Origin of the sequence: Leptolyngbya sp. GGD, assembly GCF_026735145.1 — a bacterium.
Lineage (GTDB): Bacteria > Cyanobacteriota > Cyanobacteriia > Leptolyngbyales > Leptolyngbyaceae > Leptolyngbya > Leptolyngbya boryana.
In genome coordinates this window covers 1,034,917-1,092,587 of the sequence record NZ_JAPQKE010000002.1, presented here as the reverse complement: position 1 = coordinate 1,092,587, position 57,671 = coordinate 1,034,917, and the positions used below count along the sequence as shown (strand labels likewise).

Sequence of the window (57,671 nt, the reverse complement as noted above, 5' to 3'; positions counted from 1 at the left end):
GAAGAAATGCTGATCGCTTTTCATCGTCATCTTTCTCGTATCGCTTCACACAGAGCTTTAAATTGGGTCGATTGAAGCCTCGAACAATCACGCGCGGAGTGTTCATCCCTAATCGCTGCACGATTTCCTCGCGAACAGGCGGAGAAGCAGTTGCTGTCAGTGCCAGAATAGGCGGATGTCCTACTGCATCGATCACGGTTCCTAACCGGAGGTAATCAGGACGAAAATCATGTCCCCATTGACTAATGCAATGCGCTTCATCCACAACGAATAAAGAAGGTTTTGCAGCTTGAAGAAGCTTGATCGTATCCGGATTATTGAACTGTTCTGGAGCAAGAAAGAGGAATTCGAGGTCGCCTTGTCTCCAGCGATCGAGAATCGTAGAACGCTGACTTGCTGAGATTGTCGAGTTCAGAACGGCAGCATGACCGACATCAACGTCATCCTGAGAGATCGATTCAACTTGATCGCGTTGTAGAGCTAAGAGCGGGGAAATGACGATCGTTGAACCCGGAATTTGCGCGGCAGCAAGTTGGTAGATTGCCGATTTACCTGAGCCTGTTGGCATGACTGCCAAGGTGTCACGATGGTCTAAGATTGATGCGATCGCAGCTTCTTGCCCAGGGCGGAGGTCTTCATAACCGAGATGAGTTTCTGCTAATTCTTGAATGGAAACAGTCTTTTTCTTAGGCATTTCAAACTGCGATCGTGGGGTGAAGACTCTGAGCTTTTGAACGACTCAGAGTCTTGAGAATCTCGACTTAATGCTTATCACTTGCGCCAGATAGTAAGAGCGACAATCCACCTAAAGCTGCAAGCGCGATCGTGCTGAACATTGCAGCCGGATGTTTAGTGATTACATCGCTCACACTCGGTACTTCAAGCTGTTTGAAATCGCCTTCTACGCGATCGTATCCTTGCATCGGCTCAAACAGATTATTCGGTTCTTCACCCTTCTCGTCTGAGGTTCGCTGCCCGTCAAAGCTAATCGCGAGCAGAATCGCATCGACTAAGCTTGGCGAAATCCGTTGTGCTAAATCGAGCAATCGTCCCACATCTCCAACAATGTAGTCGCGGACTGGATGTTCAGCAGCATAGAGAATCGCATCTGTGACGAGACTCGGATTATAGTAAGGCGGCAATCCCGTCGGCTTTACACCGAGCTTAGTTTTCCCTTTGTTGTAGAACGGTGTGTTAATCACCGAAGGTAGAATGTTCGCAACATTGATATTGTTATATCCTTGATGCTTCAACTCAATGCGGAGGGCATCAAGAAAGCCTGCTGTGCCATGTTTAGAAGCAGAGTAAGGACTTTGGTAAGGTAGCGATCGCCGAGCTTCCATCGACGTAATATGAATCAGCGATCCACCTTTAGCGGCTTTTAAATGAGGTAAAGCAGCCATTGCCCCATACGCTTGCCCAGTCAAATTAACATCAATGACTCGCTTGAACTCTTCAGGAGAAATGCGATCGAAGGTTGCAAACACGCTCGTTGCTGCGGCATGTACCCAAGTATCAATCCGCCCAAATCGTTCAACGGTCTTATCTGCAACGGCTTTTACTTGATCAAAATCGGCTGTATCGGCTGGAACCGCGATCGCTTCTCCACCTTGCTGCTGGATGGCTTCGACTAATGTTGCTAAGCCTTCTTGGCTCCGAGCAGAGACAACAACCTTTGCACCCTGCTCTGCAAACTTTAAGGCTGCATCGCGACCAATGCCACTCGATGCGCCCATAATCGTGACAACTTGTTGACTAATCGGCTTTAAATTCATGCTTTTATCACTTTATTCAAGTTCGTCTTCCGTCATTCGTCGATCGTCGTAATCTTCAGAGGAACGCGGTTCAAGTTCCCAGCGGCGATCATCGCGATTTTCTAAAATCTCATTGGTATGCAGAAAGTTCCGGTCATCCATTTCTAGTCCAACGGCTCGACCGAGATCATCGACAATATCCATATCCGGAGTCATTGCTGTGCCGCCAACAGATTCATCCCCAACGGCATTAGCTTGCTCGTAGTTTGCATCAATGTCTCCCCCGGTCAAATCAGGCGAAGCTTCATGAAGTTCGTGACGACGAGCCATCATCGTCCGACCGCCTATGTTGTATCCGGGTAGTTCTTCAACTCCAGTGCCATAAGACTCTGTATACTCTTGCGGAATGTCTCCGAAGTCCTGCTCGTCTTCCAAATCATCTAAATCATCGTCTTCTACTTCGCCGCCGAGGTCATTGAGCGACGCTTCTAAATCATCGAGATCAGTCGGATTTGGAAATGCTGAATCTTTGCTGTAGGTCATGATTGTGTTCTCCGTCTTAGAAAGCATCGCACTTTTGCAAGGTAACGAATTTGAGGACTTCTGCAACTCAGCAAATAGAAAGTTTGTTGATCCATCAAAAGTAAGAGCTTTGCTTCTGTCATCAGAGCGAGGAGCGATCGATACTCCCCTCTTACGCTAGGAGAGCATTGGGACACTGGGAGATATGGTGATGACTGAAGGATCGAAGCGGGTCGCAATCTTAATTGAACAGGGCGTAGAGGATGCAGAGTTTCAACTTCCCTACAATGCTCTGAAAAAAGCAGGGGCTGAAGTGGTGGTGCTCGGATCGCGTATCAATGAAGAATATAAGGGCAAGCAAGGCAAGCTGACAATCAAAGCAGACGCTACGACAACAGAAGCGATTGCCACGGATTTTGATGCGGTCATTGTGCCGGGAGGACAAGCTCCTGACAAGATGCGAACAAACCTGAAGACCGTACAGTTCGTAGAAGATGCACTGGAGAATGGTGTTTTAGTTGCTTCAGTCTGTCACGGGCCGCAAGTGTTGATTGAAGGTGACATGCTGAAAGGCGTTCGTGCGACTGGATTTCGAGCCATTCGCAAAGATATGCAGAATGCAGGCGCAGAATTTGTAGATGAGCCTTTGGTGATCGATGACAACTTGATTACCTCGCGTCGTCCGGGAGATCTGCCGATTTTTGTCACAGCCATCTTACAGCACTTGGGATTGAGTATTCCTGATACAACCTTGCCGCCTGTGAGCGATATGGATGCAGGCTGGTGGAAACTCGGCGAAGACTGGGGTGGTTCGAGTAAGAGCGAGATTGTTCAGGCGATTAATACTGCACTTTCCGGCGAAAAATATGGATTAGAAGCATTCCAGCACTATTTGGATAATGCCGTAGATGATGCCATGAAAGAAGTATTCCAGGAGGTTTGCCAGCATAAGCAGCAGCATGTTCAACAATTAGAAGCAAGATTATCTGTCTTGGGCGAGCAGCCTTCTCTTACGGCAAATGTGAGTAATGTCTATGCAAGCATTAAGTCCTTTTTCCAAAACAATCAAACGGATGTAGAGATTCTGCGACGCGCGCTCGGCGATATCCAAACCGGAGTCGTCGATACCTACAATCTGCGGAATAAAATCACTGATCCGGCAACAGTCGAGATTTTTGATCAGATGGAAATTACTTTGGCGCGGGATGAATCTCGGATTGCCAATCTTTACAAGGATCGATTGGGCGAACGAACTCCTCAATCTCCGATGCCATCCAGTCGTCCTGCTGCAACAGGTGCGTAAATACAGGCTTGGAACTCGGAGGAAATTCCGAGTTCCGCTTTTTCAAACAGGTTTTCAAACAGGATGAATTATGGAAACTGAATCAAACAAAATTATCAATTCCTCAGAAACGCAGCCCCAATCTCTAACTGATACCGAAAAGTGGGCATCGATCGTGGGCGGCAGTGCGATGGTGCTGTTTGGCTTGCAACAGCGATCGCTAAGAGGAGTTTTAACTGCGATCGCAGGTGGAAGTCTTGCTTACCACGGTGCTACGGCTGAGAAAAGTCTGACCGACAAAGTGTCCGATGCAGTGGGTATCAATCAATCACTGAAAGTTGAAAAGACCGTCACGATTAGAAAATCAGCCGAGGAACTTTACAACTACTGGCATAATTTTGAGAATCTACCGACCTTCATGAAGCATGTGAAGTCGGTGACAGTCACGGATGGAAGGCGATCGCATTGGATTGCAAACGCTCCGTTAGGACAATCCGTTGAATGGGATGCAGACATTATCAAAGACGAACCGAATCATTTAATTGCTTGGGCATCAGCCGAAAACGCAGAAGTCAATAATTCAGGGTTTGTGCGGTTTAGTCCTGCTCCGGGCGATCGCGGAACCGAAGTCAAAGTCGTGCTGGAATATGACATCCCTGGGGGAAGAGTCAGCGCTGCGATCGCAAAACTGTTTGGTGAAGAACCAGAACAGCAGATTGGAGACGAACTTCGCCGCTTCAAGCAATTGATGGAAGCTGGAGAAATCGCAACGACTGAAGGGCAGCCTCGCTGTCATGGTTAATTTATCAAAGAGTCAATTATGAAAGCAGTCTGTTGGCATGGTGCGAACGATGTTCGTGTCGATAATGTGCCTGATCCCACACTTTTGAACCCCAGAGATGCCATTCTCAAAGTTACAGCTACCACGATTTGCGGCTCAGATCTGCATATCTATGATGGCTATATTCCCTCCATGCAGCCCGGAGACATTATCGGGCATGAATTTATGGGGGAAATTGTCGAGACGGGACGCGAAGTCAAAAAATTGAAGAAAGGCGATCGCGTTGTTGTTTCTTCGATTATTGGCTGTGGTCAATGTCACTATTGCAGCCATCACCAATGGTCATTGTGCGATAACTCAAATCCCAATGGTGCTTTACAAGAGCCAATCTTTGGGTTTGGAACTGCGGGAATTTTTGGCTATTCGCATCTGTTCGGTGGCTATGCTGGCTCACAAGCACAATATGTCCGGATTCCATTTGCTGATCATGGCTGTATCAAAGTGCCAGATGGTATGACCGATGAGCAGGCTTTACCGATTTCTGATGCCTTTCCCACGGGATATATGGGCGCAGATATGTGTGACATTAAGCCTGGAGATGTCGTCGCGGTTTGGGGTTGCGGGCCAGTTGGATTGTTTGCGATTAAGAGCGCCTATTTACTAGGAGCAGAAAAAGTAATCGCTATCGATCGCTTCCCAGAACGGTTGCAAATGGCGAAAACACAGTGCAATGCAGAAGTCATCAACTATGAAGAAGTAGATGCGGGAGATGCGCTCAAAGAAATGACAGGTGGACGTGGCCCCGATGCTTGTATCGATGCTGTCGGACTTGAGTCACATGGAACTGGAGTCATGGGTTTCTATGACGAAGTAAAACAGAGTGTTCGGCTTGAAACTGATCGACCTCACGTTCTGCGGCAAATGATTGTGGCTTGTAAGAAGGGCGGCGTGATTTCGGTGATGGGTGTCTATGCTGGCTTTGTCGATAAGATGCCGATGGGTGCTGCTTTTAATAAAGGTCTGACGTTCAAAATGGGTCAGATGCATGGACAGCGCTACATGCCGAAGCTGATTGATCATGTTCTCAAAGGTGAGATTGATCCAGCCTTTGTGTTTTCACATCACATGCCGCTGACTGAAGCAAAGCAAGCTTACGAAATGTTCAAGCATAAAACCGATAAGTGCATCAAAGTTCTCCTCAAACCATAATGATGAAATTACTTCAAAAATTCTTTTCTACGATCGTTCTTAGTCTTATTCTCTTCGTCGGCTTCTCGAACATTCCTGCTCACGCTGCTATTACGCCTGGAGAAGCAAAAGGTGTTATTCGCGATTCTGGCAGCATGATGGAAGCAGCAGAAAAGCTCCGAGAAGCAGATTCAACAGCAGAAGTTCGCCAACAGTATAAATTTGATGGCGAAAACAAGATTCATACGGCTCAAGATCCGATCGCGAAAACTCAAGACAAACTAAAAGGCGCAGTTGAGAATGTGAAAGAAAAGCTCAATCTAGATGAGCCTCTTCCACCTTCCACGAAAAAGTTTCTGGGCAAACGCGAAGAAATCGGCGAGTCGAACGGCAAAACCTTGGTGAGAGAAGATCCAGGTTCTTATCAACGCAATCGCCAAACTCAAGTCTTTACTGAGGAAAAATAGATGAAAGCACTTTGCTGGCATGGCGCGCTCGATGTCCGAGTCGATAACGTGCCTGATCCGAAAATTCTTAATCCCAGAGATGCGATCGTCAAAATTACTTCAACAGCAATTTGTGGTTCTGACCTGCATATCTATGATGGTTTCATTCCAACAATGCAGTCGGGCGATATTCTCGGTCATGAATTCATGGGTGAGATTGTTGAAGTTGGGCCTTCGGTAAAGAATCTGAAAATTGGCGATCGTGTCGTTGTTCCGTTTACGATCGCCTGTGGAAGCTGTGAATTTTGCCATCGTGATTTGTGGTCATTATGCGATAACTCGAATCCCAATGCTTGGCTGATTGAGCCGCTGTATGGTCATTCTCCGGCTGGATTGTTTGGCTATTCACACTTCTTTGGTGGATATGCAGGCGGACAAGCAGAATATGTGCGAGTTCCCTTTGCAGACACAGGACTTTTCAAAGTGCCATCTGAGCTAACCGATGAACAGGTCTTGTTCTTAACGGATATTTTTCCGACAGGCTACATGGCTGCGGAGCATTGTGATATCAAACCAGGTCACGTTGTGGCAGTCTGGGGCTGTGGTCCAGTAGGGCAGTTTGCAATTAAGAGTGCTTTTCTACTCGGTGCAGAACGAGTGATTGCGATCGATCGTGTACCTGAGCGACTTGAACTTGCAAAACGCTACAGTGGCGCGGAAGTGCTCAACTATGAAGAAGTTGATGTAGGCGAAGCTGTCAAAGAACTGACGGGCGGGCGCGGCCCCGATTCAGTGATTGATGCTGTGGGCTTAGAAGCGCATGGAACCAACATTGATTACTGGATGGATAAAGCGAAGCAAGCGGTGAGATTAGAAACCGATCGACCTACAGCATTGCGGCAAGTCATTGTTGCTTGTAGTAAAGGTGGAACTGTTTCTGTACCGGGTGTCTATGGAGGCTTCATCGATAAAATGCCGATGGGTGCTGCCTTTAATAAAGGGCTAACCTTTAAGATGGGTCAAACTCATGTGCATCGATATCTTCAGCCGTTAATCGATCGGATTCAACGCGGAGAGATTGATCCGTCGTTTGTGGTGACGCACACTCTACCTTTAGAGCAAGCCCCTCACGGTTATGAGATCTTCAAGAAGAAGCAGGATAACTGCATTAAGGTTGTGTTGAAGCCTTAACGTCGAACTGCTTAACGTCGAACTGCTGTGAACTGGTTGGATTCCCTCGTTCCTGCTAACAACAGGAATGAGGGAATCGTTTTAGGTATACTTCATACCAAGATTTAGCTAAGTCACAATCACGAACTTGCCGCTTGACAAGTCATAGCGTCCCCCAACAATTTTGAGTTTGCCTTCTTTGATCAAGCCAGCCAAGATAGTTGAACTCTCTGCCAGCCGCTCCGCCTGATATTGCACATTTGCGATAACTGCATTTTGCTGTAAGTCCCCCGTTTTCGCGACCACACGCGCAACAGCAGGCTTAATCTCTTCTACAAACGTACCTATGCGACCGGGTAAGGGGTCGCCTTTCGTGGCTGCTACGACTGCCCCACAACGGCTATGCCCCACGACTACAATGAGTTGCGAACCCAGTACAGCCGTAGAAAATTCTAAACTGCCGATCGCAGTTTGACTCGCCACATTTCCGGCAACGCGAACGACAAACAAATCTCCTAAGCCTTGGTCAAACACGATTTCAGCAGGCACTCGCGAATCTGCACACCCCAAAATCGACGCGAAGGGGTATTGAGCAACAGCAGTTTCTTGCAGACGCAAGCGAGATTGATTCGGGTTTTGTCGCTTCCCTTCCATAAAGCGCTGATTCCCTTCGAGCAGTCGCTTTAGGGCAGCTTCCGGGCTAACAGGCTGAGGTTTGGTAGTAGGGTTTTGTGCTACGGCTGCTTCTGGATGCCACAGAAATCCGCTGCTCGCAGCAACACCCATTCCGCCTAATCCGGCAAGTTGCAGAAATGATCGTCGTCCAATAAATCCGTGTCTTTGAGTCATTTAATCAACCTCAAGCTACTATCATCAATGCAATTTTCTCTATCGATAGCATTGATACAGGTGATGAGGAGACTATATCAGAATCACTGTTCACTTATTCAGCTAAGCCTGTCCATCCATACGAACTGGAGTTGAGGCTCAATCGAAGAGCAATCCTCTCTAACGATCGCGAATTGAATCAGGTTGGCAAGTACTCTTAACGCTTTGCAAGCGAATGTGCTAGGAAAAAGCTCGGAGGTAGTTAATTCACGAGCTTAGTAAAGTTCGTACTTCATCAACTGACAAGGTAATGCACCATTGTAAACTGCAAATCTTTGCGACGATCGCAGTCCGATCGATTGAGCAAGCTCCTTATTTCCGCTCAGAACAAAGGCTGTCCAACCTTTGAAACGTTGCTTTAATACATTGCCTAAGCGTTTGTAGAATGCGCCTAAGTCGCTATCTCGACCTAAGCGCTCACCATAAGGTGGATTGCAAAACAGTACCCCACTATCTGCGGGTGCAGCAACGTCTTCTAGCTCGATCGTTGAAAAATAGACATGGTTTGATACCCCACAATTGGTCGCATTGACGATCGCTTGTTCAATTACTTCTGGATTGCGATCGCTGCCCCAAATTGGTGCAGGCAAACTTTCTCGCTGGCTCGCTTCTGCTGCTTTAATTAGCTCATCCAGTAAATTTAGATCAGCATCGAGCCAGGTTTCAAATCCAAATCGTTCACGAAATAGTCCTGGGGCAACATTCAGCGCTTTCAAACTTGCCTCTAAAGGCAACGTCCCAGACCCACAAAGCGGATCGTAAAACATTTGCTCTGGCTGCCATCCAGAGAGTTGGATCAATGCGGCAGCGAGTGATTCTTTTAGAGGAGCTGCACCAACGGCAGGGCGATATCCCCGACGATGTAAACTCTCACCCGAACTATCGAGGCTCACCGTACAAAGGTCACGATCGATGTGTACTGTAACTTGCACATCAGGAGATTGCAATTCGACATTAGAGCGATCGCTAAATCGATCTTGCTGCTGATCAACGATCGCGTTTTTGACCTGAAGCGCTGTGAAATGAGTATGGTTGAGCTGTTGATTTTTGCCTGTTGCCTTCACAGCTAAGGTCATATCGGGAGTTAGATACAATGACCAATCGATGGATTGCACTCCCCGATACAAGTCTTCCGAATCCTGACAGGGAAACTCATGTAACTTCATCAAAATCCGAAATGGTAATCTTGCCCAAAGGTTAACGCGATAGAGAAGATCACGATCGCCTGTGAATGAAACGCCACAAAATCCAGGCTCGATCGTTTTTGCTCCTAACTGCTCTAATTCCTGTGCAGCTAGGGATTCGAGTCCCCGCGCGACTGTTGCAAAATACTGATTCATCATTTAGAGCGCTTCTCTCACTAACTGTGCAGTTCGCTCTGCACTATCAATTATCGCGATCGACAATGCCTGCTGACTCATTGTTGCTAACCGAGCTGGATCATTCAATAGGTCAAGCACCGATTGCTGAAGTTGCTCGGCACTTAATTCCGCTTGTCGAAACATCTCTGCTGCACCTACTCGAACCATTACCATCGCATTAAAAGCTTGATGATCCTCTGCGGCAAATGGATAAGGAATTAGAATTGCAGGCGTTCCTGTAACTAGCAACTCAGTCACAGTTCCGGCTCCCGATCGACTAATTGCTAAATCGGCTCGCTGAAACAATGCCGCCATATTTTGATAGAACGGCAACGCTAAATACTGCGGATGCTGCAAGCTTTTTACGTCTGGATCGTTTTCTCCAGTCAAATGCACGACCCAAGCGCCTTTCTCAAACCAAGCAGGAGCCGCTTCGCGCACGAGTTTATTCATCGCGACTGCACCTTGACTGCCTCCGACCACCACAATCAGCGGCACTCCATCGGGAATTGGCAAATCTGGCAATTCCGGATTAGCAAGTGCTGCTCGAAACTGCGATCGTACAGGCGTTCCCACTACAACGGTTTTTGCTTTCCGTAATGATTTGGCTGCGACATCAAATCCGATCGCCACAACGGTACACCAAGGCGCAAAAAATCGCGTCACTTTTCCGGGTAAAGCATTCGATTCATGCAAAATCACAGGCAATCCCAAGGTTCGAGCCGCGATAATTGCAGGTGCAGAGATGTATCCTCCAGTCGTCACTACGCCTTCAAACTTACCTCGCCGGATAATTTGGCGGACTTGACGAATCGAGTTGATCAAGCGAAATAGAATCTTCAGCGTCCCTAAGCCGAATTTTTGCTGAAAGCCTGCAACGGAGATTTTGTGCATCGGATAGCGATCGCCCACAAGTTGTGATTCTAGACGATCCGGAACTCCAAGCCATTCGATATGAAACTCTGGCAACTGTTCCGCAATTGCGATCGCAGGAAAAACATGTCCTCCTGTTCCACTAGCAGCAATCAGGAGACGGCGCGATTTAGGCTGATTTAACGAGGATTCCACGGCGAAATTAACAGAACACGAAGGGATTCTACCGCACTCTGGAAAGCATGACAGAAATTATTCTCAGTTCATGTTGGGAATTCGCCTCAGTCCTGAAAAACTTGCTCAATCTGGCAGTACTGTCTCTGCAAGCTCCATCGGTAATCCCACTAAAGATTTCACTCGCAGTTCCTGATAAAACTCATCCTGCGATAATTCCACTTTTGACTGTGCCGACAGCAGCAACAACGCCCAAAACACCCCAACCCGCTCATGATTTTCCGTATGATGCGGGTCAATTTTATTGTTCCGTTCCTGCACTGCGACCCAAAACTCTAAAACCAATTCAAAATCGATCCAGTCTTTGCCATGCGAGACTTCTGACCAGTGATCCGCAAAAAATTCCTCGATCGCAACTGCCATCTCAGACAGATTTTCTTCATGCGCCAAAGCGGCGATCGTTTTAACGGCTTCGGCACGCGGAACTTTCAGCCGTTTCGTCCGAGGTCGCGGCTCCTTCTCTTCTAATGCCACCGCAATAATTTGCAGTTGCTCAATCAATTCTTTCAGCGTGACGCGCCGTCGTTGTGGCGGTTGAGCAACCGCGCGACGACGAAGTTGCCGTTCCAAATTCAAGGGCAAAACCGTTTGCCCAACTGCCATTTCATCAAAAAACTCTTCTTCCGGGAACTCCGAAACCTCTGGCGTAATCTCGACCTGTGCCAGCGTATTCGCTTTCAGCAATAGCAACATCGAGGCATAGAGAAACGCTTGCCCCGATTGAGAAAGATTTGCCTCATAGAGTTCGCGTCCAGTCGCCGGAGCAAGCTCACTGAGAAAGCGATCAATCACATCAATTACCTTCACGTCCCACGGATCGATTTCACCGCGTTCAGCCAGATCAATTAAAAGTGATATCGCATCTTGAGCGAGAGAAACTGCCATAAAATAGCTTGGAAATTAGCGGATCTTAACGCGTGCGAAATAGACAGCAGCCAGAATAATCAAGGCTAATAGCGTCAATGGTACACAAAAACTCCACGGACGACTCGATAAAAGATTAATCTGGCTGACTGAGTTTGTCACGTCGATCGGCATTTCTCCAAAGTTCATAGTGGGGAGTGGGGAGATGTGGAGCAGCAACCATGATTTCAGATCTTCACCCTATTCCCCTATTCCCCCATTCTCCTACTGCGCATAAACCTCTGCATCTTGAACATTCGATGCCGCAGGCAATAGACGTTGCTGCTCTTCCAGTTCAGCCTTATACCGTTGGATATCGTCTTCGAGTTCATGAATCCGCTCGTCTCGAACGGTGACTTCTTTGCCGATTTCAACGGTATGTTGGACGTGCGACCAAACACTAAACACCCAAGCTAAAACTGCACCAATTCCGGCTGAGAGAATCAGCTCGACCGATAAAGGGGCTTGAAACTGAATGTTTTTAACAATGTGAATCACGACAGGCTCGGTGTTTTCGATGCCGAATAACACCAAAGCTAAGCAGATGACAAAAATGATTACAAAATTTACTTGTCTCATCGTTTGATGCTCCGAATCACGCCGCTAGTTTAGCAAGATTCAGCAGAAACTAATTTGAAGAAAATCTAAGTAAATGATTAAACAGTTCTGCCCCCGCTGCACGATCGCGGTTACTCGATTTGAGTTTAAGCGGGTGGCAGTTCTTTCTCAGGGGGAATCACGATCGCTGAATTTCCCTGCACGATCGCATCAATGATGCCCTTAATCGTTCCTGCAATTGGAACTGCCACAATGATGCCTAACACTCCCGCCACCTGAAGTCCAATCAATAATGCAATAAAAATCCACAAAGGATTTAACCCCGTAAAATCTCCCATAATCTTGGGCGCAATCAGATTGTCTCGAATTTGCTGAAGCACGATCGCAGCGAATGCCACCTGAACGGCAAGCCAACCGCTCTGAAACGCTACCAATAACGTTACCAGTCCAATTCCCAAGGTCGCACCGATAAATGGAATAATTTCCGCAACGCCGATGATCAGCGCAAACACTAACGTAAACGGCACTTTCAATGCGGTAAAGACTGGGATCACCGCTAACGCCATAAACAGCGCTAGGACAATTTGACTCAAGAAGAAGTTATGAAAATTTGTTCTCAGAGATCGACTCAACGGAACCGAAAACTTCGCTGGAATCAGATTTAAGAATCCAGTCCAAAGTTGTCCCCCGTACATCAACATATAAAACGCCAGCACAATCACCAGAACCGTATCGACTAAGCCTGTTACGGTTCCCAATGCCAGCCCTAAAGCTTGCGGGGCAATGTTTTGCAACTGGTTCTCAATCTGTGTACTCAGCCGTCCGCCAAATCCTTTGAGATCGATCGGATAATTTCGCGCTTTCGCCCAATTGTCCCAAAATTCTAAATTTGATTGGCTCAATTCTAACCAACCCGGAATTTTCCCCAAGAGTTGGGTGGTCTGGGTGAGCAAAATCGGCATCAAAGTCGTCGCCAAAATCGCCACAAGCGCGATCGTCATCACGATCACAATCACGATCGCTCCTTGCCGTTTAATCCGAAGTCTCTCAAAGGCTTGGACGGGATAATCGAGGAGAAACGCCAGAATTGCCGCGATCGTCAACACAGTAAATAGGTGATCAAAATATGACACGACCCATCCAAGCAGATAGACATTCAAGGCAATAATTGGACCACTTAGCCCAATCATCAACAAGCGCTGTAAATCGTGAGAAGGACGAGCCATATTGCCTTAACTCACTGTCACTGGCTGCTGTTTTTTGAAAAAGATTCCAGCCGCTACGATCGCCGCAATCACCAACGCTCCGATGCCCAATGGGTTAGGCATCCAAAATGCCGTTTCAATATGATTTTGTACACCCGGTTGAAGTGTCCAAATCAATTGTTTGCCGTTTCGACGAGCCGGAATCACCACCCCATTCTTTGTCCGGTTCAGACTCTGTGCGCCCCACGGAGCCTCGACGCTAAACTGCAAATCTAGCAATGAATTTGGACTAATTGGACTGTCTGCAGCAATTCCTAGCGATCGTAGATCGATGTCATAAATCAATCGCGTCCGCTCCAAGACAATGAAATTTCCTTGCTGCACCACAAATTTAGAATCGATTTTCGGCAATTCCAGGGATTTCTTGCCGCGAACTTTTGCCGCAAGTTCTGTGCTGAAAAACTCGTTAAATTTCTTCTCTAAGTCTTGCCCGTTGCTAAATGGAATGGTGGCAATGATCTCATTACTGGAGACTTTGCGAATTTTGCCCTGCAATTTGCGAGTGCGTTGCTCAATATTGGCGAGCCAAGTTTGAGATGTCCCACTGGTCAATAAGCGATCGTCGAGCTGAATTTTTTGGACGATCGCGCCCCCGTTTGGACTATCAAACTGCACCCCGACATCGTAGTTGACACAGCCGGACGTGATCAGACAAACGACAAACAAAATGATGAAATGTTTGAGCAAGCGAGCGAGTTTAGCAATCATATCGGGGGCGATTCAGTCAGTGTCTTCTATGATGTACCACGATGCGAGGTATAAATCCCTAACTTAGCCAAACTAAACCTGCAATAATCGCGATCGCGGCGATTAATGCTACCCAAATAAAAGCGTTGTCTTGGGTATTCACTTGGCTCAGATCAACTTCTTCCGGCACAATCGGTTTTTTTGGCTCCACTCGTCTGGTTGGCTTTGTTGGCGCAAATTTAGACCGTCCAAAATCGCGATCGGATTCATTTTCATCGATTCCTTCTAAATTCGGAATTTCGGTGAGCCATTCCGGTCGCGTCTTTAATCTTGGTGCTTCTAGAATGTAGAGCAAGCGTTTGCCCTGTTTGCGAATGGTCAAATCTGGATGTTGGCAAGCTTTGCGACACAGGGTAATTGCTTCGGTTCTCTGCCCTGCTGCTTCATAAGCGGTCACTAACCAAATTTGCATCTCGCCCCCAAGTTTAGACCCTGGTTCGACCAGCGCATTCGATCGCTCTAAAGCGGTGACTGCTTGCCGATAATCTCCCCGCTCAAAAGCTGCTTTTCCTGCTTGATATTCCCGTTGTGCAAGCTCTTTCTGTTCTGTTGTCATGCCGAAAATTGAACCATTCGCCTTCTCTCAGGGTATCGAAAATTTAAGACCTCTGTTTCGCTTTCAATTCGTGGGGAAGCTCTGAATCTTGGGTATAAGCGCGAATTTCGTTGGTTTCTCCCCAAGCTGTCCAGGCTTCTAGGGTTCTCGCTGCCCCGAGTTTTTCGCCTTTTTGATCGAACAGTTCTACCCAGCCATCGTTGCCATCGGTACTAACGGTGACTGCAAACACTTCTTGATTTTGAAGTTTCTCGATCGTGGCTGTGACCGATCCCCAATCTGCGGCTTCGACTTCTTCGACGTAGTAATCATAAGCATTGAGAACAGGTTTAGGAACCATCGATCGTTCTTCTTCATCGGTCAAATTCAAAGTAATCGAAGGGTTCGCCTGAAAAGACTGTGCGCCATCTGCCTGCGCTTGATAGTCATTTGCAACCTTATTTGTCCAAATTTCTCGAACAGTTTCAGCCCACTCACTCATAATAAGTCCGCCTAAATTCCTAAAGATAGGATATCGTTTACAGCCTCAAGCAACTTCAATAAACTCTAATCATGCAATGATAGGATATAGAACATATCAACTAATTTTGGCGTAATGACGCAACAATCCTCTGAAAATGCAGATTACGATGATCCTTGGAAAACCTTTATCGAACTGTATTTTCGAGAGTTTCTAGCCTTCATTTTTCCCAACGATTGAGGCAGATGTTGACTGGTCAAAGCCGGTTCGCTTTCTAGATAAAGAATTACAGAAAATCGTCAGAGATGCAGAGATTCCCAAACGCTATGCCGATAAATTAGTCGAAGTTCACTGTCTGCGGGGTGAGAGAACCTTAGTGATTTGTCACATTGAAGTGCAAAGTCAAGAGGAGCGCGATTTCGCCGCCAGGATGTACAGCTACAACTATCGATTGCGCGATCGCTATAATTGCCCTGTTGTCAGCTTAGCCATTCTGGGTGATGACCGCCCGAATTGGCGACCCAGCAGGTTTTATGACGAATTGTGGGGCTGTGCCACTCATTTTGAGTTTCCAATCGTGAAGCTATCAGACTATCAATCTCAATGGACAGAATTAGAAGCCATTCAAAATCCTTTTGCTGTCGTCGCGATGGCTCATCTAAAGACCAAGGAAACGCACAATCAGCCACTTGAGCGCAAGCGCTGGCGGTATGATCTGACGACAATGCTTTACGATCGTGGCTATAGTGAGCAAGATATACTAGAGCTACACAACTTTTTAGACTGGCTGATGAATTTGCCTGAAGAGTTAGAGCGCCAGTTACAGGCTGAGTTAGAAACTTTTGAGGAGGCTAGACGGATGAAGTATGTGTCATCACTAGAGCGGAGAGCAAAATTGGAAGAAAAGCAGGCGATCGCTCTCAATATGCTTCGTAGAAATCTCGATATGGAACTCATTGCTGAAGTAACTGGCTTGACGATCGCTGAAATTCAAATCCTTCAATCTCAGCAACAGCAAGATTAATTGCTATCCTCAAACAAAAAAGAGGTGCAGACTCACTACACCTCTCTTCAGAAAAGTTGGAGAACAATTTACCACTTGAGTAAATTGAATTGTTCCATATCGACCGTATCGCGGTTCCGATAGATCGCTAGCACGATCGCTAACCCAACTGCCGCTTCCGCAGCCGCGATCGTAATCACGAAAATCGTAAACATCTGACCTTTGATCTCTTGCGGATCAAGATAGTTAGAAAACGCCATCAAATTCAAATTCACAGCGTTCAGCATCAACTCGATCGACATCAGGACTCGAACCGCATTTCGGCTCGTCACCAGACCATATACGCCAATGCAGAACAACGCGGCTGCAATGAGTAAGAAATATTGAAGTTGCATCGTTCAAAGTCCTTAGTTTTCAGGGTTGTTCTGTCCAGCGGGAACCAACTCACGCGGACGCTCTGGCAAAGTTAAAGCGGTATCCGCCTCATCCTCATCCGGCAGAAACTCACGACGCGCCAGCACGATCGCGCCAACTAATGCCATCAGCAACAAAATCGATGCCAATTCAAACGGCAAGAGGAAATCGGTGAAGAAATGCAGCCCGATCGTAATAATCGAACTCTCGATCGGAACCGCTGTTGAAATCGCCCAAGGAGTCGTCAACACCATTGCGCTCAGCAGCGCAAAGATTCCAGCACAGACGAGTGCAGTTGCAGCCCGACGAATCCAAGACTTCGCGATCGGTTGAAATGCCTCACGCTTGTTCACCAACATAATCGCAAACAAAATCAAGACGTTGACCGCCCCGACGTAAATCAAAACTTGCGCCGCTGCCACGAAGTCTGCATTCAGCAGCAAATATAATCCCGCAATGCTAATGAAAACGCCGCCTAAAAGAAAGGCAGAATAAACCACATTTTCCAGTAAAACGACCCCGATCGCAGATCCAATCATCATGGCTGCCAGGATCGCGAACGATACAATTTGAACACCTTCCGCTAAATTCACGGTCTCTCTCCCTAAATACCAAGTGGGGCAGTCACGCCCCAACTAACACCTATTGCTGCGATTGTTCAACAATCTCTTCAGGACGTAAGCCAGCCCGACGCGAACCAGCAGGTAGATCATGTGGATCGATCGCACCCTTCGGTAAGTATGCAAACTCACGCAACGGAGTCACCATCGGATCATTCGTCACTTTGTACGGCAGACGACCCAGTGCCACATTGTCGTAGTTCAGTTCATGTCGATCGTAAGTAGACAGCTCGTATTCTTCTGTCATGGATAAACAGTTTGTGGGGCAATATTCCACACAGTTTCCACAGAAAATACAAACGCCGAAATCAATACTGTAATGATTGAGTTTCTTTTTCTTGGTTTCTTTGTTGAATTCCCAATCTACGACAGGCAAGTTGATCGGGCAAACCCGCACACAGACTTCACAAGCAATGCACTTGTCAAATTCAAAGTGAATCCGTCCCCGGAAGCGCTCAGAAAGAATCAGCTTTTCGTAAGGATACTGAACGGTGATAGGGCGACGGCGCATGTGGTCAAAGGTCACAGACAAGCCTTGACCGATATACTTGCCTGCTTGGATCGCCTCTTTCGTGTAATCACCGACTTGTTTGAGAAATTTCATCATGATGGGTGTTCTCCAGTTCGAGAGGATTAGCCGCCAAACGCGACCGGGAATGCCAGTTTCAAACCTGCGGTGATCAGCAAGTTGACAAGCGAGACGGGAAGTAGAAACTTCCAGCCGAGGTCGAGCAGTTGGTCAATCCGCACACGGGGCACAGTCCAACGCATCAAAATCGCCAGGAAGATCAAGAAATAAGCCTTCAAGAGCGTCATTCCAATGCCGATCGTGGCGAAAATCAACTGCAACCAAGGAGTCGATTCGGGCACGCCAATCAGTCCGGAGATGACACTTAGCGAAATTGGGAATTCCCAACCACCCAGGTAAAGGACAGCAAACAGCAAGGCTGAGAGCGTCAAGTTCACATAAGACCCCAGATAGAACAGGGCAAACTTCATGCCTGAATATTCAGTCTGATACCCTGCAACGAGTTCTTCTTCCGCTTCTGGTAAGTCAAAGGGAATCCGCTCACATTCTGCCAGAGCCGCAATCCAGAAAATAATAAATCCAACCGGTTGCCGCCAAATATTCCAGCCCAGAATTCCGTAGCCCGCTTGCTGATTGACGATATCAACCGTACTCAGCGAGTTCGACATCATGACAACGGCTAAAACTGATAGTGCCAGCGGCAGTTCATAGCTAATCGACTGAGCCGCAGCCCGCAATCCACCCAGCAGCGAGTATTTGTTATTCGAGGCATAGCCCGACATCAAAAGCCCGATCGGCACAACGCTCGATAAGGCAATCCAGAGGAAAATTCCCAGCCCGACATCGGTGATTTGAAGGTTTTGTCCAAACGGCAGAATCAAGTAGGACAAAAAGACGGGAATAACCACGATCGCGGGACCTAGGGTAAAGAGCAGTTTATCTGCTTTCGCCGGAACCACATCTTCTTTCAATACGAGTTTTAAGCCATCCGCAAGCGGGGCGAGAACGCCGAGCGGTCCGATGAATTCAGGACCAATCCGCTGTTGCGCGGCGGCTGAGATTTTCCGTTCTAGCCACACCACAACCAGAACGCTGACCGTCGCTGCAACCAGCATGATCAGCATCGGCAATGGCATCCAGAGGGCTTTTGCTGCCCCGGCGGGGATGCCAAGGCTCTGCACAGTTTCAATAAAGGTTCCTTGAAGGTCAATTCCTGGGTTCATGGTTCCCAACGCAGTAAGAAGGCAGCGTTGAGAGGAGTAGATCTTCTCGACATGAAGATTTATCGATGCTCTCAACGTCTTTCAGTATAGCGGTCGGACTGGGTGCGAAACGTATCGAACTACTGAATTTCTGCCGATTTGAGCCATCAAAGTATCTGATGCAGCGGATTGAGTAAATTGAATGGTTCAGCCGATAAGGCCTGCTAATACTCTATATTGTCTAGGAAATTATCCCTAGTCAGAATTTGTAAAAATAAAAGAAACCCCCAGAAGCAAGATTCCTGAGGGCTGGAGTTCCTGAAAATCGTCACGTTGTTATAGTTGCAAGGGATTGGGGAATCTGCAAGAGGGGTCTAACCCATCATCGAAATTACGCAATCTTTATCCTCGTTTCTCGATCGTGGTGTAAGGCTGCCCATGCAGCCCCGTGTAAATCTGCGTCGGACGGAAGATCCGGTTTTCTGCAAGCTGCTCTTTCCAATGCGCTAACCAGCCTGCAGCGCGGGAAATTGCAAACACAGGCGTAAACAGATCGGTGGGAATGCCCAACTTGCGATACACCAGTCCCGAGTAAAAATCGACATTCGGGTAAATCCCTTTATGCCCCAGTTTTTCCTCGACCGCTTTCTCCAATTCAACTGCGATATCGTAATACTTGTCTTGCCCAAATTTGTCGAATAGCTGTTCAGCCAGCTGTTGCAGAATGATCGCTCTTGGATCTTTCACCTTGTAAACCCGGTGCCCAAATCCCATGATCCGATCTTTGCGCTCCAACCGATCTTGTAAGAATGGGCGGACATTCTCAACCGATCCGATTTCTTCCAGCATCAAAATGACTTCCTCGCTGGCTCCTCCATGTAGTGGGCCTGCCAGCGTTCCCACGGCTGAAGCAATCACTGCGTAAGGATCAGTGAGCGTCGAAGCGGTCACCATCGCTGAAAAGGTGGATGCGTTGATCGTGTGCTCAGCATGTAGGGTCAAGCTGATATCGAAAATTCGAGCGGCGAACGGATCTGGCTCCTGCTCATTCAACATGTAAAGAAAGTTTGCAGCATACCCCAAATCATCTCGAGGCTGAACGGGGTCATTTCCTTTCCGCATCAGTTGAAATGCTGCGACCATCGTTGGAATCTTTGCCAGGATTCGCACGACAGCTTCTCGGATGTAGGTCGGATCGTCGAGTGCCCGTTTCGAGTAGAACAAACCCAACGCCGCAGCACAGGCTTGCAGAGCATCCATGGGATGCCCCGACTCCGGAAAACACTTCATCATGTCGCGAATTCTGTACTTTAAGCGACGATGAAACTGAATTTCATGCTCAAACTCTGCCAAAGTGTCACGGTTTGGCAATTCGTTCCAAATCAGAAGATACGCAGTTTCTAAAAAGGTATTCTGCTCTTGCATCGCGAGATCCTGAATCGGAATGCCGCGATACTCCAGAATTCCTTTCTGCCCATCCACAAAGCTAATGCTGGACTGAGTTGCAGGAATGCCCTCTAGACCTGCCCTAAATTCGACAGTCATGTTTACGGTATGGCTAATTAAGACTCACAAGTTAACTTACCAGATCTCCTGGCAAGCTTTGTCCAGAACAAACCTGTTCAGAATTTTTTAACAGTTTTCCTCACCTACTGAAATAGCACAGTTTGGTGTTAAAGATTACAAATTTGAGATATGAATCTGTAAACAATTGCGGTTTTTTATAAAAGCTAATACTATCGAGTTAGAAAGCTTTACATCTTGACGAAATTGCATCTACCACCTTGCCAACTGACTCTCTTCCCAAACTGGTTTCTGACTGGAGGGAGTCGATTGGCGATTTTTTATATTCGATCGTAAGGAGTTTTATGCCTCATAACCATGCTCGTAAACAACGTGAAACGGCTCATCATAAAGAACATCGCTCTAACCATTCTCGATTCCGTGAAGACGCTCCGAAGACCATGTTGACTCGCCTCATTGAGCAAGATGCCCCGCTCTTTTCTCACAGTCAACTGGTGTTAATGTACGGATTCTTTCAGGCTGAAATGTCTGCTGAAGCGAATCTTGGTGTCGCTTCCTGGATAAAAGATTGCATTCGACAATATGGACTTCCAAGTCTGGTTCGATTTGATTCTCATCGACGTGCCCAAATCTTCCGACGAGATCAATTTCAACCTTGGATTGAACCTTTGATGGATCAAGCGTGTTAGATTTTCCACGGGTTAGCTTTTCCGATTGTTAGCATCATCCGCTTGGGAACGCAGAATCAAAGATCCGAAATCTGCTAACAATTTTGAAATGTGCAACACCGTTCGCAAGTTTCTAAATCCGCTAGAGTTGAGCAGATCAGATTTCTTGCGGTGCTATGTCTTACGACCTTCTGCTTCGTCAGTGCCAGTTACTTCGATCGCATCATGTTTCTGAGTTGGTGGATGTTGCGATTCATGCGGGTGAGATTGTTGAGATTGCCCCTCACTTAGACGCAACAGCGGAGGTGGAACTAGAAATCCAAGGGCATCTAGTTAGTCCTCCGTTTGTCGAATCGCATATTCATTTAGACTCTGCCCTTACCGCAGGTGAGCCTCGCTGGAACCAGAGTGGAACTCTGTTTGAGGGCATCGAAATTTGGAGAGAGCGGAAGCAAAATCTTTCGCTCGATGATGTAAAAGCGAGAGCGATCGAGACTCTGAAGCAACAAGCGATGCAGGGGGTTCTTTTCGTGCGAAGTCATGCGGATGTGAGTGAAGCAAGCTTAACGGCGCTAAAAGCTTTACTTGAAGTCCGCGAAGCCGTCAAAGATTGGATCACTTTGCAAGTCGTTGCGTTTCCCCAAGATGGCATCTATGGTGGGGCAAAGAATGATGCCTTGATGGAAGAAGCAATGGTACTGGGGGCAGATGTGGTCGGGGGTATCCCGCACTATGAACTGACCCGCGAAGATGGGGTGCGATCGGTGCATCGAATTTTTGAACTTGCAGAACAGTACGATCGCTTGATTGATATTCATTGCGATGAGATTGATGATGATCAGTCGCGATTTTTAGAAGTCGTCGCAGCTTGTGCGATTCGGACTGAAATGGGGTCAAGAGTGACAGCAAGCCATACGACTGCTTTTGGGTCGTATAACAATGCGTATGCGTTTAAGTTACTGGGTTTTCTCAAACGCACTCAGTTGAATTTCGTTGCGAATCCGTTGATTAATATTACGCTGCAAGGTCGGACAGATACTTATCCGAAACGGCGTGGGGTAACACGGGTGAAGGAGCTTTGGCAGCAGGGTATGAATGTCAGTTTAGGACATGACTGTGTTCAAGACCCGTGGTATTCGCTGGGGACAGGCAACATGCTTGATGTGGCTGCAATGGCGATTCATATCTGCCAGATGACGGGTCAGGATGAAATGAATGCGTGTTTCGACATGGTGACTTGGGGCGGAGCTAAGACGCTTAGTCTAGACCAGTATGGAGTTGAGGTAGGTAAACCTGCGAATTTGATTGTCTTAGATGCGATCGATCGATATGATGCAATTCGCCGCCGTGCCACAGTGCAATATGTGATTTCGCAAGGCAAACTTTTGGCACAGACAGAGCCTCCGAAAACCAAATGGCGCGGGAATTAGAGCTTCCTCGTTATCATAGAAAAGCGTGAGCATAAAAAACTGAATCGGAAAGTGTATATGTGAAAACACTTTCCGATTCAGGAATCAAACACACAGGATCAAACAAGGAATCTCTACCCTTACTTCTTGCTGTTATAGACACAGGTGTGGCTATCAAGATGTCCCCAAACATGAGGATTGCGAGGGATTCTTCCCTTGAAGAAGAGTTCGACCGCTTTTGGAGCGAACAGTGCTTTGCAATACTTATTTGCTGCTGATTGCGACATCGTACCGATTAGGTGGTCGCAGGCAAATGGATTTTCCCAAGCTTGAAAGTCCGCTCTGTTGTAGCTAAATTTCAGTCCATTCATCTGGCAAACGGTCGAAGCTTTTGCAGGAGCAGTAGGTAACATCGTGGCGCTTCCAGTCACGATCGAGGATAGAGCGAGCAATGCGAGGAATTGGCGTTTCATGATGAAATTTCCTTTTGAGTGATATCGCCTGAAAGCCTTGTTTTGCTTGGCTTCTGGGCTGTTGATACTCATAAGGTATTCGGTTTTTTCGATTGAGTCGATGCCTATAAATTGAGGAAAGTTAAGGAGATCCGCGAAGATCTATTTTTAGGAAATGTTAGGTTCAGCACTCTAGCTTGTTCAAGAATGCGCTAAATCAAAGCTTAGTCTTCACGCTGAACGCTATGCCTACTTTACTGGTTAAGAATATTCATACCCTTGCCACAATGGATGCTGATCGCCGAGAAATCCGCCATGCGGCACTCTATATTCGAGACAATGTGATTGAGCAAGTTGGGACAACTGCTGAGTTGCCCCAGACCGCAGATGAAGTGCTAGATTTGCGCGATCGCTATGTTGTCCTCCCTGGGTTAGTCAATACGCATCATCATTTCTTTCAAACGTTAACGCGCGTGATTCCAGCCGCCCAGAATTGTGATTTATTCAACTGGCTGCAAGCTCTCTATCCGATTTGGTCAAATCTGACTTCAGAAGCAATTTATATCAGTGCTCAACTGGCAGCAGCAGAATTGATTCTATCCGGCTGTACGACAGCCAGCGATCATCTATATATCTATCCGAATGGCAGTACTTTAGATGATGAAATTCGGGCAGTTCAAGAGATTGGATTACGATTCCATGCCAGTCGCGGCAGCATGAGTGTAGGGGAAAGTCAGGGCGGACTGCCACCCGATTCTGTTGTTGAGAAAGAGCCGGATATTCTCAAAGATAGTCAGCGATTGATCGAGCAATATCATGACAACGATCGACATGCGATGCTGAGAATTACGCTGGCTCCTTGTTCGCCGTTCTCAGTCACTCAGGATTTGATGCGAGAATCAGCGGCACTTGCTCGATCGTATCCGGGCATTCGATTGCATACTCACTTAGCTGAAAATCGCTCAGATGTCGAATACAGCTTAGCGACATTTGGAATGACTCCAGGCGACTATGCAGAATCCGTCGGTTGGTTAGGCAATGATGTGTGGCATGCGCATTGTGTCCAGTTAGACGATCGCGCAATTCTCAGCTTTGGTAAGACTGGAACTGGGATTGCACATTGTCCTTGTAGTAATATGCGGCTTGCCAGTGGAATGGCTCCGATTCGGAAAATGCTCCAGCATCGGGTTCCTGTGGGATTAGGAGTTGATGGATCAGCCTCGAATGATACTTCAAACTTGTTGAATGAGGCGCGCACAGCTTTTCTGATGGCGCGAGTGCGAGAATTGGATGCTGCTGCAATGAGTGCGAGAGAAGCTTTAGAATTAGCCACATTAGGCGGAGCGAAAGTGCTGGGGCGCGATGATATTGGCTATTTAGCGCCGGGAATGTCGGCGGATTTTATTGCAGTGAATCTCGATCGAGTCGAGTTTGCAGGGGCACTGCATGATCTGATCGCGGCAATGATTTTCTGTCAGGTGAATCAGGTTGATTACAGTTTTATCAATGGGCGAAAAGTTGTCGATCAGGGGCGATTGACCACGATCGAGCTTGAGACGTTGGTCGAGAAACACAATACTCTTTCGCTGAAATTGGTGCAGTAAAACTCGGTATGATGACAGAGCGAAAATTAAAGAGGGGAGCCAGATGCGGATCTTGTTTGTGGCAGCGGAAGCAGCACCGATCGCAAAAGTAGGCGGGATGGGGGATGTCGTAGGTGCATTGCCGAAAGTCCTGAAAGCGATGGGGCATGATGTCCGAATCTTTCTCCCATATTTCGGATTTCTCAACGACAAAATCGAAATTCCAGCCGAGCCGGTTTGGAAAGGCTATGCAATGTTTAACGACTTTGCGGTCTATGAGACGGTTTTGCCGGGAACCGATGTGCCGCTGTATTTATTCGGGCATCCTGCTTTTGATCCGCGTCGGATTTACGGCGGTGAGGATGAAGAGTGGCGGTATACCTTTTTTGCAAATGGCGCGGCTGAGTTTGCTTGGAACTATTGGAAGCCGCAGGTGATGCATTGCCATGATTGGCATACGGGAATGATTCCAGTGTGGATGCATCAAGATCCTGATATTGCGACGATTTTTACGATTCATAATTTGGCGTATCAAGGGCCGTGGCGCTGGAAGTTAGAAAAAATTACTTGGTGTCCTTGGTACATGCAGGGACATAACACGATGGCGGCGGCTGTGCAGTACGCGAATTGGGTGACAACCGTTTCACCGACGTATGCCGAGCAGATTAAAACGCCGACGTATGGGGAGGAATTAGAGGGATTGCTCTCGTTTATCAGCGGTCGGCTGAGTGGAATTGTGAATGGAATTGATACCGAGGCTTACAATCCAGAGACGGATAAAGCGCTGACGAAGACGTTCTCGATCGATACCATCGACGATCGCATTAAAAACAAAATTGCTCTCCAAGAAGAAGTAGGACTGGAAGTGAATTCCAAAGCCTTTCTCATTGGCATGGTTTCACGATTGGTTGAGCAGAAGGGCTTAGATTTGGTGATTCAAATTCTCGATCGCTATTTGGCTTATACCGATGCTCAATTTATTTTGCTAGGCACTGGCGATCGCTATTACGAAACGCAGATGTGGCAACTGTCTTCTCGCTATGGGGGGCGGATGTCTGTGTATTTGCTCTATAACGATGCGTTAGCTCGTCGAATTTATGCGGGTGCAGATGCGTTTTTGATGCCTTCAAGATTTGAGCCTTGTGGCATTAGTCAAATGCTGTCGATGCGATATGGCTGTGTGCCGATCGTGAGACGAACGGGTGGCTTAGTCGATACCGTTTCGCATCATGATCCGGAGAAACATGCAGGAACTGGGTATTGTTTCGATCGCTATGAACCATTGGATCTCTTTACCTCAATGGTGAGAGCGAATGAGGCATTCCGCTTTAAAGGACTGTGGAAAGAACTTCAGCAACGAGGAATGCAGCAGAACTTTGATTGGAAAAAATCGGCGGTGGAATACGATCGATTGTATCGACGAGTGTTAGGAATGCCGGAAGAAGTTGAGCAAGAATTAGTTGAGAAGTAAAGTCTTCTCAAGCGGGCTAGCACACTATCGTTTCACGCTAAGTACGGAGAAGAGCAGCAATTGTTATTTTTTTGAGTCACCCTGGTGACATGTCTTAGCCTTAGGGGAGATCTCTTTCGAGCCTAAACTGAGGTATTCAAAACTAAGTTGCTCTACTCTTGTGCTATGCCGTTCCAGTTTTCCCGGTTTGACTGGTTTTGTTTTTGGTATCCGCCCGGATGGTTGATTCTGTTTAATCGCCATTGGCAGCATTATCATCCGGATCCGGAGGGTTGGAATTGGCTGGAATTCGGGCTGTTTCTGATTCCGGGTGGGTTTTATTTGGCTTTGCTGCTGCGCTGGATGCGGTTGGGATTTCGTGCGCCCAAACCGACCTTCACAGAGCCTGATCCGATTTATCAAAATGCGTTTCGAGAAGAGATTCTTTTCCCGATCGTGACTCGCTATTTTCGAGCCGAACTGCATGATGCGGAGAATTTACCGACAGAACCACCCGCGATCGTCACTCTCAACCATGCGGGAATGTGCTTTCCGTGGGATTTTGTCTGTCTAGGGGTATTGTTAGGACGAAAAACAGGTTGGTTTGTGCAACTCTTAGCTCATCCGATCTTTTTTGATCATCCTTGGTTGGTGTGGTGGTTGCCGCCTGGATGGGCACAGGCTTTGGGTGGGGTACGGGCAGAAAAAGACAGCTTTGAAGCAGCGATCGCAGAGAAAAAAGTATTACTTTATGCACCTGAAAGCTGGCGAGGATTGGTAAAAGGCTGGAGACATCGATATCAATTAGCAAAATATGATCCGAGCTTTTTACGCTTGAGTTCACAGTATCAAGTGCAGATCGTATCGACTGTGTGTATTGGCAATGAATCTCTACATCCTTGGGCGTTGAATTCTCAGGTATTGGCAAAATGGTTCAAGATGCCGATGTTACCTGTATCACCTTTAGTGTTGGCCTTTGTATTGTTTCCATCAATGGGGGTTTGGGCGGTGAGGACGCAACTAAAGTACTATGTGCGATCGCGACAATTACCCGAAACTGAACTGAGTCGAGCTGAGTCGGTTCAGCAGGCAGAGCAGATGCGATCGCAATTGCAAGAAGAGATTAATCAGCTTGTGACTCGCAGCTAGATATCGACCCAGACGGTGACTGAGGCAACAGCGATGTACATGTCATCATTTTTATCGTTAAATTCCTCGATCGCTCTGCCTTGCACAATCATTCCACCGGATTCGACTTTCAAATTTTTTTGCCCGAATGGGAGTACTTCTAGAACTTCTGCTTCGCGGACTTGTTCAGGATAGGGAACTGCGATTTGAACTTCGATGATCATTTCGTTGGGATGGCTCAGTCCGGCAACTTCCCAAATTCCGGGGAGAGCGTTATGAGCGATCGCATTTCTTACGGCTCTAGAAGCTGCAACAGTTGGATCTTGCCCATGCTGATCGATTCCCATTCCCATTTCAATTACAAATCGTTTCTGTGTCATCGCTAAAATCCTAAATCTGCTTTTGCTGCTTCTGCCGCTCGAAAGACTTCGACATCGGGCATTTCCTCCCAAGCTGTATCGCCAATCTCACGGTAGAAATTCTCATCATAAGGACGCGTCCGAACGACGACAGGCATGGGAACGGCGTGACCTAAGATCAAAGCTTGCTGTTTAGAATCCAGTTTGGCAAGTACCGATCGCAGACTTTGCCCCCCAGAAACACCTGTAAAAATTGCCTCAATATCTTTGTCATCATTCAGCAATGCTGTGATTCGAGTTCCGATCTGCGACATGACTTCATTGTCAATCCCAGATGGACGCTGATCGACGACGAGCAACGTGACAAAGTACTTTCGCATCTCACGGGCGATCGTGCCAAAAATCGTTTGTCCGACGGTTGCAGGATCGAGGAATCGGTGTGCTTCTTCGATCGTAATCACAAGCTGCTGAGGTCGATCGTTAATGTCTTTGGTTTGGAGAAATTGCTCAGCTTTTCGAACATAGGCGTGGTGAATTCGTCTGGCAATGATGTTAGTTGCCAGCATGTAAGAGAGTAAATTCGATTGAGAACCAAACTCAACCACCACATGCTTTCCTGCATCAATACATTCAAGAATTTGACCGACATAGTTATGTGGGCAACTATTGCGAATGTACTTTAATTCATCCAGACGATTGAGTTTTCGCTGCAATGCCATAATCGAAGATTTACTTCCCATCTTGGTTTCGCAGAATTCCTGAATCTCGCCATTGCTCATGGTTAAGAGTCGATTGATCCAAGCTTTACCAAACTCATTTCTGAGAATAATTGCGTTTTCGAGTGCAGCTTCAGAGAGGTTTAGCTCGCCTCGAACTAGCATCAAATCTTCAACGTCAATTTGGTCATAGCTGACGTAGAGTTCTTGAGCATCCCGAACGCCTCTTCGCTTGGTCGAATCAGGATCGAGCGTAAAGATTTGCACTTGTCCTGGAAAGAGCTGCCGCAAGCCTTTCACGGTGCTAAATTGCTTGCCTTCTCTGGTTGCCTCCCAGCCGTACTCTGAGTGCATATCGAAGATTAAATTTACCGCCGCTTGCTTTCGGACAATTCCCGCAAGCAGCAATCGCGTCAGGAATGATTTTCCGGTTCCTGATTTTCCGAATACGCCGTTACTGCGTTCGACAAAGCGATCGAGATCTAAACAAATCGGAACCTCCATATCAATCGGTTCTCCGATCGCGAAATTGCGCCGATGGGGATCATCTTCCCAACCAAAGACTGCTCGAAAATCTCGTTCACTCGCATCAAAAACCTGGCTAAAGTGACTAGGAATCGTTTTTACGGGTAAGAGTTCGATCGCTTCACTCGAACTTGCTTCATACGAGGCTAATTTAGAAGATTTTTTCTTTGCGACAGGCTTCTCGGTTGGCGTAAACATCAACATCGGAGAAAGCTCGATCGTGCCATATGTTCCGCTGCCAGCTAGCACTTCTTGCAGAAATAAATTTGTCGGTTCTGGCGGATTGGCGATAATTCGCTGACTAGAGGTGCCTAGAGAAACGTCAGTCAACATGCAAAAAAAGCGCGATCGCGTTCCCTGAACGACGAGGAACTTGCCCACCCGCATTTCTTCAACCGAGACATCGGGATGGAGCCGAACCTCTAGTCCTTGACTCAGAGATCCTTGAATGACTGACCCTAATGGTTTCTCTAAATCCATACGCTACGATAAAGCAATTGTTCTATCTTAGTTCAGCTTGAGACATGCGTACTAAAGTTGTCAAATCTTAAGTAATTTGTAATACGATTTAATCGCTGTAGTCCTCGTGTCGAATGCAAGTTTTAGAGACGGTTATCGATGCAATTGCGAATCGCAAAAGATTAGAAATAGAACTGATCTTTCAACTGTTTTGGATTCTATTTTTCGTGGGTTTGATTCCATCATGGATTGTGTCTCGATATTTCAGTCGCATCGCTCGATGGCTAGCGCTGATTTTGGCGATCGTCATTCTGCTCAACTATATTGGGCTGGTGATTCTCTATCCAACTTGGGCAGATTACGCTGATCCGGCTGAAGCAAATGTCGCAGTTGTGTCTTGGCTATTGCGACGAGGAGAACCCCTTTATCCAACGTTGGATGCAGCCGGGAGATATATCAATAACTATGGTGCTTTTTCTTATATTATCCAAGCTGCTTTCCTCAGTGTTTTCCAGCCGAGTATTTTCTCGTCAAAACTTGCAGGAAGTGTGGCAGGACTATCGAGTTTAACGTTGATTTTTTTATTAATCAGACATCAATTAAACCGATGGTTTGCGATCGTTGGAACTGCGATCGCGAGTCTTTGCTTTCTCAATCAAACTTCCGCTTCAGGATTGCTTACGTCTTCATTTTGGGTTCGCCCTGATTCTTTGCTGCTGTTTTTCTCAGTGTTGGGACTCTTTTTAGTCGTGCGAGGTGGAAAAGCGATCGCGATTTTTGGTAGTGCGATCGCGCTAGGAATTAGTACGAATCTCAAAGTTACTGCTTTTCTGCATTTCATTCCCATCTATGTTTTATTGCTTGAGCGATTTGGAATCGTTTCAGTACTAATCTCGGCAGCTAGCTCACTTTTAATTTCAGCCGTGCCTTATCTCTTACCTCAAATCTCGCTCACGAACTATTGGAAGTGGTTACAACAGGTGCGGCTCAAAGGAATTAAATCCGAACAGATTCCCAAGAATCTCCTCTGGACAGCATTTATGGCGATTCCTAGCATGATCGCGCTTTTGTTGAACTGCAATCGAAGATGGTTCTCAAGGCGTTGGTTATACGGCTTGACTTTATTAGCTGGAATTGTAATCAATGCTGTGATTAGCTCAACTCGTGGCGCATTAGAGAATAACATGCTGCCGTTTGTGCCGCTCTTGATTTACTTAGCCATTGATCTATTTCGACTGAGAGCATCACGACCTAAACTGATTTCTGTGCTTGGAATCAGTGCCGCGTTCGCGTTTATTGCTGCGAGTAGCTTAGCTGTATATTCAACCGAAGTGAAGTTTGTTGAGCGTATGAATACGGCTCCTGGACACCGAGCGATCGCTGATCTCGATCGCTTTATTGCAGCGCATCCAAATCGCACAATTGGTATGGGATATGGGGCTGTGAGCTATCAGCTTTCGAGCTACCGCCCACCGTTAGTATTTGCTGGCAATCCTTATCTACTAGATTCTGCTTCTTTGATGGAAATGCAAGCGTCTGGGCTGAATAATACGCCTGAAAAAACGTTGCAGGCTTTGAAAACTTGTCAGACTCAGATCTGGTTAGTTCCGAAAGAGAATCTGCCGTTTCAGGTTTATAGCTACTATCCGCCGCTTCAGAAACTATTTAGCGATCGCTTTAGAAAAATCTTTGCTGAGACTTACGATCGACGAGAATCTACCGAGTTTTACGATGCTTGGATTTGTAAGAAATAAGTAGAGTGATACTGGGTTATCTCCAGTTATCGATAATCAGGTCATAGTTCAAGGCTTGAATTCTCTGATAATGCGCTTGATTACCTGTCACTAGAACAAGATTGTTCTCAATCGCAGTCGCCGCAATTACCGTATCAGCAACTCCAATCGGTTGCCCATTCCGCTGCAAATCACCGAACATGCGTCCTGCTAATTCAGCAACTTCAATTGTCATCGGTAAAACTTCTGCGGCATCAATTGTATCAAGGAACTGAGAAATGCGATCGTCTCGTTGAAGACGATGCCATCCTTGAACAATTTCCATTACTGTCATAGCAGAGATTGTATAGCACTCAAATCTAGCAAAGTAAGCATTCGCGCGCGCGATAACTGCCGGATTTTTTGCGCGGAGGATTTCTGAGAAGATATCTGTATCGAGAAGGGATTTATTCAAGGCTTTTTTGTCGATCGAGTTCTCGGTCTTGTTCAATCCAATCCATAATCTGCTGCATCGCCTCTGGCTCGTCTGCAAATAATCCAGTGAGATGATCTGAAGTCCTTTTGCTAGCAGGTTGCCTTGCCTTGATGAATCGAAGAAAATCTAAAACTTCAGCAATCACGGGATCAGAGGCTTCTTGTATTTCTTGAATCAATTGATCTCGCTGCGTTGTCATTTTATCCTCGCCGCATATCGCTAACTATAGGTTACTCTTTGTCTCAACAATTGAATATCGAGAATACCCTGGCAACTCTGATCACCAGGGTATCAAAGCCATTAGTCAATATTGATCGAAGTTGGTGCTGATCCGCTTGGAGGTGTGTAACTGCTTGTCGTCGAAGCCTTGCGAAAATCAGCATAGAGCTTATCTCGCCAGTTAAAGAACGGGTCGAAGATGCTCACATCTGCAATACCAGCGACACCCTTGCCTTTGAGCGATTCAGGAATATCTAAATATGCGCCTGTTGGAAACTTGACATACATCGACAATCCAGCGACCGCAAAATCTGCCAGCGTCGGCGAATCACCGACCAAGTAGGGTTGCTCAGTCAACATAAACGAAAGAGCCGTCAAACTGCGTTTCAGTGCATCGGTTGCTTCTTTCACTGTGTCTGGACCCATGCCGACTCCCACGCCTAAAATCCCAAGAAAATCACCCGGAATTGCTCCGACCAAATTCTTCAAAATATCTGGAGTCGAAGTAGGTAGTACGGCTGTGCGAAAACTTTGATTTTGCGAAAGCGATCCGATTAATCCTTTCCGGGCATTCAACCCTAACGACTCATCTGCCCACTGTTCGATCAGCAGACATAGACCTTTTTGCTTTGGATCAGATGGGATAATTGGATTTTCGGGATATTTTCGATCGAGATATTCCGCGATCGCAGTCGAATCAGCAATAATTTCGCTCCCATCTTTCAGCACTGGAACCTTTCTCTGTCCTGACATTTGAAAGAGTTCAATCTGCCCAATTCCCGGTGTGACCTCAACTTTACGATAGGGAAGTCCTTTGTAATCGAGAATCAGCCGCACCTTTTCCGCATAATGCGACATCTCAAATTGATATAACTCAAGCATAAAAAAGCTCCTAAAGCCGATCTTGCCAATCTCTACCTTAGAACCAAATTCCCAGAAACGCATCCGATCCTATGGAGAGATTTCCGACGAAACTCAAATTTAGAAATCAGAATTTTGCAAAAACTCCGACTGCTCGCGCCGCATACTCTGCTCAAACAGATGTCCTGCTTTCACTTCCAAAATTTGAGCCGAATCAATCCACTGGGCATCAAATGATCCTAAGTGAGTCGTCGTGATCAAAGTCTGGAACCGATCCTGAATCGCATCGAGTAATTGATTTTGTCGATTTAGATCCAATTCTGCTAATACATCATCTAACAGTAATAACGGTGGCTCACCGATTACATCTTCGATCAGTTTCAGTTCTGCTAACTTCAATGCTAAAACTAATGTTCTCTGTTGCCCTTGTGAACCGTACTGACGAGCAGGGGTTTGATTGATCATAAATTCAATCTCATCGCGATGTGCGCCGACTAAAGTTGTGCCTTGATGTTGTTCTGCGATCGCTCTCGCCTGAATTTTCTCTAAAAATGCCTGCTGCAAGGCTTCTGGCGTATCTTGCTCTGTTTGGACATTCGGGGCGTAGCGAATTTCGAGTTTTTCAGTACTGCCACTAATCGCTTGATGCCATTCCTCGGCAAACGGCACTAAGCGATCGAGTACTCTAGCTCGGCGGCGAATCACGCGCGAACCTGCGATCGCGAGTTGAGCATCCCACAGCGCTAAATCTGGAGCTTCGATCGATCTGCCTTCACTTTCTTCTCGCAAGCGCGCTCTTAACAAAGCATTGCGCTGCCTTAGAACCTGAGTGTATTGCTGAAGCACATAGGCATAAACAGGTTCAAGCTGAACGAGTAGCCCATCAATCCAATGTCTGCGCTGATCGGGTCCACCTCGCACCAGATCGAGATCGAGACTAGAGAATTGCACCATATTCAACGTGCCAAGAAAATCAAGCTGTCGGCGCAAAGACATACCGTTTTGTGACACGGTGCGCCGCCCGTTTTCTCGTAACGTAATCGTCAGTTCGGTTTCTCCGGTTTCGCGTTTCAGATGTCCGGTAATTTGAGACAGCGTTTCACCGTCGTAGATCAAATCTCGATCGCGAGAAGTCCGATGCGATTTCAATGACGACAACAATTCAACCGCTTCAAGAACGTTCGATTTCCCCTGTGCATTGTTTCCCAGCAAAATCGTTTTGGATGAAGTGAAATCAACCTGCTGATCGAGGTAATTCCGAAAGTGACGAAGATGCAGAGAGCGCAGGTACATGATTGGCTTGGGCAAAGTCTTACCAAGTGTACCAAAGATGAAGAAACTGCCGTTCTGGATTTGAGCAGCGATCGCCAAATCGAAAGATCAATCGAAGATTTGAAGGTTGATCGCTCCTCCAGTTACCATATAGACCGTTCCCATCAAATTCTGAATGGTCGAGGGACTGATGAATCTACCAAATGTGCTACGTGCGCCGTCATTACTTCAGACCTTGCATTGGGTTGCTGATCCAGTCGGTTACATGGAAAAGTCGGCTCAACAATACCCTGATATTTTCTCAGCACCAATTTTGGGCGGGAAGCATTTAGTCTTTATCAATCATCCGCAGGCGATTCAAGAGATTCTCACCAGCGATCGTAAACGGTTTATTGCTCCAGGTAGAGTCAATCACATTCTCTCGCCACTGATTGGTGATGCGTCGGTGATTATGCTGGAGGGTGATCGTCATAAGCGCCGTCGGCAACTCTTGATGCCTCCTTTTCATGGGGAACGGATGCGGGCGTATGGGAATTTGATTTGCCAGTTAACTGAGAGAGTGGTGAGTCAACGCGCGATCGCCCAACCGTTTAATGCGCGATCGATGATGCAAGAAATCTCGCTACAAGTGATTTTAGAAGCGGTGTTTGGAGTCTGCGAGGGCGAACGGTTTGAGCAACTGAGAGCCTCGATTACGCAGATGTGCGAACTGTTTCGCAATCCGTTAGGTGCGAGTTTTCTGTTTTTCCCCTGGATGCAGCAAGATTTGGGAACCTGGATGCCTTGGGGGAGATTTTTACGCAATCGGGAGAACATTGACAAATTACTTTATGCCGAAATTGCCGATCGCCGTCAGCAGGATCTTCGCGATCGAGTCGATATTCTCTCCTTACTGATGGAAACTCGAGATGAAGACGGTCAGCCGTTGAGTGATTCAGAACTCCGAGATGAACTGATGACGTTACTGTTTGCAGGACATGAAACGACTGCAACGGCAATGGCATGGGCACTGTACTGGATTCATCATCAACCAGAAGTGCGCGAAAAACTGCTGCAAGAACTGGATGCGCTCGGTGCGAATCCTGATCCGATGTCGATCGTTCGATTACCTTACCTGAGTGCAGTTTGCAATGAAACGCTCCGGCTCTATCCGGTTGCGATGTTGACTTTTACTAGAATTGTCACCGAACCTGTAGAACTGTTGGGGTATCCACTTGAGCCGGGGATGTCGGTTGTGGGCTGTATTTATCTACTGCATCACCGGGAAGATCTGTATCCAAATTCGCACGAGTTTCGACCAGAGCGCTTTTTAGAACGGCAATTTTCTCCGTTTGAGTTTATGCCATTTGGCGGTGGGGCGCGGCGATGTATTGGGGAAGCACTCGCGGTGGCTGAAATGAAGCTTGTGCTAGCAACAGTTTTGTCTCGGTACCAGCTTGCGTTAGCGGATAGTCGTCCTGAAGTTCCGCGTCGTCGGGGAGTGACACTTGGTCCATCGGGAAGAGTCAAAATTCAGATTTTGGGGCAGAGAACGACTCGACCGAGTGAAGCGATCGTGTCTGGATAGATGCGATCGCTTTGCTTTACTCATCTATCAAATGATTCAGGTTGCTAGGGAAGCCAATCTTCTTCTAAAGCTTGCTCTAGAGTAAACCAAGGCTCTACAGGAACTAGCTTGTCACTCAGTTGGCTTGCTTTGAGAAAAAGCTTTCTGCCATTTTTGTACTGCTTAGAAAAAATATCCTGCAAAAACGATTTCAAGCTTGGACTCGTCTCCAGAAGCTCTTGAATCTGCAACCGGAAATTAGCAACTTCTATATCCCACCCTCTAAAGCAGGTTTCGCGTTCAGATTCCCAGTATTTGATCTTAAGGAGATGTTCACACAACCGCATCAGATAGCTTGAAATGGCGTGTTTTTCACTTCTGCCCAAACTTTCTATCTCCTCAATCAGATTCTCCAGATCAATCTCTCTAAATTCTTGTGCTTTCAATTGGGCAATCGTTTGATCTATCCACAGTTGATAGTCGGTATCGTATAAAGACTTGGAGTTGACTGTGACTTCAGATTTCATCACGGAATGCCTCTATTGATGCCCTCATTCTATCCAGAAAAAATCACTTCAAAATCAAATGCCTCTCGAATCTTGTTCGAGAGGCATGACTGCTACTAAGGTTTCAGTTGTTGCTAGCGCTTCTTGCTGAAATAGAAACGGATGAATAATTTCTCCATTTCAATCCACACAAACATCAACGCACTCACGCCCACACAAACCATCAGTTCATCAAACGGCAGATAATGCGTGCCAAAGAATCTCCGCAGCGGTTCAACATACACCAACGCCAATTGCAGAATTGAAGTCAGAACAACTGCACCCCAGACATAGAGATTCGTAAACGGATTCAATTCAATCGTCAATCGACTATTTGATCGAATCGCGATCGCATGTCCCATCTGAGCTAAACACAGCGTTGTAAACACGATCGTCTTCCAACGATCTGGATCTAATCCACCTGCTGTATTCTTCGTCGTCCAGTCATAAGCCCACACCATCGTTGCAACTGAGAGAATCGCAAGGATAATCCCAATCCGGATCATGTAAGCTCCCAACCCCCGTGCAAAGATGCTTTCACCCGGATGATTCGGCGGACGATTCATCACATTCGGCTCCGCAGGCTCAACTGCTAAAGCTAAAGCGGGCAAACCATCGGTTACTAGGTTCATCCACAAAATTTGCAATGGAGTCAACGGAACACTTCCCGTTGCTGCGACTGCCGGAATCAAGACCACAGAAGCCGCGATCGTAATTACTTCCCCAATATTCGATCCCAGAATGTACTTGATAAATCGTCGAATATTGGTATAGACCACCCGACCTTCTTCTGTCGCAGAAACGATTGTGGCAAAGTTATCATCCAACAACACCATGTCAGAGGCTTCTTTACTCACATCGGTTCCAGTAATGCCCATCGCAATCCCGATATCTGCTTGCTTCAGAGCCGGAGCATCATTCACCCCGTCTCCGGTCATCGCAGCAATCTGTCCCGTCTTTTGTAAAGCTTGAACAATCCGGAGTTTATGTTCTGGAGCCACACGCGCATAGACACTCACACGATCGACATGCGATTCGAGTTCTTGCTGGCTCATTGCTTCTAGTTCACGTCCAATGAGAACTTCATCACCCGGTTTAGCAATGCCTAGATCTTGAGCGATCGCGCTTGCCGTTAATTGGTGATCTCCTGTGATCATCACAGGACGAATTCCAGCAGTCCGGCAGCGTTTGACTGCTTCTCGAACTTCAGGACGAGGCGCATCCAACATATCGACTAAGCCTAACCAAACTAAGTCCTGTTCTGCCCCTTCTTCATCGGTTTCAGATGGAACTCCTTGCAAAGGCTTGTAAGCAAAGCCCAACACACGCAAACCGTTTCCAGCAAGTTCATTATTGCGCTCTAAAATTTGGCTGCGCTGAACTTGAGTAATTGGCTCAACCTGATCGCCAACTTGAATCTGTTGACAGCGCTCTAAAACAATCTCAGGCGACCCCTTAGTAAACATCAGATAAGGCGTTGCTAAGAAATCTGTCTCAGATTGCAACAAGCCTGCTGCATCTTCAACGATCACACTCATTCGTTTACGATCGCTCGAGAACGGAAACTCTGCGACCCGTGGCAGTTTACTATTCCACTGATCTCGTTCCAATCCTGCTTTTGCAGCAGCCGTGAGTAATGCTCCTTCAGTCGGATCGCCTAGGATGATCCATTCTCCCGCTTCTTGTTGCAAAATCGAGTCATTACACACTGTACAAGCAAGGAGTAAAGCTCTAAATTCCGGCTGTTCTGCGGGGATAATCTTTGTGCCATCGAGCAGAAATTCGCCATCGGGTGCATAGCCTTGCCCTGTAATTTTCGGGCTAGCACTAATCGTATGCAGCGATTGCACGACCATTTTGTTTTGGGTCAAGGTTCCAGTCTTATCCGAACAAATCGTCGTGACAGAACCTAATGTTTCAACAGCAGGCAACTTACGAATCAGCGCATTGCGGCGTACCATGCGCTGAGTTCCGATCGCTAATGTCACCGTAATCACCGCAGGCAACCCTTCCGGCACAACTGCAACTGCCATACTTAAAGACGTTTGCAGCAAATTCTGCAGCAACCCAAAGTTGCGACTGATCAGCAACCCACCGACGACCACGATCGCAACTAAAATTAAGGCACCTGTTACGAGCGCTTGGCTCAGTTGATCCATACGTCGTTGCAACGGCGTGGGTTCTGATTCGACTCCTTGAATCTGTGCGGCAATTTTTCCTAACTCAGTCCGCATTCCGGTTCCCGTCACCAAAACCGTTCCGCGACCATTCACAACCTCAGTTCCTTGGTAGGTCATGTTAATGCGATCGGCAGGCATCGCATCTTCTTTGACGGTGATATTCGCGTTCTTGCTAACGGCTTCTGCTTCCCCTGTCAGGGCAGCTTCTCGAATTTGCAAGTTTGCGGCTTCTAGAATTCGACCATCTGCGGAGACTTGCGTCCCGGCTTCGACGAGCATCACATCGCCTGGCACTAAATATTTAGAATCGACTTCGCTGACTCGCCCACCGCGTAAGACACGAACTCGCGGCGAAGAAAGCTGTTTCAGGGCGGCTAATGCTTGTTCTGCTCGACTTTCCTGGATGTAACCGAGTGCTCCATTTAAAACCACGATCGCTAAAATCGCGATCGTATCTTTGAAAGGAACTTCACCGGGTTTGAGATTTCCTTGCGTCAGGGCGATGATATCCAAAATCCCAGACACTAACGCCACTCCGATCAGCATCAGGAGCATGACGTTTTTAAATTGGTCGATCAGAATTTCCCAGGAGCTACGACCCCCAGATTCTTCGAGTTCGTTCGTTCCGTATTGTTCTAGGCGAGTGGCGGCTTCTTGCTCACTTAATCCTGTGGTGCGATCGCTATTTAACGTCGCCAGTGATCCAACAGTATCGAGCGTATGCCAAGCCGTGTTTGGCGATGGAAGTGAATGACCAGACATAGACTGAAGAGGTTGAGGAATAATGACCTACAGCACCTTATCATAGTGCTAAAGCGTAGAATATGGCACTATTAAATAGTATTATCTTTAAAGCTAGATGATAGAGTCTAGACATTACTGCGTTTCGAGCGCTTTGTGAACCCTCTATTCGTAGAGATTTGTAGTAGAGATTTGCAGTGAGTCATCCCTTTTCTTTTTCTCAACTGATTGGACGACACGCTGAACTAGAGCAGGTCAGCCAAATTTTGTTGGGTGATCATGACATTCTCTTAGCAGGGGTTCCAGGTATCGGTAGACGAACACTCATGCGTGCAGCTGCTCAGGCTTGTAGTGCAAGAGTACTAGAAATTGATTGCCTGCGCGCGACGAACTATTCTCGATTTCTTGAATTGCTGGCAGAAGCGATTATTCAGACGTTCAAGTCTCCAGAGGAACTAGCGTTTATCGATCGTTGGAGTAAGGAGCATCCCTTCATTTTGCGATCGCAACAGGGACGAACTCAACTAGTTTGGCACCCTGTACCGGGCAAGGAATGGACATTGTTTGAGGCACTACTGACCTTGCCGCAGGCTCTAGCCGAGTGGCTCGACAGTCGGGTGGTGATTGTATTTCAGAACTTCCCGCATTTGAAATCATTCGATCGCTCCAACAAATGGGAGCAATATTTGCGCCAGGAAGTCCAGCGACAGAGCCGGGTGAGCTACGCACTGATCGCGACGGTTGCAGAGCGTTGGTCAGAACCGGATGAGTTGCGAGTTCTCTCGCTGAGTCCGCTCCCAGATGAAGTGTTACAAACTTGGCTCATCGAAGCAATGGCGGCTGAGAAATTAAAATTTGAGCCAGAAAGCGTAGCGGTGTTTCTGAACTATGTACAAGGGCATTTTGGCGATGCGATTACGTTGGCGCGCCGGATTCGATTGGAAGCAGAAACGATTGTGCAGCCCCACCATGTGGAAAGAAGTGCGATCGCATTAATCGAAGATCTCTCAGTTACGTTTGAATCATTAATTTTATTACTCCCACACAGCCAAGTGCGGGTGTTAGAAAGCTTAGCGCTCGATCCAACCGACAGTCCCCATGCGCGTGAATATATTCAGAAACATAACTTATCCCGAGGCGGAGGCTTACAGGGGGCGCTGGCAAGTTTGGAGCAGAAAGGTTTAGTTTACGGAGCAGAGCTAGGATATCGGATTGCACTCCCGATGTTAGGAGCCTGGATGAAGTATCGACTCTCGTAGAAAAATCATCGTTCCGTGATAAGTGATACTCGATTTTACTTTCCAGGAGAGGTAAAAAATTATATAGTCATTTCATCTATTGTTGTTAGTCAGCACAGAGCATGTCGAAAGCGGGGAGTGCATTGAAGCAGGTGCTGGAATCTCACAGCATCACGCAGTATCAATTGTCTGCAATTATGGGTGTGAATCGATCAAACTTTAGTCGGTGGTTGCGCGGTGAGCGTGATCCATTAGCAGAAGTGGTCGTCGAAATTTACAAAGCCCTCAAGTCAATTAATCCAAAGGCTGCGTCGGAATTTGTACGTCTATACCTGGGGATTGGAGCGGATGAGGAGATTTAGAAGATGGGGAATGGGGCGAACTAAACTATCCCCCACTCCCCCACTCCCCACTCCCCACCCTAGTTAATTCGGCGGAAGTTTGCCTCGGTTAAGGAAATCACAGGTACGATCGAAAAAAGCCTGATCGATGACCTGATATGCCCGACTCCCCATTTTTACGAAATCCGTACGTGCCAGGAAAACCTGTTTCGCCCTTACTGTTTATCGGGCGGACAGGAGAAATCGAAACGGCATTCGATCAAATTCTCAGTCGGGGACACCTCGCAGTTTGGGGCGGCTCTGGAATTGGGAAAACGTCGTTTCTCAATATGATCGCTGCGCCGCAAACTTGGAAGTTTCGCGGACATGATCCGACTCAGGCAGTCGTTGTGCTGCTCAGTTGCCTGGGCGTGACTCCGTTCACCGCAGAAAACTTTTGGCACGAAGTCTTTGTGATCTTGAAAGATGCCCTCGCGAATGAACCAGAAATTGCTGCCGAAGTCGATAAATTTATTGAGCGACGAACTGCAAGTAAAGATTGTTTACGATCGATTCTCCGCATGATTGGCGATCGCAATAAATTCCTCTTACTCCTGATCGACGATTACGATGTCGCGCTTCGTCCTACAGCAAACTACACCGAAGATGATGCCAGCGATTTCTTAAGCGATTGTCGGAATCTCGCCTCTCACTCCAAAGAATCCGATTATTTCGCGAGCATCGTCACCTCATTGCGGCGCTTGAATGAAGCGGGGATCAAACTCAAACCCGGAGAATCCCCTTGGTATAATCACTATCTATTCCAGCCCTTGAAGCCGTTCAGTGAAACCGATGCAGCCTCGCTATTAGGAGGATTGCCGTTGACCCCTGCTCTGCGGGATGGCATTCGCGATATTGCGGATGGCAGTCCTGCCCTTTTACAAGTTGCTGGATACCTTTTATTCCGAGAATTCCGCGCTGAGCGTATTCCAGATAGCGATGCCTTTGCTACAGAATTTCAGCGAGCCACTGAGCATTATTTTGAAGACAACTGGAATCAGTCGAACGATACCGAACAGACGTTATTAATGCTCCTCGCACTGACCCATTTGAAAGGGCGGCTACTGAAGAAACGTTATGACCTCGGTGATACGGATGTAATTTTCAGTCAAAAGGAGCGAGAATTAAGGGATCTCGAAGAACGAGGGGTTGTGGTCTACCAAGTGCAAGAGGGCAAGAAACAGTATCGCTTTGCTTCCTCGCTCATGGAGTGGTGGGTCGTCAAAGAGATCGAGAATAGTGACGAAGAAGCGTTACAAGCCCGACAGCGCACGTTTCTGAATCTCATGAGCCGTCGCCAAGCGGAAACCGTGACCAATGCGATACGCTGGCTTTGGCAGCATAAAGAAGAAATACCATCTATTCTGTCTTGGTTAGGGAAGGTTACATCTGCCCTACCGATTGGTTTCATTCAGGGATAATTCGGAGCGGCGTAAGCCACTGCTTTAGATATGAGTTACTCGATCGAGCGGAGAAATCCATATATTATCGGTCGTCCTATTACCGAACCTGACCGTTTTTTCGGACGCGATCGCTTATTTGAGTTCATCGAAGACAATTTGCTTCAATCAGCTCAAGTGATTTTATTGCACGGGCATCGCCGCATCGGTAAGTCTTCGGTATTGGCGCAAATTCCCAGAGCAATTGACCTCAAAGAGTTTGCATTTGTGCCCCTTTCTCTTGAAGGAGATAGCCGGAAATCGCTGGCTGAGGTGCTGCACGAATTGTCACGCGATTCTGTGCAACAGTTTGACTTGACGATTCAGGTTCCTCCGGTTCAGGCTTTTGCCGAAAATCCGCAAATTTTTATCGATAATTTTATTCCAGCCCTGCGGCGCGAATTAGGCGTTAAAAATATCGTGCTGCTGCTGGATGAGTTTGATACGCTCTACAACGTCGATGTCAAGCAAGCAGCCGAGCATCTGTTCGGGTATTTACAAACGGCGGTCTATGACAATCCGAATTTGTACATTATTCCTGTCGTTGGTCGGCAGTTAGAAGATTTGCCTTTGATGCTCAGTCTGTTTCGAGAAGCGCCGAATCAAGAAGTAGGGCTTCTCGATCAACGCAGTACTGAACAGTTGATCACAATTCCCGCCAAAGGAATTTTAGAATACGACTTAGCCGCGATCGATGGAATTTGGGAATTGACGACTGGGCATCCCTATTTCACTCAAGTCGTCTGTTTTGCGCTCTTTTCTAATGCTCGGGCAGAAAAACGGTGGAGAGTGACGCGATCCGATGTGCGATTTATTGTCGATCGGGCGATCGAACTCGGTGAAGGCGGATTAGGTTGGTTTTGGGAAGGCATTCCCTTGCCGGAACGCGTCGTTTTTTCAGCGGCAGCAGAGGTTCCACGGGCACGACAAATGGAGTTTCCTGAAATTTCGAGCTTAGACTTTAGCGAAGTCGAGCCGTTGCAATTATTGCGCGAATGCGGCGTTGAACTCACTGAACCGATCCGCAAAGCCTTGTTGAATCTGGTGGGCTGGAAACTGTTAAGAACCTCTGGAGTGCGATCGGGAATTCTCCCAGGACAGAAACATCTTTCTATGCCTCCGACTTTGGCGACCTATCGAGTGTCGATCGAACTGGTACGCCGTTGGCTGATTCAGCGGCATCCGGTGCGGCGAGAATTCCGGGGACTCGAAGATCTGAATACAGAAGCCCAAAATTTATACGAAGCCGCAAAATCTGCGCGGCTGCGCGGCACGAATCCGAAGATTGTCAGCCTGTTGAATGAAGCACTGCGACTCAATCCCAATCATTTTGAATCGCTATTTGAACTGGCAGATAGTTTGGCGGAAATGCGACAGTTCGGGCAGGCGTTGAAATATTACAAACGTGCTTATTTAGTCGATGCGGTGCGCGTTCGAGATAGTTATGTTCAAGCGCTGCTCGATTATGGCGAAGAATTGCATAACTTGGGAGAAACTCAAGATGCGATCGCTCACTTAGAAGAAGCCTTAGCGATCGAACCTGAAAATCTACAGATCAAACGATTATTAGAACAAATCCGCAAAGAGCAGCAGTATATGGAGCATCTGCGCGTGATTCCGATCACGAGTCAGAATCGCGCTTACATTTCCTCGATCGCGGAAATGAATGCGGAACAAGCAGATTTGCAGACCTTACAGCAGAACTTTAATCAGTTAAAAGCGCAAGTCAATGCAGAGGCTCCAATCGATTTGAAGAATCGAGCCTTGGAGCATTTGAATGATTTGCAAGAAGAATTGTTTACTCAGAAGAAAGTCGATGGCTTGACGTTAATTTATGTGTATCAATGGTTCCGAAAGCATTTGCCCAAACCTTTGGTACAGGCGGTGACAGATTTTGTCGATGCAGTCACCGCAACCATTTCTCATTCAGACAAATCGCATTGACCTATTCTTCGTCGAGTGGCAGTCCTCGTTTCACACGTCCTTTCGCAAAGAATCGTCCAAATTGTAGTTCATACACTTCATCTTCGTCTTGGGTTTCGACTTCGATATCTGATTTTGCGTAACTGACACAGAGTAATGCATATCCTTGCCGCTTCAACTCGGGTGAGAGTCCGACGGCTTCTGGCTGCTCTAAATGCCCCGATAAAACTCTCACCGCACAAGCGGTACAGGCTCCATTACGGCAGGAGAAGGGAAGTTCAACGCCTTGGGTTTCGCCGCTTTGGAGGATATAGCGATCGCTCGGCACTTCGAAAGAATAAAATTTATTTTCTTGGCGGTGATAAACACGAACAGTATGAAACTCAGGCATGATGATCAACAAATTTTGAATCTTCTCTATTCAGTATGCGACATGTTCTGTTACTATATGAATTCTGCGGCGTAAAAAGCTGCATGGTTTGGAGAGATGGCCGAGTGGTTGAAGGCGCAGCACTGGAAATGCTGTTTACGGGTGACTGTAACGAGGGTTCGAATCCCTCTCTCTCCGTTCTAAAGCATCAGTAGATTAAGGTTTTCAGGAAGTCCTCGAAAATCCGAGCGTTCTTTTTGCTTCAAACATCAAATGCTGTTCACATTCGGTGACACAGGCTTGACAGACTTCGATGCACGATCGCGCAACGTGGGAATAAAGCGGGAACTGCGGCTGATAAAAGACGCGATCGTTCAGCAGAGTTGAGCGCAATCCTGGCAGACTCGCGCCCATTCCGTATCAGTCAGACACACTTGGCACAATGTTCACATTCGGAAGCGCAGTGAACCGCAGCATTAATAATCGACTGATATGGCTGATGAGGCATTGTTCGTTCTCCTAAGTTGAAGCTGAAACTCAACTTAGGAGAATCATCTTGAAGTCGCCCCTACCAAGCGTCAGGCATTCGATTTCTAGTTGAATGAGTCGCTTTATTTCATCCTGATTTTATTTTTGTATGTTCTTTTAGTCGGTAGGGATAGTTCTATCAAATCCTTAGCCTCAACCCTTGACTCTCTATCTGACTGGAGAGATCAGAATAAAGAGGTTCTATTACTCCACTCTCTCTCAATGAAACGCTCCATGTTCAACTCTCGATTTTTGAGACGATCTCTCAAGTCAACGACGACCCAAACCGTTGTTGGAATCGTTGCAATTGCTACCCTCGCCGCCTGTTCCACCACAACTGGACAAAATTCTGCTACCAATTCTTCTCCTGCTGCCAGCACGATGCCGGGAATGGATCATAGCAATATGGATCACGGCAGTATGAATCATGGCAACATGATGATGGATTTAGGTCCAGCCGATGCCAACTTTGATTTACGCTTCATTGATGCCATGACCCCACATCATCAAGGCGCGGTCGAGATGGCAAAAGAGGCGCAGCAAAAATCCAAGCGCCCAGAAATCAAGAAACTGGCAGCCGATATCATCAAAGCCCAGGATCAAGAGATTGGAGAGATGAAGCAGTGGCGGCAAGCCTGGTATCCCAAAGCCAATAGCATTCCGATGGCGTATGACTCGAAGATGGGACAGATGATGCCGATGTCGGCTGATCAGATGAAAGGCATGATGATGGGAATGGATTTAGGGGCTGCGGATAAGCAGTTCGATTTGCGCTTTATTAATGCGATGATTCCGCACCATGAGGGAGCCGTTACGATGGCGCAGGATGCTCTGAGTAAATCAAAGCGTCCAGAAATCAAGAAGCTCGCTCAAGAGATTATCGCTTCGCAGGAGAAGGAAATTGCTCAGATGAAACAGTGGCGGAAAGCTTGGTATAACCAGTAGCCCATTTCATCTTAGTTTTAGGTTTGGCTGCGAAACTGTTGACTGGGTATCTGCTTGCTGCCTTTGGCTCATGCAGACTGTGTCGCAGCCGAATTCCTCCAGATTCTGCTGAACTCAACCTGCCCCGAACCTCTATCAAGGACGCGATCGATGCTTCACATTTCTTACCGTCCCAAGCGTTCTAGCGGTGCTTCTGCAACCGTCTTGGGCTTGTTGCTGATCATAGTAGCTCCCCAAATCACGCTAGCGCATGCTGGACACGGCAACGAGTTTCAGCATGACAGTCAGCCTGTCCAGACTGTGGGAGCGATTGAGGTGGATGCTGCTACCGCAGAACGTATGGGGTTGACAGTGGAATCCGTGAGCCGTCAACGTCTTGTCTCGGGTATCAAAACGACCGGACAGATTGAAGCTCAGCCGAATCAACAAGCAGAGGTAACAACGCCTGTTGGGGGAACCGTGTTGCGATTGTTGGTTAAGCCCGGAGAACAAGTCAGGGTAGGACAACCCGTTGCCATCATGACTAGTCCAGAGCTTGCCGAACTTCGCACCATTGCCCTTGATCGACAGTCCGAAGCAATAGGCAGCGTTCAACAAGCCGAGGCAGATTTACGCCTAGCGCAGCAAAACTATGAGCAGCAGCAGCGAATTGCTCAAGCCGAGATTCAGCAGGCACAAGTGGCGTTAAATGTGGCTCAAGAGCAATATGACCGCGATCGCGACCTTCTTTCTACTGGAGCTATCCCCCGCCGTACCGTTCTAGAGTCCGAATCGAAACTCGCCGAGGCGAAAGCGGCATTTGCAAAAGTTAGAAGTCAGTTGCAAGTCTCTGAAGCTCAGGCACAACTTAAACGCGCCCAGTCTGCCGTTGATGTAGCGCAATCCAAGAGTCAATTGAGTGGGCAGACTTATCAAACTCGACTGAGGCAGTTAGGCGCAAGTGCGAATGCAGACGGGACAATTACCATCACAGCTCCTATTTCTGGAGTGGTCGCAGACCGAGAAGCGACGATCGGCGAATCGGGACAGGATGCGGGCAAAAAGATCATGACGATCGTAAATGGCAGTAGTGTATTGATCGCTGCCGATATCTATGAGAAAGATTTAGATAAAGTTCAACAAGGGCAAGGGGTACAGGTCAGAGTCAATGGCTTGCCGAATCGCATGTTTCGCGGACGAATTAGTGTGATCGGTGCAACGGTGCAAGGTGATACTCGTGTTGTTCCGGTCAAAGCGGAACTCGATAATGCTGATGGTGCGCTCAAGCCGGGAATGTTTGCTGAACTGGAAGTGTTAACAGATCGAACCCCTGTTGCAGTTTTGGCTGTTCCGAAATCCGCGATCGTTGAAACCAACGACAAGAAAAAGATTGTGTTTGTCCAAAACGGTCAAGCTTTCCAACCAACCGAAGTCTCACTGGGTCGCGAATCGGGAGAGTTTGTCGAGGTCACAAACGGGTTATTTGATGGCGATCGCGTGGTTACACAACGAGCCACTCAACTCTACGCGCAATCGTTACGCACTGGGGGCCAGAAAGAAGCGAATCATTCCCCTAACCCTGTGACTTCTCAAAGTTCCATGCCTTTACCGTGGTGGGCAATTCTGTCTATCGGAGGTTTGCTGATCGGATCTACATTCTGGGCAGGGATGTATTGGGCGAATCGTCGTCAACGCTTTGCTTCACCTGTTCCCGCAGAGTCCAATGGATTTCATCCTAATCCAGAGATTGACCTGAATCATTTTCAATCCCAAAACGGCAAATTGCCGACTGAAGTGACCGAGAAACAGTTCGATCGTCCCCAGAATTAGACCTATGCTGAGTTCTATTGTGAGATGGGCGATCGCACGCCGTTGGGTAGTGGTTCTAGGAGCAATTATCGTAACGCTCTGGACAGTTCGCGCCATTCCTCAAATGCCGCTGGATGTCTTTCCACCGTTCGCACCGCCCCAAGTTGAAATTGAGACAGAATCGCCGGGACTTGCTCCCGAAGAAGTAGAGTCACTGGTGACGTTGCCGATTGAAAGTACAGTCAATGGAACGCCTGGAGTGACTGCGGTTCGATCTGCCTCTGCGCCGGGAATTTCGGTTGTTAAAGTCATTTTTGATTGGGGAACCGACATTTTTCAGGCACGGCAGCTTGTCACGGAACGATTACAGCAAGTTCAGACCAAGCTCCCAGAAGGCATCGAAACGCCGCGCATTTCTCCGATTAGTTCGCCGATCGGCACGATTCTCAAAGTCGCCTTTACCATCGAACCCGGAGCGCAAACTTCCATGATGGGCGTGCGACGGTTCATCGATTGGCAAGTAACCAATCGATTGTTAGCAGTTCCCGGAGTCAGTCAAGTAACCGCGTATGGAGGCGAGGTTCGACAGTATCAAGTTCTTGTTGATCCCGCGCAACTCAAAGCCTTTGATGTTTCTCTAGAACAAGTTACACAAGCCGCTGCTGCTGCAAATCTCAATGCGCCGGGAGGATACCTGATCACACCGGATCAGGAGAAACTGATTCGAGGCATTGGGCGCGTTGAATCGATCGAAGACTTAAAGAAATCAGTCATCACCTCTCGCAAAGGTACTCCAGTCCGACTTGCAGATGTTGCGGAGGTGAAAATTGGTGCGGCTCTCAAGCGGGGCGATGGCAGTGTCAATGGTCAGCCTGCTGTGATTGTCATGATCAATAAGCAACCGCAAGCAGACACGCCGACCGTAACCCGTGCGGTAGAAGCCGCGATCGAGGAATTAAAAGCTGGATTGCCTAAAGGTGTGAATGTTGCAGTGACGTTTCGCCAAGATGACTACATTGCTGCATCGGTTGACAATGTGCGATCGGCACTCGTAGAAGGCAGTGTGATTGTAGCTGCCATTCTGATTCCCTTTTTGATGAACTGGCGTACACTAGCGGTCTGCTTGCTCGACTTTTTTCTCACCTTGCTGTTTGCCTTGCTCGTCTGCTCTTGGTTAGGACTAGGGCTGAACACGATGACGCTAGGTGGGCTGGCAGTCGCGATCGGAACGGCAGTTGATGATGCGATCGTCTATGGCGAAAACACTTACCGCAACTTACGCGAAAATCGCCTATCGGCTCATCCTCGTCCAATGATGGAAGTCATCTACGAAGGTAGCCAGGAGGTGCGGGAATCGCTGATTGGTGCGACGCTGATCGGAGCCGTAGTCTTTTCTCCGATTTTTACGTTAAGCGGAGTCGAGGGGCGCATCTTTACGCCGATGGGCATTGCTTATCTGATTGTCGTGGTGGTGTCTAGTTTAGAATCCTTGGTGTTGTCGCCAGCGTTGTGTGCCATCCTGCTACCCCAAGGACGACTACAAGAGAAAGAACCTTGGGTTGCTCGTGCCTGTAAGCGGTTTTATCATCCTCTGTTGCGGTTTGCGATGCGGCGATCGGTGCTGATTTTATCGCTCTCCGCGGCTTTACTGGTGATATCGCTCTCGATCGTTCCCACACTTGGACGACAATTTCTCCCCGAATTTCAAGAGCAAACTTTAGTCAACACCCTGACTCTCTATCCAGGTACTTCACTCGAAGTTACTAATCGAGCTGGATTTGCCCTAGAAGAAGCACTCAAGACCGATCCTCGCTTCAATTACATTCAAACTCGCTCAGGACGCGCTCCAGGAGATGGGGATGCAGGAGGAGTCAATTTTGCCCACTTGGATGTGGATTTAAGTGAAAAGGGCTTGGCAGACCGCCCTGCTGCTATTAATAAGCTACGAGAAGAATTTGCCAAACTTCCAGGTGTTGCAACGGGAATTGGTGGATTTATTTCCCATCGTATGGATGAAGTGTTATCGGGGGTGAGAAGTCAGATTGCGGTCAAAATCTTTGGTGCAGATTTAGAGCAGTTACGGACGATCGGACAACAAATCGAAGCGCAAATGCAAGCCATACCGGGAATTGTCGATTTGCAGCTTGAACCACAAGTGCCGATCAATCAGGTGCAGATTGTCTTGAATCGCGATGCTGCTGCACGAGAAGGACTATCCATTGGGCAGTTAGCAACCACGATCGAGACTGCACTGAATGGGCACGTCGTGTCTCAAGTTCTAGAAGCTCAGCAAACGTTTGATTTAGTCGTGTGGCTCAAACCTGAAGCCCGCGATAACCTGAGTACGATCGAGAATCTTCTCATCGATAAGCCCAGTGGTGGCAAAATTCTCCTAGCTCAAGTAGCGACGATTCGTAACGGAACAGGACCCAATACGATCAACCGCGAGAAAGTCTCTCGTCTGATTGTAGTCTCCGCCAATGTGAGTGGACGAGACTTACGATCAACCGTCAACGAAATCCAAGCCAAAATCAAGAAAAACGTTTCGATTCCCTCTGGCTACTTTGTGCAGTACGGGGGACAGTTTGAGGCAGAAGAACGAGCAACCCAAAATATTTTGGTATTTAGCGCGATCGCCTTTGTTATCATCTGCGTCCTCATGTATCTCTCAGTCAAATCCATTGCCTCAACTGCCATGATCATGATCAACTTACCGATTGGGCTAGTGGGTGGAGTGATTGCAGTTGCACTTACAGGCGGCGTTATTTCTGTTGCGTCGCTAGTTGGGTTTGTCACGTTGTTCGGGGTCGCCACGCGCAATGGATTGCTGTTAGTCGATAACTACAACACTAAATTTGCCGAAGGAATGCCGCTCAAAGATGTCTTAATCAAAGGCTCGATGGAACGGCTCAATGCGATTCTGATGACCGCTTTTACGTCGGCTTTGGGATTAGCGCCTTTGGTTGTGGCGGGTGGAGCGGGAAAGGAAATTTTGCAGCCGTTGTCGATCGTTGTGTTAGGCGGACTTTTCACCTCAACTGCATTAACCTTGCTCGTGATTCCTGCTCTATATTCGCAGTTTAGTAAGTTTCTCGTGCCCAATTTTCCCCATCATCACCCTCAAAAAAACTATGAACATTAAGCAATCGATCACCCTTACGATAGTCGGTCTAGGACTTCTCTTAGGAGCTTGTAGCAACAACAGCAACACGGCTACAAATCCAAGCGCGAGTCCTGCAACAACAACGCCTACTACTAATGCTTCCCCCAGCACCGCAGCGACTACAGCTAAAACTGAATCCGGTGGAAAGCATGGTGGAAAAGGAGGCCAGACTATTGAGACAGGCGTTTACCATCTAGAATTCATTCCCCAACCAGAAGCGAACGGAACCCATTTAGATTTCTACTTACAAAAAGGCGACAATCACGAAGCAGTTCCCAATGCGAAGGTCACAGCGCAAGTTCAACTTCCAGACGGAACCCAGAAAGCTCTAGACATGAAATATGACCCCGTAGATAAACACTACGCGGCTTTACTCCCTGGCACGGCAGTAGGAGAATACAAAGTCGCCATTCTGACCGATATCAGTGGCGAAAAAGTCAACGGTCGCTTTAGTTTCAAAAAGTAGGCTGGCTACAAAAAAAGATTGATGTGATGCTCTGTATTAATGACTCAATTTGACCCGACGCAGCAGCATCGCATTGATCGAGACAATCACAGTCGAAATGCTCATAAATAAGGCTCCAACAGCTGGAGAAAGCAAAATTCCAAATGGATAAGCAATTCCAGCCGCTAAGGGAATGCCAATCACGTTGTATCCCGTTGCCCAGAATAGATTCTGAATCATTTTGTTGTAGGTGGCTTTGGCAAGCTGAAGGGCATAGGTGGCATCGAGTGGATCATTTTTCACTAACACCAAGTCAGCCGACTCGATCGCGACATTGGTACCAGCCCCGATCGCGATTCCCAAATCCGCTTCAAACAATGCAGGTGCATCATTGATACCATCTCCGACAAAAGCAGTGGGTTTCTCTGCTTTTAATCGTCGCACTAGGGTTGCCTTATCTTGCGGTAGCACTCGCGCATAGTAGCGATCGATGCCCAATTCTGCTGCAACGGTTTTCGCCACCGCTTCTGCATCACCCGTAATCATCACGGTTTCAATGTTCATTTCATGCAATCGCTGAATGGCTTCTCGTGCCCGTTCTCGAATCTGGTCAGCTAATCCAATCACAGCTAGAACTTGTTGATCGTTGAGAAGCACGATCGCGCTTTCTCCTCGCGATTCAATTTCTTGCAATCCTTTTCGTAGCGCTGACGGAAACTTTAAATTCAACTCTTCTGCCCATTCGGGTCGTCCGACTCGATAGCGTTGAGCGTTGACGGTTCCTTCCACACCTCGACCAGGAATCGCTTTGAACTCGCTCGCTTGAACCAGATGAATCTGGCGATGCTCGGCTTCTCCCACAATTGCCTGTCCTAGCGGGTGTTCTGACAACGACTCCAGCGAAGCGGAAATGGTTAACGCGTCTACTTCATCAATGCCATCTGTATCAATGTGCTGCACCCCGAATCGTCCTTCGGTCAGGGTTCCGGTTTTATCAAATGCGATCGCTTTAATATCTCTCGCTCGTTCAAACGCTTCCCGGCTACGAACTAAAATACCGTTCTTCGCAGACATCGCTGTTGCATTTACGATCACCAAAGGAATGGCTAAACCCAACGCATGAGGACAGGTAATGACTAACACTGTAACGGCACGATTGATGGCAAAGGTTAAGCCTGAGTTTGCTGCTAGCCAGACCACAAACGTTAAGGTGCTAACGCCGATCGCAATTAAGGTTAACCAATAGGCAAGCTGATCTGCTAAGGCTTGATATCGACTTCTAGAACTTTGCGCCTCTTCGACCAGGCGCATAATTTGGCTTAATGTCGTTTTGTCTCCAGTGCGAGTCACTTGAACAGTTAAAGCTCCCTCACCGTTAACGGCTCCCCCAACCACTTCATCACCCATCTGTTTCGTCACTGGGCGAGATTCTCCAGTCAGAAAGGCTTCATTCACACTCGAAGCACCTTCAGTGATTTCGCCATCAATCGGAATTTGTTCTCCCGGACGAATGAGAATACGATCGTGCTCGGTTAAGGTACTCACCGAGACATCCTCAATGCGCCCGTTGGTCAATCGATGTGCGATCGCAGGCACTAAATCTGCTAAATGTTCTAAAGCACGACTGGCTCCTTGCACTGAAGCCATTTCAATCCAATGTCCGAGCAACATCACATCGACCAGTGTTGCTAACTCCCAGTAGAACGGATCACCTGGCAAACCAAACGTCACTGCCAAGCTGTAGACAAACGCAACTGTGATCGCCAGCGCAATCAGCGTCATCATGCCAATCTTGCCTCGTAGTTCGTACCAAGCACCTTTCAGGAATGCCCAGCCGCCATAGAAGTAAATGACAGTTGCCAAGATTGGTGTGATCCAATTGCTTCCTTGTAGATCAATCGCCTGATAGCGAAACCATTCTTGAAACAGTGGCGAAAAATAGAGAATCGGCAAAGTCAGCACCAAGCAGATGAAAAACCGCCGCTTGAACATCTCTGGGCTATGCCCTGCGTGTCGGTCATGACCTTTGTGCTGATGATGACCTGCGTGTTGGTGCGGGGCAGGATTAGGCAGATTTGATTCGAGTTGTTGTTCATGATCGTCGTGCCCAACATATCCCGGATCAGAATGATGTGGATGATTCGAGTGGTCGTGGTGCATGATGGATCGCTCCTCGATCGTGGATCGTTTGCCTTATATTCATATTGGCGAAGAATTCTCAAATTGCTATGAAAGATTGGGTGCGTTTAGGCAAGATCAACCTTGAGATAGAGCAATGTTCGTGTGAACAATAATGTTGAGCCGCAAATATTTCATAGCAATTTTATGATGTTGTGCAAGCTTGAGAAGAGAACTGCTATGGATACTCACTTAGGCGTTACTCATGTTTCTAATCTGAGTATGAATGTACGTCAGACTAGCACATCAGGAAGCACGTGAAGCCCTAGCAGAATTTGGAAAGGAGGATTCACACAATACTGTTTTGTTGATTTAAACTCCGTTGGCGATCGCTCACAACTTCCTCATAATTTAGACCTAGCTTAGAAAAGAAGAGTCTAATATTTCTAGACTTTTACAAGGAGGGAACATCATCATGAGAAAAATATTGCTTTACAGTTTTGCAGGGCTATTAACTAGTAGCACAGTTATAGGACTACTCAATATCAGTCGTATCGAAAGTCTCAGTGCCGCACCTACTTCTCAAACTCCTGCTAACAGATCACATTCTCCTCAACAACCCATCATGGGACAAGTTGATCGTCACTTCATTGAAAGGATGATTCCACACCACGAGGAAGCCGTAGAGATGGCTCAATTAGCTTCCAGTCGGGCTAAACATTCTGAAATTAAGAGGTTAGCTGCATCTATTATTCAAGACCAAACCCGCGAAATTAACCAGATGCGAACCTGGTACAAGGCTTGGTACGGGACAAACGTTCCAGCAGTGTCGTCTGGAATGGGCAGGATGGGGAACCGCTCAGGAATGATGGGGAACCACTCAGACAGGATGGGAATGCACCAAAGCGGAATGAGCATGGAGATGGATTTGCAGGCATTAAAAAATGCGCCCGACTTCGATCGAGAATTTATCCGCCAAATGGTTCCCCACCATCAAATGGCAGTCCACATGGCTCAGATGCTACTGAATCGGACTAATCGTCCCGACATGCGGAATCTTGCTCAATCAATGATCAAATCTCAGACGGCTGAAATTACTCAAATGCAGCAGTGGAACCAAGCCTGGCATCGGTAAATTTTCCCCTATTCCAGAAGGAGCCTAAGCCTTAAGTTGATTGAAAAAATTTCTATGCGAATACTACTAGTTGAGGATGAACCAGATTTAGGGGCGGCAATTCAGCACGCCCTCAGTCGGGATAAGTATGTTGTGGATTGGGTTCAAGATGGCACAGAAGCGTGGAACTGTCTTGATAATTCCCAAGTTCATTACACCTTAGCGATCTTCGACTGGTTACTACCAGGACTATCTGGGATTGAGCTTTGTCGGCGGCTACGATCGCAGTACAATCCCCTCCCGATTCTAATCTTGACAGCAAAAGACCGTATGGAAGATAAAGTCATGGGACTCGATGCCGGAGCCGATGATTACCTCGTCAAACCGTTCGGCATGGCAGAACTGCGGGCACGACTGCGAGCCTTACAGCGTCGATCGCCTCAATTCCAGCCACCCCAGCTTCAAGTTGGTTATCTCCTTTTGGATTACAGCACGGCTACAGTTCAGACGACTCAGCCTCAACGACAAATGATTCCTCTGACAGCTAAAGAATTTCAGCTTTTGGAGTATTTTATGCAGCATCCTAATCAGATTCTCACTCGCGACCAATTAATGAATCAAGTTTGGGATTTACAAGCTGATCCCATCAGCAATGTGGTTCCTGCCCAAATTCGTCTTCTGCGGCGTAAGTTAGCGGACTATGGCTGTGAAGGGCTGCTAGAGACTGTCTACGGGCTAGGCTATCGCCTGAATGCCAAAGGATAGCGATGCAACAGAACCAACTCTTCAACCGAACACGCTGGCGATTAGCAAGCTGGTATACCGGAGTCATGAGCTTGATTCTAGTCATGTCTGGAGGTGTGGCTTATCAGTTGCTCACTGAGGCGCACTGGCACGCTCTACATCAAGAACTAGAATCTGTTTCAGGCACCCTACACGACGGGCTAGAACCGATCTTGGAGCAGCCTGGACAGATCAACGATCGTGTTTTTCAACTCCTGCCAGGGCTGTGCCTCACTTCAACGCTTTGTGCTGAACCGACAGAAGAACGTCATGTTTTAGGAGCCGTACAGCAAGAAGGATATTACATGCGGTTTCTCGATCAATCTGGACAACTGATCGCGACAAATGGACATCCTCCGAAAGCAATTTCAGATCAGCTACAACAATCTCTCTGGCAAACGCTGGAAACGCCTGATGGAAAACGCTATCACCAAATCTCTATTCTTCTCAAGAATAATCAACATGCTCCTTGGGGCTACTTACAGGTAGGTCGATCGCTGCAAGAATTCGACCACTATTTGGCGACCTTGCGGCTTACTTTTCTGCTAGGACTGCCGATCACTATTCTTTTTGTGATTGCTGCAAGTTGGTGGTTAGCTGGATTAGCAATGCGACCCGTGTATCGCTCGTATCAACAAGTGCAGCAATTTACAGCAGATGTTGCTCACGAATTGCGAACGCCTTTGGCTGCGACGAAAGCCACGATTGAATCTGTTCTAGAACTCGAAACATTACCAGAACCAGAAGCTCGAAATACGCTATACACGATCGAGCGCCAGAACAATCGCCTCGCTCAACTGGTTCAAGATTTGCTGCTCTTGTCTCGCATGGATCTGCAAGTCTTGCCTGTGAAACATCAACCGTGTTGCCTGAATTCTTTGCTGACAGATGTGTTAGATGAATTTAGTGCAATGGCGATCGCGGCTGATATTGATCTCAGACTGGATATTCGAGTACCTTATCCTGTTTATGTCCTAGGTAACGAGGAACAGCTTTTTCAGTTAATCGCTAACTTAGTCACAAATGCCATTCAATACACACCCGCGGGTGGCAACATTACAGTTTCGCTGGGCTGTGACTCGAACCATGCAGTGATTCAAGTTCGAGATACAGGAATTGGGATTGCTTCTGAAGACCAGCCGCGAATTTTTGATCGATTTTATCGAGTTAGCCGCGATCGCTCTCGCCAGACTGGTGGAGCCGGATTAGGACTCGCGATCGCACTTGCAATCGCGAAGCAACACAATGGCAACATTCTAGTTCAGAGTGCGATTGGTCAGGGAAGTGAATTGATCGTTCGCTTACCACTCAAATGAACGCACTACCTTCTACAGAGGTGATGAGCGCGAGGAGCTTATCTGCTGATCACCGAAACACTAGCCATGTGCCCAAAAGCTTTCATGAAACACCACAATTCCTTGGGGAACCTTCTTGGTAAACGGCAAGACTAGGAAAAACTCTGGTGGAACCCCTTCATAAATCAGTTCTGGAACGTTCCGGAAACCAAAGCGCTGATAGTAGTTCGGATCACCCACAAGAGCACAACCCTGTCCGCCCATCTCTTTTAGCAAAGACAACCCCTCATTGATGAGCGATGTTCCAATCCCTTGTTTTTGATGGCTAGGTACTACTGACACAGGACCGAGACCATACCATCCCTCTGAACCGTCAGAAAGGGTGACAGGAGAAAAAGCGACATGCCCAACAACCTGGTCGTCCTGCTCTGCTACAAGCGACAAAGTTAGTGCGCCTGAGTTGCGTAACGCCTGGATGATAAATTGCTCGGTGTGATTGCTGATTGGAAGGGTATTGAAGGCAGATATTGTGACTTGGGTGATTGCTTCAATATCGGATGGAGTCTCTTTTCTGACAATCATTTGAATCCCTCGTTTATTGTTGCATTGCTGTTACGACTCGTATGACGACCAACCCCGCTGGAACAAGACGAGCAAGGTTGGACTATTGCAAAGCTGACGGGCAGCTTCACGATCGAACCGTTCGATCGCGACTGCCTCAAATTTGATTCTCTCACTGAGCGAGTCCGCAATTCTCGAACTGAAGATTTCATTTCAGAACGTTACGATCGCGGTTCAAAGCTTGGTTTCGCCACTACTGCAATTCCCAGTACGCGAATTTGATGTCGATGTAAAACTTGTATTGCAGCTCTCGCTGTTGCTCCAGTGGTGTAAATATCATCAATCAATAAAACGGGGCGGTTTTGTGTTGCCCCTTTGCAGATCGCAAATGCTTGGGTCAACGTTTGCTCTCGACCCTGAGGCGACAATCCAAACAAAGCCTCAGTTGCCCGAATTCGCTGCAATCCCTTGGGCTGATGAGCATTCCCGGTGATCTGACAAAATGCCCGTGAAATTAGCTCTGCCTGGTTATAACCGCGTTGCTGTTGTTTCTCAAAATGCATCGGAATCGGAATCACCGTCAGCTTTCCTGGATGCAATCTTGCTTTGAGCCACGATCGTCCTAATTCCTCGCCGAGTAACATACCTAACTCAGGATGACGCTCATATTTCAATGCCGCGATCGTACGCTTGAGCGTATCGGTATAGTTTCCCCAAGCAAAAATTCGCTGCTTCCAGAACTGTGTGGGGTCTGAAAATTGATCTCGGTCTAATCTTTTCCGACAGCTTGCACAAAGATAGGTTGAGGTAGAACGATCGCACAACGGGCAAGACTTCTGCAAAATCAGACTTAAAACCCCGTCTAACATCACGCTTCACCAGAAAACCGATCTCAACGTTCCCAAACATTCATTTATTCTGATCAATTCCAGATTGCTCGATCGAGTCTCGTACAATCGAAAATTATCTTGATAGTTTTA

General features: G+C 47.4%; 56 protein-coding genes and 1 tRNA gene (1 of these 57 running past the window's edge). 25 read left to right on the top strand and 32 right to left on the bottom strand.

All coding sequences use genetic code 11. The features are described from left to right. The 3 genes from OU814_RS13955 to OU814_RS13945 all read right to left on the bottom strand — a co-directional run. A protein-coding gene (locus OU814_RS13955) for a RecQ family ATP-dependent DNA helicase (RefSeq protein ID WP_268183653.1) crosses the window boundary here: on the bottom strand, window positions 1-694 show its start. Its footprint begins 944 nt before the window's first position; the window shows 694 of its 1,638 coding nt (coding positions 1-694); the start codon lies at window positions 692-694; its stop codon lies beyond the left edge, outside the window. 67 nt (window positions 695-761) lie between these two features. Beyond that, window positions 762-1,775, bottom strand: a complete 1,014-nt coding sequence (locus OU814_RS13950; protein ID WP_268183650.1) for an SDR family oxidoreductase — start codon at window positions 1,773-1,775, stop codon at window positions 762-764. Between the two features lie 12 nt (window positions 1,776-1,787). Next, window positions 1,788-2,297 carry a DUF6335 family protein gene (locus OU814_RS13945; RefSeq protein WP_017286576.1) on the bottom strand — a complete coding sequence of 170 codons (510 nt, stop codon included), beginning with the start codon at window positions 2,295-2,297 and terminating at the stop codon, window positions 1,788-1,790. A gap of 190 nt (window positions 2,298-2,487) precedes the next feature. Between OU814_RS13945 and OU814_RS13940 the strand changes: the two genes are divergently transcribed. The 5 genes from OU814_RS13940 (at window position 2,488) to OU814_RS13920 (ending at window position 7,164) form a co-directional block, all read left to right on the top strand. Continuing rightward, window positions 2,488-3,579 carry a DJ-1/PfpI/YhbO family deglycase/protease gene (locus OU814_RS13940; protein WP_268183647.1) on the top strand — a complete coding sequence of 364 codons (1,092 nt, stop codon included), beginning with the start codon at window positions 2,488-2,490 and terminating at the stop codon, window positions 3,577-3,579. Between the two features lie 70 nt (window positions 3,580-3,649). Next, window positions 3,650-4,360: an SRPBCC family protein gene (locus OU814_RS13935; protein ID WP_268183645.1), complete on the top strand. Its 711-nt coding sequence runs from the start codon at window positions 3,650-3,652 to the stop codon at window positions 4,358-4,360. A gap of 18 nt (window positions 4,361-4,378) precedes the next feature. Further along, a complete protein-coding gene (locus OU814_RS13930) occupies window positions 4,379-5,548 on the top strand; it encodes a zinc-dependent alcohol dehydrogenase (protein ID WP_268183642.1) in 1,170 nt (389 codons plus the stop codon). Beyond that, window positions 5,548-5,994: a hypothetical protein gene (locus tag OU814_RS13925; RefSeq protein WP_268183640.1), complete on the top strand. Its 447-nt coding sequence runs from the start codon at window positions 5,548-5,550 to the stop codon at window positions 5,992-5,994. Before OU814_RS13930 ends, OU814_RS13925 begins: the two co-directional genes overlap by 1 nt. After that, a complete protein-coding gene (locus tag OU814_RS13920) occupies window positions 5,995-7,164 on the top strand; it encodes a zinc-dependent alcohol dehydrogenase (protein WP_017286570.1) in 1,170 nt (389 codons plus the stop codon). A gap of 108 nt (window positions 7,165-7,272) precedes the next feature. Here the strand turns inward: OU814_RS13920 and OU814_RS13915 are convergent, their stop codons facing one another. The 10 genes from OU814_RS13915 to OU814_RS13870 all read right to left on the bottom strand — a co-directional run bounded on the left by OU814_RS13915 (window position 7,273) and on the right by OU814_RS13870 (window position 15,009). Next, the gene (locus tag OU814_RS13915) at window positions 7,273-7,992 is read right to left on the bottom strand and encodes a carbonic anhydrase (protein WP_268183637.1); all 720 of its coding nucleotides are present in this window, start codon (window positions 7,990-7,992) and stop codon (window positions 7,273-7,275) included. 254 nt (window positions 7,993-8,246) lie between these two features. Continuing rightward, window positions 8,247-9,374 (bottom strand): THUMP domain-containing class I SAM-dependent RNA methyltransferase, encoded by a 1,128-nt coding sequence (locus OU814_RS13910; protein ID WP_326498301.1) that lies wholly within the window; start codon window positions 9,372-9,374, stop codon window positions 8,247-8,249. Next, window positions 9,375-10,460: an undecaprenyldiphospho-muramoylpentapeptide beta-N-acetylglucosaminyltransferase gene (murG, locus tag OU814_RS13905; RefSeq protein ID WP_268183635.1), complete on the bottom strand. Its 1,086-nt coding sequence runs from the start codon at window positions 10,458-10,460 to the stop codon at window positions 9,375-9,377. A gap of 105 nt (window positions 10,461-10,565) precedes the next feature. Then, window positions 10,566-11,384 carry a segregation/condensation protein A gene (locus OU814_RS13900; RefSeq protein WP_017286566.1) on the bottom strand — a complete coding sequence of 273 codons (819 nt, stop codon included), beginning with the start codon at window positions 11,382-11,384 and terminating at the stop codon, window positions 10,566-10,568. Between the two features lie 15 nt (window positions 11,385-11,399). Beyond that, window positions 11,400-11,552, bottom strand: a complete 153-nt coding sequence (locus OU814_RS13895) for a hypothetical protein (RefSeq protein ID WP_154660823.1) — start codon at window positions 11,550-11,552, stop codon at window positions 11,400-11,402. A 75-nt stretch (window positions 11,553-11,627) separates the two neighbouring features. Continuing rightward, window positions 11,628-11,981: a LapA family protein gene (locus OU814_RS13890; RefSeq protein ID WP_017286565.1), complete on the bottom strand. Its 354-nt coding sequence runs from the start codon at window positions 11,979-11,981 to the stop codon at window positions 11,628-11,630. 125 nt (window positions 11,982-12,106) lie between these two features. After that, complete coding sequence (locus OU814_RS13885; protein ID WP_017286564.1) at window positions 12,107-13,186, bottom strand: AI-2E family transporter; 1,080 nt, start codon at window positions 13,184-13,186, stop codon at window positions 12,107-12,109. 6 nt (window positions 13,187-13,192) lie between these two features. Beyond that, window positions 13,193-13,933 (bottom strand): DUF3153 domain-containing protein, encoded by a 741-nt coding sequence (locus tag OU814_RS13880; RefSeq protein ID WP_268183630.1) that lies wholly within the window; start codon window positions 13,931-13,933, stop codon window positions 13,193-13,195. Window positions 13,934-13,991: 58 nt separating this feature from the next. Beyond that, window positions 13,992-14,528 carry a hypothetical protein gene (locus OU814_RS13875; RefSeq protein ID WP_268183627.1) on the bottom strand — a complete coding sequence of 179 codons (537 nt, stop codon included), beginning with the start codon at window positions 14,526-14,528 and terminating at the stop codon, window positions 13,992-13,994. A 43-nt stretch (window positions 14,529-14,571) separates the two neighbouring features. After that, window positions 14,572-15,009: a hypothetical protein gene (locus OU814_RS13870; protein ID WP_017286561.1), complete on the bottom strand. Its 438-nt coding sequence runs from the start codon at window positions 15,007-15,009 to the stop codon at window positions 14,572-14,574. 409 nt (window positions 15,010-15,418) lie between these two features. On the opposite strand from OU814_RS13870, the gene OU814_RS13865 reads away from it, so the two are divergent. Beyond that, window positions 15,419-16,012, top strand: a complete 594-nt coding sequence (locus tag OU814_RS13865) for a hypothetical protein (protein WP_268183624.1) — start codon at window positions 15,419-15,421, stop codon at window positions 16,010-16,012. Window positions 16,013-16,080: 68 nt separating this feature from the next. Here the strand turns inward: OU814_RS13865 and nuoK are convergent, their stop codons facing one another. The 5 genes from nuoK to OU814_RS13840 form a co-directional block, all read right to left on the bottom strand. Continuing rightward, window positions 16,081-16,386 carry an NADH-quinone oxidoreductase subunit NuoK gene (gene nuoK / locus OU814_RS13860; RefSeq protein ID WP_017286559.1) on the bottom strand — a complete coding sequence of 102 codons (306 nt, stop codon included), beginning with the start codon at window positions 16,384-16,386 and terminating at the stop codon, window positions 16,081-16,083. A gap of 12 nt (window positions 16,387-16,398) precedes the next feature. Further along, window positions 16,399-16,998 (bottom strand): NADH-quinone oxidoreductase subunit J, encoded by a 600-nt coding sequence (locus tag OU814_RS13855; protein ID WP_017286558.1) that lies wholly within the window; start codon window positions 16,996-16,998, stop codon window positions 16,399-16,401. A 49-nt stretch (window positions 16,999-17,047) separates the two neighbouring features. Further along, entirely contained in the window at window positions 17,048-17,629 is a 582-nt protein-coding gene (gene ndhI / locus OU814_RS13850; RefSeq protein ID WP_197693408.1) for an NAD(P)H-quinone oxidoreductase subunit I, read from the bottom strand. A 29-nt stretch (window positions 17,630-17,658) separates the two neighbouring features. Continuing rightward, the gene (gene nuoH, locus OU814_RS13845) at window positions 17,659-18,777 is read right to left on the bottom strand and encodes an NADH-quinone oxidoreductase subunit NuoH (protein ID WP_017286556.1); all 1,119 of its coding nucleotides are present in this window, start codon (window positions 18,775-18,777) and stop codon (window positions 17,659-17,661) included. A gap of 381 nt (window positions 18,778-19,158) precedes the next feature. Continuing rightward, the gene (locus tag OU814_RS13840; protein WP_017286555.1) at window positions 19,159-20,301 is read right to left on the bottom strand and encodes a citrate synthase; all 1,143 of its coding nucleotides are present in this window, start codon (window positions 20,299-20,301) and stop codon (window positions 19,159-19,161) included. A gap of 323 nt (window positions 20,302-20,624) precedes the next feature. Here OU814_RS13840 and OU814_RS13835 point away from each other — a divergent pair, with 323 nt between their 5' ends. Next, the gene (locus tag OU814_RS13835) at window positions 20,625-20,969 is read left to right on the top strand and encodes a hypothetical protein (RefSeq protein WP_268183618.1); all 345 of its coding nucleotides are present in this window, start codon (window positions 20,625-20,627) and stop codon (window positions 20,967-20,969) included. A 155-nt stretch (window positions 20,970-21,124) separates the two neighbouring features. Then, window positions 21,125-22,378, top strand: coding sequence for a cytosine deaminase (gene codA / locus OU814_RS13830; RefSeq protein WP_268183616.1), 1,254 nt, complete (start codon window positions 21,125-21,127; stop codon window positions 22,376-22,378). A gap of 119 nt (window positions 22,379-22,497) precedes the next feature. Here codA and OU814_RS13825 read toward each other — a convergent pair whose 3' ends face one another. Next, window positions 22,498-22,830: a hypothetical protein gene (locus tag OU814_RS13825; protein ID WP_190653596.1), complete on the bottom strand. Its 333-nt coding sequence runs from the start codon at window positions 22,828-22,830 to the stop codon at window positions 22,498-22,500. A gap of 224 nt (window positions 22,831-23,054) precedes the next feature. Between OU814_RS13825 and OU814_RS13820 the strand changes: the two genes are divergently transcribed. From OU814_RS13820 to OU814_RS13810, 3 genes are all read left to right on the top strand, one after another. After that, on the top strand, window positions 23,055-24,413 hold the full coding sequence (locus OU814_RS13820; RefSeq protein WP_268183612.1) for an 8-oxoguanine deaminase: 1,359 nt from the start codon (window positions 23,055-23,057) through the stop codon (window positions 24,411-24,413). Window positions 24,414-24,456: 43 nt separating this feature from the next. Beyond that, window positions 24,457-25,863: a glycogen synthase GlgA gene (gene glgA / locus OU814_RS13815; RefSeq protein ID WP_268183610.1), complete on the top strand. Its 1,407-nt coding sequence runs from the start codon at window positions 24,457-24,459 to the stop codon at window positions 25,861-25,863. 165 nt (window positions 25,864-26,028) lie between these two features. Then, complete coding sequence (locus OU814_RS13810) at window positions 26,029-26,991, top strand: glycerol acyltransferase (protein ID WP_268183608.1); 963 nt, start codon at window positions 26,029-26,031, stop codon at window positions 26,989-26,991. On the opposite strand, the gene OU814_RS13805 is transcribed toward OU814_RS13810, so the two are convergent. Together OU814_RS13805 and OU814_RS13800 are read right to left on the bottom strand one after the other, a co-directional pair. Further along, entirely contained in the window at window positions 26,988-27,350 is a 363-nt protein-coding gene (locus OU814_RS13805) for a Lin0512 family protein (protein ID WP_268183606.1), read from the bottom strand. The two genes, OU814_RS13810 and OU814_RS13805, sit on opposite strands and share 4 nt — an antisense overlap. A gap of 2 nt (window positions 27,351-27,352) precedes the next feature. Then, window positions 27,353-29,050 carry a helicase HerA domain-containing protein gene (locus tag OU814_RS13800; RefSeq protein ID WP_017286542.1) on the bottom strand — a complete coding sequence of 566 codons (1,698 nt, stop codon included), beginning with the start codon at window positions 29,048-29,050 and terminating at the stop codon, window positions 27,353-27,355. A 113-nt stretch (window positions 29,051-29,163) separates the two neighbouring features. On the opposite strand from OU814_RS13800, the gene OU814_RS13795 reads away from it, so the two are divergent. Beyond that, a complete protein-coding gene (locus OU814_RS13795; protein ID WP_268183604.1) occupies window positions 29,164-30,783 on the top strand; it encodes an ArnT family glycosyltransferase in 1,620 nt (539 codons plus the stop codon). A gap of 16 nt (window positions 30,784-30,799) precedes the next feature. On the opposite strand, the gene OU814_RS13790 is transcribed toward OU814_RS13795, so the two are convergent. The 4 genes from OU814_RS13790 to recF all read right to left on the bottom strand — a co-directional run bounded on the left by OU814_RS13790 (window position 30,800) and on the right by recF (window position 33,610). Then, complete coding sequence (locus OU814_RS13790) at window positions 30,800-31,216, bottom strand: type II toxin-antitoxin system VapC family toxin (protein WP_268183602.1); 417 nt, start codon at window positions 31,214-31,216, stop codon at window positions 30,800-30,802. Next, a complete protein-coding gene (locus OU814_RS13785) occupies window positions 31,209-31,436 on the bottom strand; it encodes a hypothetical protein (protein WP_268183600.1) in 228 nt (75 codons plus the stop codon). The genes OU814_RS13790 and OU814_RS13785 overlap by 8 nt, the downstream gene beginning before the upstream one ends. Window positions 31,437-31,537: 101 nt before the next feature. Next, complete coding sequence (locus tag OU814_RS13780; RefSeq protein WP_268183598.1) at window positions 31,538-32,338, bottom strand: glutathione S-transferase family protein; 801 nt, start codon at window positions 32,336-32,338, stop codon at window positions 31,538-31,540. Between the two features lie 99 nt (window positions 32,339-32,437). Beyond that, window positions 32,438-33,610 (bottom strand): DNA replication/repair protein RecF, encoded by a 1,173-nt coding sequence (gene recF / locus OU814_RS13775; RefSeq protein WP_268183596.1) that lies wholly within the window; start codon window positions 33,608-33,610, stop codon window positions 32,438-32,440. A 169-nt stretch (window positions 33,611-33,779) separates the two neighbouring features. Here recF and OU814_RS13770 point away from each other — a divergent pair, with 169 nt between their 5' ends. Further along, a complete protein-coding gene (locus OU814_RS13770) occupies window positions 33,780-35,156 on the top strand; it encodes a cytochrome P450 (RefSeq protein ID WP_268183593.1) in 1,377 nt (458 codons plus the stop codon). A 44-nt stretch (window positions 35,157-35,200) separates the two neighbouring features. Here OU814_RS13770 and OU814_RS13765 read toward each other — a convergent pair whose 3' ends face one another. Beyond that, entirely contained in the window at window positions 35,201-35,662 is a 462-nt protein-coding gene (locus OU814_RS13765) for a DUF29 domain-containing protein (protein ID WP_268183591.1), read from the bottom strand. A 113-nt stretch (window positions 35,663-35,775) separates the two neighbouring features. Then, the gene (locus tag OU814_RS13760; protein WP_017286534.1) at window positions 35,776-38,622 is read right to left on the bottom strand and encodes a cation-translocating P-type ATPase; all 2,847 of its coding nucleotides are present in this window, start codon (window positions 38,620-38,622) and stop codon (window positions 35,776-35,778) included. Between the two features lie 176 nt (window positions 38,623-38,798). Between OU814_RS13760 and OU814_RS13755 the strand changes: the two genes are divergently transcribed. The 4 genes from OU814_RS13755 to OU814_RS13740 all read left to right on the top strand — a co-directional run bounded on the left by OU814_RS13755 (window position 38,799) and on the right by OU814_RS13740 (window position 43,602). Further along, window positions 38,799-39,860 carry an AAA family ATPase gene (locus OU814_RS13755; protein WP_017286533.1) on the top strand — a complete coding sequence of 354 codons (1,062 nt, stop codon included), beginning with the start codon at window positions 38,799-38,801 and terminating at the stop codon, window positions 39,858-39,860. A gap of 101 nt (window positions 39,861-39,961) precedes the next feature. Then, window positions 39,962-40,201 carry a helix-turn-helix domain-containing protein gene (locus OU814_RS13750; protein ID WP_017286532.1) on the top strand — a complete coding sequence of 80 codons (240 nt, stop codon included), beginning with the start codon at window positions 39,962-39,964 and terminating at the stop codon, window positions 40,199-40,201. Window positions 40,202-40,338: 137 nt separating this feature from the next. Continuing rightward, window positions 40,339-41,640 carry an AAA family ATPase gene (locus OU814_RS13745; protein ID WP_017286531.1) on the top strand — a complete coding sequence of 434 codons (1,302 nt, stop codon included), beginning with the start codon at window positions 40,339-40,341 and terminating at the stop codon, window positions 41,638-41,640. 30 nt (window positions 41,641-41,670) lie between these two features. Continuing rightward, window positions 41,671-43,602: an ATP-binding protein gene (locus tag OU814_RS13740; protein WP_268183587.1), complete on the top strand. Its 1,932-nt coding sequence runs from the start codon at window positions 41,671-41,673 to the stop codon at window positions 43,600-43,602. 1 nt (window position 43,603) lies between these two features. On the opposite strand, the gene OU814_RS13735 is transcribed toward OU814_RS13740, so the two are convergent. Next, window positions 43,604-43,972 carry a 2Fe-2S iron-sulfur cluster-binding protein gene (locus tag OU814_RS13735; protein WP_017286529.1) on the bottom strand — a complete coding sequence of 123 codons (369 nt, stop codon included), beginning with the start codon at window positions 43,970-43,972 and terminating at the stop codon, window positions 43,604-43,606. A gap of 90 nt (window positions 43,973-44,062) precedes the next feature. Here OU814_RS13735 and OU814_RS13730 point away from each other — a divergent pair. Beyond that, window positions 44,063-44,149, top strand: a tRNA-Ser gene (locus OU814_RS13730). A 27-nt stretch (window positions 44,150-44,176) separates the two neighbouring features. On the opposite strand, the gene OU814_RS13725 is transcribed toward OU814_RS13730, so the two are convergent. Further along, complete coding sequence (locus OU814_RS13725) at window positions 44,177-44,365, bottom strand: hypothetical protein (RefSeq protein WP_268183585.1); 189 nt, start codon at window positions 44,363-44,365, stop codon at window positions 44,177-44,179. A gap of 348 nt (window positions 44,366-44,713) precedes the next feature. On the opposite strand from OU814_RS13725, the gene OU814_RS13720 reads away from it, so the two are divergent. The 4 genes from OU814_RS13720 to OU814_RS13705 all read left to right on the top strand — a co-directional run bounded on the left by OU814_RS13720 (window position 44,714) and on the right by OU814_RS13705 (window position 50,841). Then, window positions 44,714-45,424, top strand: a complete 711-nt coding sequence (locus OU814_RS13720) for a DUF305 domain-containing protein (RefSeq protein WP_268183582.1) — start codon at window positions 44,714-44,716, stop codon at window positions 45,422-45,424. Window positions 45,425-45,574: 150 nt separating this feature from the next. Next, window positions 45,575-47,233: an efflux RND transporter periplasmic adaptor subunit gene (locus OU814_RS13715; protein WP_268183579.1), complete on the top strand. Its 1,659-nt coding sequence runs from the start codon at window positions 45,575-45,577 to the stop codon at window positions 47,231-47,233. Window positions 47,234-47,237: 4 nt separating this feature from the next. Beyond that, complete coding sequence (locus tag OU814_RS13710) at window positions 47,238-50,354, top strand: efflux RND transporter permease subunit (protein WP_268183577.1); 3,117 nt, start codon at window positions 47,238-47,240, stop codon at window positions 50,352-50,354. Further along, window positions 50,344-50,841: a hypothetical protein gene (locus tag OU814_RS13705; RefSeq protein ID WP_268183575.1), complete on the top strand. Its 498-nt coding sequence runs from the start codon at window positions 50,344-50,346 to the stop codon at window positions 50,839-50,841. Before OU814_RS13710 ends, OU814_RS13705 begins: the two co-directional genes overlap by 11 nt. A 36-nt stretch (window positions 50,842-50,877) precedes the next feature. On the opposite strand, the gene OU814_RS13700 is transcribed toward OU814_RS13705, so the two are convergent. Beyond that, entirely contained in the window at window positions 50,878-52,980 is a 2,103-nt protein-coding gene (locus OU814_RS13700; protein WP_268183573.1) for a heavy metal translocating P-type ATPase, read from the bottom strand. Window positions 52,981-53,413: 433 nt separating this feature from the next. On the opposite strand from OU814_RS13700, the gene OU814_RS13695 reads away from it, so the two are divergent. Genes OU814_RS13695 through rppB form a run of 3 tightly spaced genes read left to right on the top strand, consistent with a single transcriptional unit; the run spans window position 53,414 to window position 56,151 of the window. Then, window positions 53,414-54,073, top strand: a complete 660-nt coding sequence (locus OU814_RS13695) for a DUF305 domain-containing protein (protein WP_268183571.1) — start codon at window positions 53,414-53,416, stop codon at window positions 54,071-54,073. 54 nt (window positions 54,074-54,127) lie between these two features. Beyond that, entirely contained in the window at window positions 54,128-54,817 is a 690-nt protein-coding gene (gene rppA / locus OU814_RS13690) for a two-component system response regulator RppA (protein ID WP_017286521.1), read from the top strand. A 2-nt stretch (window positions 54,818-54,819) separates the two neighbouring features. Continuing rightward, a complete protein-coding gene (rppB, locus tag OU814_RS13685; RefSeq protein WP_268183567.1) occupies window positions 54,820-56,151 on the top strand; it encodes a two-component system sensor histidine kinase RppB in 1,332 nt (443 codons plus the stop codon). Between the two features lie 60 nt (window positions 56,152-56,211). On the opposite strand, the gene OU814_RS13680 is transcribed toward rppB, so the two are convergent. Further along, entirely contained in the window at window positions 56,212-56,712 is a 501-nt protein-coding gene (locus OU814_RS13680; RefSeq protein ID WP_268183565.1) for a GNAT family N-acetyltransferase, read from the bottom strand. 200 nt (window positions 56,713-56,912) lie between these two features. Next, window positions 56,913-57,560 carry a ComF family protein gene (locus OU814_RS13675; RefSeq protein ID WP_268183563.1) on the bottom strand — a complete coding sequence of 216 codons (648 nt, stop codon included), beginning with the start codon at window positions 57,558-57,560 and terminating at the stop codon, window positions 56,913-56,915. Window positions 57,561-57,671 lie beyond the last annotated feature (111 nt).

Coding starts and splice junctions, on each gene's coding strand:
- OU814_RS13720 (WP_268183582.1), top strand. CDS start 44,714: ATGTTCAACTCTCGATTTTTGAGACGATCTCTCAAGTCAACGACGACC.
- OU814_RS13760 (WP_017286534.1), bottom strand. CDS start 38,622: ATGTCTGGTCATTCACTTCCATCGCCAAACACGGCTTGGCATACGCTC.
- OU814_RS13715 (WP_268183579.1), top strand. CDS start 45,575: ATGCTTCACATTTCTTACCGTCCCAAGCGTTCTAGCGGTGCTTCTGCA.
- OU814_RS13780 (WP_268183598.1), bottom strand. CDS start 32,338: ATGCTTGAGTTATATCAATTTGAGATGTCGCATTATGCGGAAAAGGTG.
- OU814_RS13900 (WP_017286566.1), bottom strand. CDS start 11,384: ATGGCAGTTTCTCTCGCTCAAGATGCGATATCACTTTTAATTGATCTG.
- OU814_RS13795 (WP_268183604.1), top strand. CDS start 29,164: ATGCAAGTTTTAGAGACGGTTATCGATGCAATTGCGAATCGCAAAAGA.
- OU814_RS13870 (WP_017286561.1), bottom strand. CDS start 15,009: ATGAGTGAGTGGGCTGAAACTGTTCGAGAAATTTGGACAAATAAGGTT.
- OU814_RS13725 (WP_268183585.1), bottom strand. CDS start 44,365: ATGGGCGCGAGTCTGCCAGGATTGCGCTCAACTCTGCTGAACGATCGC.
- codA (WP_268183616.1), top strand. CDS start 21,125: ATGTCTTACGACCTTCTGCTTCGTCAGTGCCAGTTACTTCGATCGCAT.
- OU814_RS13820 (WP_268183612.1), top strand. CDS start 23,055: ATGCCTACTTTACTGGTTAAGAATATTCATACCCTTGCCACAATGGAT.
- OU814_RS13710 (WP_268183577.1), top strand. CDS start 47,238: ATGCTGAGTTCTATTGTGAGATGGGCGATCGCACGCCGTTGGGTAGTG.
- OU814_RS13825 (WP_190653596.1), bottom strand. CDS start 22,830: ATGAAACGCCAATTCCTCGCATTGCTCGCTCTATCCTCGATCGTGACT.
- OU814_RS13915 (WP_268183637.1), bottom strand. CDS start 7,992: ATGACTCAAAGACACGGATTTATTGGACGACGATCATTTCTGCAACTT.
- OU814_RS13910 (WP_326498301.1), bottom strand. CDS start 9,374: ATGATGAATCAGTATTTTGCAACAGTCGCGCGGGGACTCGAATCCCTA.
- OU814_RS13880 (WP_268183630.1), bottom strand. CDS start 13,933: ATGATTGCTAAACTCGCTCGCTTGCTCAAACATTTCATCATTTTGTTT.
- nuoH (WP_017286556.1), bottom strand. CDS start 18,777: ATGAACCCAGGAATTGACCTTCAAGGAACCTTTATTGAAACTGTGCAG.
- OU814_RS13945 (WP_017286576.1), bottom strand. CDS start 2,297: ATGACCTACAGCAAAGATTCAGCATTTCCAAATCCGACTGATCTCGAT.
- OU814_RS13785 (WP_268183600.1), bottom strand. CDS start 31,436: ATGACAACGCAGCGAGATCAATTGATTCAAGAAATACAAGAAGCCTCT.
- OU814_RS13765 (WP_268183591.1), bottom strand. CDS start 35,662: ATGAAATCTGAAGTCACAGTCAACTCCAAGTCTTTATACGATACCGAC.
- rppA (WP_017286521.1), top strand. CDS start 54,128: ATGCGAATACTACTAGTTGAGGATGAACCAGATTTAGGGGCGGCAATT.
- OU814_RS13920 (WP_017286570.1), top strand. CDS start 5,995: ATGAAAGCACTTTGCTGGCATGGCGCGCTCGATGTCCGAGTCGATAAC.
- OU814_RS13705 (WP_268183575.1), top strand. CDS start 50,344: ATGAACATTAAGCAATCGATCACCCTTACGATAGTCGGTCTAGGACTT.
- OU814_RS13890 (WP_017286565.1), bottom strand. CDS start 11,981: ATGAGACAAGTAAATTTTGTAATCATTTTTGTCATCTGCTTAGCTTTG.
- OU814_RS13930 (WP_268183642.1), top strand. CDS start 4,379: ATGAAAGCAGTCTGTTGGCATGGTGCGAACGATGTTCGTGTCGATAAT.
- OU814_RS13925 (WP_268183640.1), top strand. CDS start 5,548: ATGATGAAATTACTTCAAAAATTCTTTTCTACGATCGTTCTTAGTCTT.
- OU814_RS13865 (WP_268183624.1), top strand. CDS start 15,419: ATGTACAGCTACAACTATCGATTGCGCGATCGCTATAATTGCCCTGTT.
- nuoK (WP_017286559.1), bottom strand. CDS start 16,386: ATGCAACTTCAATATTTCTTACTCATTGCAGCCGCGTTGTTCTGCATT.
- OU814_RS13895 (WP_154660823.1), bottom strand. CDS start 11,552: ATGAACTTTGGAGAAATGCCGATCGACGTGACAAACTCAGTCAGCCAG.
- OU814_RS13735 (WP_017286529.1), bottom strand. CDS start 43,972: ATGCCTGAGTTTCATACTGTTCGTGTTTATCACCGCCAAGAAAATAAA.
- OU814_RS13750 (WP_017286532.1), top strand. CDS start 39,962: ATGTCGAAAGCGGGGAGTGCATTGAAGCAGGTGCTGGAATCTCACAGC.
- rppB (WP_268183567.1), top strand. CDS start 54,820: ATGCAACAGAACCAACTCTTCAACCGAACACGCTGGCGATTAGCAAGC.
- OU814_RS13840 (WP_017286555.1), bottom strand. CDS start 20,301: ATGACTGTCGAATTTAGGGCAGGTCTAGAGGGCATTCCTGCAACTCAG.
- OU814_RS13835 (WP_268183618.1), top strand. CDS start 20,625: ATGCCTCATAACCATGCTCGTAAACAACGTGAAACGGCTCATCATAAA.
- OU814_RS13745 (WP_017286531.1), top strand. CDS start 40,339: ATGCCCGACTCCCCATTTTTACGAAATCCGTACGTGCCAGGAAAACCT.
- OU814_RS13680 (WP_268183565.1), bottom strand. CDS start 56,712: ATGATTGTCAGAAAAGAGACTCCATCCGATATTGAAGCAATCACCCAA.
- OU814_RS13875 (WP_268183627.1), bottom strand. CDS start 14,528: ATGACAACAGAACAGAAAGAGCTTGCACAACGGGAATATCAAGCAGGA.
- OU814_RS13885 (WP_017286564.1), bottom strand. CDS start 13,186: ATGGCTCGTCCTTCTCACGATTTACAGCGCTTGTTGATGATTGGGCTA.
- OU814_RS13935 (WP_268183645.1), top strand. CDS start 3,650: ATGGAAACTGAATCAAACAAAATTATCAATTCCTCAGAAACGCAGCCC.
- OU814_RS13695 (WP_268183571.1), top strand. CDS start 53,414: ATGAGAAAAATATTGCTTTACAGTTTTGCAGGGCTATTAACTAGTAGC.
- OU814_RS13940 (WP_268183647.1), top strand. CDS start 2,488: ATGACTGAAGGATCGAAGCGGGTCGCAATCTTAATTGAACAGGGCGTA.
- recF (WP_268183596.1), bottom strand. CDS start 33,610: ATGTACCTGCGCTCTCTGCATCTTCGTCACTTTCGGAATTACCTCGAT.
- OU814_RS13770 (WP_268183593.1), top strand. CDS start 33,780: ATGAATCTACCAAATGTGCTACGTGCGCCGTCATTACTTCAGACCTTG.
- OU814_RS13810 (WP_268183608.1), top strand. CDS start 26,029: ATGCCGTTCCAGTTTTCCCGGTTTGACTGGTTTTGTTTTTGGTATCCG.
- glgA (WP_268183610.1), top strand. CDS start 24,457: ATGCGGATCTTGTTTGTGGCAGCGGAAGCAGCACCGATCGCAAAAGTA.
- ndhI (WP_197693408.1), bottom strand. CDS start 17,629: ATGAAATTTCTCAAACAAGTCGGTGATTACACGAAAGAGGCGATCCAA.
- OU814_RS13700 (WP_268183573.1), bottom strand. CDS start 52,980: ATGCACCACGACCACTCGAATCATCCACATCATTCTGATCCGGGATAT.
- OU814_RS13800 (WP_017286542.1), bottom strand. CDS start 29,050: ATGGATTTAGAGAAACCATTAGGGTCAGTCATTCAAGGATCTCTGAGT.
- OU814_RS13805 (WP_268183606.1), bottom strand. CDS start 27,350: ATGACACAGAAACGATTTGTAATTGAAATGGGAATGGGAATCGATCAG.
- OU814_RS13675 (WP_268183563.1), bottom strand. CDS start 57,560: ATGTTAGACGGGGTTTTAAGTCTGATTTTGCAGAAGTCTTGCCCGTTG.
- OU814_RS13740 (WP_268183587.1), top strand. CDS start 41,671: ATGAGTTACTCGATCGAGCGGAGAAATCCATATATTATCGGTCGTCCT.
- OU814_RS13950 (WP_268183650.1), bottom strand. CDS start 1,775: ATGAATTTAAAGCCGATTAGTCAACAAGTTGTCACGATTATGGGCGCA.